The organism is Vitreoscilla massiliensis (assembly GCF_001457815.1).
Taxonomy (GTDB): Bacteria; Pseudomonadota; Gammaproteobacteria; order Burkholderiales; family Neisseriaceae; genus Vitreoscilla; species Vitreoscilla massiliensis.
The window spans coordinates 510386-568056 of sequence record NZ_LN898221.1; the positions used below are offsets into that span (position 1 = coordinate 510386).

The window sequence follows — 57671 nt, forward strand, 5'->3', positions numbered from 1 at the left end:
ACCTTATTAACTGGCCCATTAAAACCCGCGGCCATCGCCATTTTGCTCATGCTGATGGCTTATGGCGCTTTGTCGCCATTGATCAATGGCAGTTACAAAGAATCGGTCAGCAACCTGATTTTCAGTGCGGCCAAAGTCTTGGGCTTGGTGTTGGCCTTGCTGTATTTGACCAATACGGCTCCGGCTTGGGCGATGCAAAAAGACATGTTGCCATTTTTGTTTGAAAAACTGGCGCTGAATGTGGGCATACTGATCCCCATCGGCGCAGTGGCTTTGACTTTCTTAATCGGCTTTGGCTTATTGGAATTGCTCGGAGTGATGATGGAGCGCTTGATGCGCCCCTTATTTCGCACGCCAGGTGCCTCATCGATTGATGCAGTGGCCTCGTTTGTGGGCAGTTATTCGGTAGGCATGCTGATTACCAACCGTTTGTACAGCCAAGGTCGCTATTCTTTGCGTGAAGCGATGATCATTGCCACCGGTTTTTCAACCGTATCGGCCACTTTTATGATTATTGTGGCCAAAACCTTGGGGATTATGGAGTATTGGAATTTTTATTTTTGGAGTGCTTTGATTGTGACTTTCACCGTCACCACCATCACCGCCTACATCCCTCCGTTGAGTCTGTACAATAACGATGCCCCCAATCCTATGCCTGAAGCGCCCAAAGGTGAGGCTTGGGCATTTGCCAAAGCAGCCGGCATCAAGCAATACCAAAGCAATCCTTCGCTGTTGAGCATGATGAAAGCCAATTTGCTCGACGGCATACGCATGTCATCGGTAGTGGCGCCATCGATTTTGGCCATCGGTTTTATTGGCCTGATTTTATCCAAATACACACCTGTGTTTGAGTGGTTGGGTTTGGTATTAAAACCGTTTATGTGGCTCACTGGTATAGATGGCTTGAGCCAGTACAGCGGCCAATTTGCCTCGGGTTTGGCCGAAATGTTCTTGCCAGCCATTTTGCTGAAAGATGCCGATTTGGCCGTACGCTATATCGCCGCCGTTACCTGCATCAGCAGTGTGTTGTTCTTCTCAGGCAGCATTCCGTGCATGTTGGCCACACGCATACCGATGCGCTTTTGGCATTTGCTCATCATTTGGTTGGTCAGAACTGTACTCAGCATTTTATTGGCCAGCATCGCCTTGCGCTTGGGTTTGGCCATGGGCTGGTTGGCTTAAACACCTGAAGATAGTCCCAACAAATGTGATAAGCGGCCTGTAAAGAAACTTACAGGCCGCTTGTGTCATGAAGCAGCCAACCGTTTTCTATATGCCATTTTGTTTACAGGCTAATGCTTAAGTCTTCTATATTACTTATTGTCATACTGAGCAAGCTTAGATAACATGGTCAGCAATGCATACCGTTTCTCTTGATGGGCATTACAGCGCCTCACACTGGCATGTGCGCATGCTCACGCTGTGGCCAATCAAGATAAAACCATGTTAAATAAGCGACAGGAATATTGGCTTTTTCATCAATTAATCCAATGTTCTGAGCCACCAATACACTGTATGATATATTCATATTTACCACACACACATGGGATATTCCTCGCGCAATGCCAAAGATTTTAGAGCACATCAACACCGCTGACCCCATGCTCAAAGCCTTGAGTGACTTTTTGCTGATGATGGATGCGACTTTGCCTGCGCATCAAGACGTGCATTTCTACCTGTCTGGCGGCATGGTGGTGTATTTGTACACCGGTTGTCAGCGCACGTTTTACATCGAAGGCGAGTTTAACCGCAAAGTCTACATCGCCGACGGTTTGTCCTTGGTTTACCGCGATGAGGGCGACAAAGAGCGCTTAATCCGCTTCAACAAAAACGACAATACCCGTTTCAATTTGATGCACCCAAATTATTTGCAAGACTCGCTAGAATTGCCGTTCACGCATTTGAAAAACATGCGTGTGCACGCCTTATCGGCCTTGGATTTGTGTGTGAGTAAGATTTCACGCCTGTCGCCCATCGACATTGAAGACATCCAAAGCTTTGTGCGCGCTGGCCATTTCAGCGCCGAAGAATTGGAATTGCGCGCGCGCGAGGCCTTGGCCGAATACATCGGCGATTTAAAGCAATACCGCGACAACATCAGCTTGGCCAAGCAATACGCCTTAACGGCTTAATAACAAAACGCTATCAAAAAGCGGCCTGTAACTGTTTACAGGCCGCTTTGATTGCTGATTTATTGGCTTGTTAGATTATTGTTTGCGCACATCCAAGGCCGAGCGCAAGGCTTCACCGATGAAAATCAATAACACCAGCAAACCCACCAAGGTAAAGAAAGTCGGCACCCCTATCCACCACGCGTCCAAATTGTCTTTGGCCTGACTGAGCAACTCGCCCAAGCTCGGTTTATTGCTGGGCACGCCCAAACCCAAGAAGTCCAAACTGGTTAAGGCCAAAATCGCCCCCGAAATTTTAAACGGCAATAGCGCTATCACCGGCGTCAAACTGTTGGGCAAGATGTGGCGCCACATCACATGACGATGGCTGGCGCCCATCGCTCTGGCCACTTGCACATAGTCCATTTGGCGGTTTTTCAAAAACTCGGCGCGCACATAGGTATTGGTGTCCATCCAGCTGAAGACCGACAGCAAGATGAGTAAGATGAGCAAACTCGGCTCAAAAAACGAGGCCAGAATAATCAGCATGTAAAGCTCAGGCAAGCCGCCCCACACTTCCATAAAACGCTGCAACAACAAATCGGTTTTGCCACCAAAATAGCCTTGTATCGCCCCCAATACCACGCCGATGACCGTGGTAATCAGCGTTAACAACAGGCCAAACACCACCGAGTCGCGAAAGCCATACACCAAACGCGCCAACACATCGCGGCCACGGTCGTCTGTGCCCAACCAATGTTTGCTGCTTGGCGGCGCCGGAAACGGCTCCAAATCAAAGTCGTTCAAGGTATTGGCTGCATACGGATTGATGGGATACAACGCCCAATTGCCGTGTTGCGACAAGCGGCCTTGAATAAACGGATCGAGGTAATCGGCAGGCGTGTCGAAATTGCCGCCAAACTCGGTTTCCATATAAGTCTTGAAGATGGGCTGGTAGTGCTTGCCTTGGTAAGACACCCACAGCGGCTGGTCATTGCTCCACAGCGGTGCCAATAAAGACAAGGCAAACAGCAGCAAGAAGATTTTCAGGCTCAGATAGCCTCGTTTGTGGCGTTTGAACTGGCGCCAAGCGCGGGTTTGCGTCCACTTCATGTTAACGCTCCCCATCAAAATGGATACGCGGATCGACCAGCACATACGACAAATCAGACAGCAATTTCGCCAACAAACCCATTAAGGTAAACACATACAGCGTGCCCATCACCACCGGATAATCGCGCTTCATCACCGCCTCATACGACAGCAAACCCAAACCATCCAAGGAAAACAGCGTTTCAATCAGCAAGCTGCCGGTGAAAAACGCGCTTAAAAACGCCGCCGGAAAACCGGTAATCAGCGGTATCATCGCATTGCGAAACACGTGTTTCCACATGATGCGGCGCTCACTCAAGCCTTTGGCTCGGGCGGTATACACGTATTGGCGGCGAATTTCTTCTAAAAACACATTCTTGGTCAACAGCGTCATCACCGCGAAATTGCCCACCACCGACGCGGTAATCGGCAACACCATGTGCCACAGATAGTCGCTGATTTTTTGGGCAGTGCTGTAAGTGTCCCAATCGTCGCTGACCATGCCGCCCAATGGAAACAACGCCCAGAAGCTGCCGCCACCAAACAAAATCAGCAACAACACCCCAAGCACGAACCCCGGTATCGCATAGCCAATCAAAATCAACAGACTGCTGATGCCATCGAAACGGCTGCCATCGCGCACCGCCTTGGCAATGCCTAATGGAATGCAGATTAAATAGGTCAGGAAAAACGTCCACAGCCCTAAACTCATGGACACCGGCAATTTTTCGATGACCAAAGCAGTCACGCTTTTGGGTTGGAAAAAGCTGTCGCCCAAATCAAAGCGCACATAATGCCCGACCATGTCGATAAAACGCGTCAGCGGCGGCTTGTCAAAACCGTACAAGACCTTGAGTTTGTCGATTTCTTCGGCGCTCAAGCCTTGCCGACCACCGTGCATGCCGCCGCCGCTGCTAACCTCGGCCATGCCTTGGCTGCCATGGTTTAATTGTTGCACCATTTGCTCCACCGGCCCACCGGGGACGAATTGGATGATGGCAAAAGTCAAAGCCAAAATCCCCAGCAAGGTGGGGATAAGCAGCAACACGCGTTTGAAAATATATGTCCACATATGCGCCTGTCTGTATCGCAACAGACCTATCTTAGCATTGCCGCGCCATTACAGCAGCATTGTTGCAGACAGGCTGTGGTTGTTAATGTGCTCATTGATGGCAATGCGGTGTGTGCACCTGTTCCAAATCGGCCAAAATCGGGCAATCTGGTCGCGCATCGCCGGCGCAACAATCGATTAAGGTTTGCAGCGTGCCCACCATTTGCTGCAATTGGGCAATTTTTTGCTGCAATTCGTCCACATGGCGCTGCGCCAAAGCGCGCACATCGCCGCTGTGGCGCTGCTGGTCTTGCCACAAAGCCAATAAAGACTTAATCCACTCCACCGCAAAACCCAAATCGCGCGCACGCTTGATAAAGCGCAATACCTGCACATCTTGCTCGCTGTAGATTCGGTAGCCGGCATCGGTGCGTTTGGCCGCCACGATTAAGCCTTGCTCTTCATAATAGCGTATCATTTTCGCCGATACGCCCGAAGCCTTGGCCGCTGCGCCTATGTTCATGTCTGTCCTTTATCGTGTGTGGGAGATGGCTGGGTCATGCGTCTGCGGCTTATTATCAATATTTACAGGCCGCTTTTAAACATACTCATCACATCGATAATACCGCGTCGTGCAGCCTTATCATAGCTCTAGGCATAAGATGCGGCCGGTAACGCGGTTTTGACAAGTCCATGGCTTTCGCCTAAGCTCTCACGGCTGTTTATCCCAACTACACCATTTGTTGCTGCCAACCACCACATTGCGCAGCCTCAATCCGTCTTTTAAAACGCCTATATTTAAAACACCTATACAAGAAGTATTGCATGTCATCCGTCGCAAAATCCAGTTTGAACCGCCTCACCATGTTATTTCCGCTTGCCTTGGTGTTGTTTGAATTCTCCGTCTACATAGGCAATGATTTGATTCAGCCAGCCATGCTCGCCATCACCAAAGAATTTGGGGTATCGAGCTCGTGGGCACCGTCGTCTATGTCGTTTTACCTGCTCGGCGGCGCCTGTGTGGCGTGGTTGCTCGGGCCTTTGTCCGACCGCATCGGCCGCAAAAAAGTGATGCTCGCCGGCGTGGCCTTTTTCGTGCTCACCTGTTTGGCGATTTTGTTTACCGCCAACATCGAGCAATTTTTGCTGCTGCGCTTTTTACAAGGCACGGGTTTGACCGTGATTTCCGCCGTTGGTTATGCCGCCATCCAAGAGACTTTTGAAGAGCGCGATGCCATCAAAGTAATGGCATTGATGGCGAACATTTCCCTGCTCGCACCCTTGCTTGGCCCCATACTGGGCGCCTTCCTCATCGACCATGTGTCGTGGCATTGGGGTTTTATCGGCATCGCCTTGTTGGCGTTTTGCAGCTGGTTTGGACTGAACAGCAAAATGCCAAACACGCCGCCCGCCGCGGCCAAAATGCCGATCAAAGCGATGTTTGGCGAATTCAAACAAGTGTATGCCAACCGCCGCTTTGTGGGTTTGACCCTGTCCTTGCCCATGCTCAGCCTGCCGTTGATGCTGTGGATCGCCTTGTCGCCAGTCATCTTGGTCGAAGAACTGGGCTTGAGCAGCATGGAATACGGCATGGCACAATTCCCAGTGTTGGGCGGCTTGATTTTGGGCAATGTGTTGCTGGTGCGCATTGTCGACAAAATGGCCTTGGGCCGCTCCGTGCTCATTGGTTTGCCGATTATGTTGGCTGGCACCGTCATCATCTTGCTGGGTACGCTGCTGTCCAGCCTGTTCGTACCAGCGTTGATTGTGGGCATGACTTTAATCAGCTTTGGCGAAGGCATTTCGTTTTCCGTCACCTACCGCTTTGCCTTGATGTCGTCGGAAGTGGGCAAAGGCACGGTGGCCGCGGCAGTGTCGATGTTGCTGACCTTGGTGTTTTTCTTGGTCATCGAATTGGTGCGCATCGCTTATGAACATGTCGGCTTATGGGCTTACAGCCTCAGCTGCTTCGTGCTCATCGCCTTGTGGTTCAGCTTCCCACGCCGCTTGCTGAAAACCATCATGCAGGAGCGACGTGCACAAGGGGTGTTTTAAACGCCGTATTCACCCTATGTAATGCCAAAGCGGCCTGTAAATGTTTACAGGCCGCTTATTAAATGGCGGTATTCAACTCAGGTATTCATAAACTCTATGCTGAGCTTAACCAAAGATGTCCATATGGATTTTGCCCGCGCTCACACACTCTTCCCACCAAGCCTCGGCGCTGGCAACATCGGTGTTGCCCACGCGTTGGTAGATTTGCAGCAAAGCCTCTTTGGCACCATCGCCGGCGGTTTGCTGGCGGCCGCAGATGTACACATGCGCGCCTTCGTGCACCAACCACTGGTATAACAGCGCCGCTTGCTCTAGCATCACATGCTGGATGAACTGGCCATCGCTGTCGGAAAACGCCGTGTCCACCCGCCACAACGTGCCATCGTCCAGCGCCGCTTGCCACAAGTCGTGGTAATAAAAGTCCAGCTCGGCGGCGCGGTTGCCAAAAATCAACCATGTCTGCCCTTGTGAGCCTTGCAAACGCCGCTCTTGCACAAAACCGGGATAAGAAGCGATGCCGGTGCCGGTAGCAATCAAAATCATTTTTTGCTCAGGATCAGCCAAGGGATGAAACGCGGCATGTGGACGAATGTGGGCGCTGATGCGGTCGCCGATGGCCAATTGCTGACACAACACCTGCGAAGCCACACCAAAACCATGGCTGGTAGTCGGATTCTTTTCCAAACCGACGGTCAATTGCACAACATCCCCAGCCAAACTCGAACTGCCTACCGAGTAATTGCGCGGCTGCATCGCTGCCGGTGGCGTGTACAGCAGCAAGTCCCCAGGGCGAAACGCGATGGCAGTGGTCGGTTTAAAATCCAATTGCCACACCGCACGCACGCCTTCGGTGTCTTGGCTGAGCAACACGCGATTTTGCAATTGCAACTGTAGGACTGGATTCTCGATTGTTGCAGAACTCAATTCCAGCTGAATGTGCAAATGCGCTGCCACTTGCCGTAGCCACGCTTGCCAATACGGCTGCGCCTCACCATCGGCCATGTGCATGTCCATCACCGCTTGTGCATGCGCAGCGTCCAAACTCGCTTGCACACGCAGGCCGGCCTGACAGAACTGTGGATAATGTCGGTCGCCCAAGGCCAATAAGGCGTATTGCAACGTCTCCAATGAGGTATTGGCCAATTGCGCGACAAAAGCCTTGGCTTGCTGTGGCAATTCACCATCACCCGTGGTCGAAACAATGAACAGAACCAAGCGATAAGACGGCAATGTTTCGGCCTTCACTGCCGACAATGGCAACACACTACAGGTGAGTTGCGGCTGTAGCGCAGCGGCAGTCAAACGCGCCAATTGCTCAGCCGTGCCAGTTTGGCTGGCATACGCCACCAAAATATCGCTCGCTTGCACTTCATAGCGTTTGTGGCTGAGGTAAAAGCGCCGTCCCCAGCTGTAAACGCCGCTAAACAACAGCAATGTTAGCAACAGCGACAAGCCCACATTCACCCAGCCACCGAGCGAGCTGTCCGACCAAGTGCCTTCGTGCAGCATTTTCGGCCAATACGCCAGCGGCGCTACTGCCACCCACTGCTGCGCCTCATCAATAAAATAGCTTTGGCTGTGCTGCGCTTGCTGCACGGTAATCAATTGATAACGCCCTTTGATGCGCTCTATGCTTTGCAGTTTTCCCAGCTCAGGCTGCGCTTCCAGTTGGGCAATGACTTCTACACTGGGGTAAACCTGCCCACCATCAAATAGGTCTTTGAATGATGGCGCGCCGATTTTGAAGGTCATCAAGACCGCCGTCAGCGGCAACAGCAATACCAGCGGCATCAGCAGCCACGCCATGGCATTGTGCATATCCAACCATTTGGACGACAGCTTCGGTTTCATCTGCAAGGCAAAGCCGAGCAGCATCACCGCCACTACCGCATACGTTGCCCACTCCACCACATCGCCCCAACCCAATAACAGGTTTTTGTGCAAGGATTTGAACCACGCATACGTCTCAGCGCCCATGCCGGCCTCGCCCAAGTTCGCGCCACTATGGGCATCAAACACCGTCATCTGCCCTTGTGGGTTGCTCAAATACACGCGACTGGCGTCTGCACTGAATTGCACTGCGCTCACATCAGACACAGCTTGTTGTGTTTCTAACAAGGTTTTTAACGCCGACAATTGCGTTGGCTCACTGTGCCCGCCGACTTGTGGCGCTAAGATGGGCTTAAAACTCAATACCAGCCCTGACAACAGCAAGACTAAAAAAAACGGGCTAATGGCCAAGGCCACGTAGCGATGGATTTTGGTCAACACACTGCGAACTCGCATCTACACACTCCTTTAATGGATGAATCACACACATCACATGTTAAAGAAGCAAACTTAAGCCACGCTTAAGCCAGTCCGTTTAGCCTTGCAATCTGTAGCGTAAGCGGCCTATAAGCCCATTACACAGATATGAATAAAGACTTGGCAGCGGTTTACAGGCCGCTGCAATACCGCAGCGTAATAAGGATGAATGATGAAAATTTTACTGGTGGAAGACGATGTGTCTTTGGGCAATACCTTACAAGAATGGCTGCGCATGGATGGCTATGCCGTCGATTGGTTGCAAGACGGCGCGGCGGCGGCGCACGCCTTGTTAACCCAAGCCTATGATTGCGTGTTGCTTGACCGTGGCCTGCCCAAGCGCTCTGGTGACAGCGTCTTGCGCGACATTCGTCGCCAGCACAGCGATATGCCAGTATTGCTCATTACTGCCATGGATGCCTTGCAAGACAAGGTTGAGGGTTTGGATTTGGGCGCCGACGATTATTTGGTCAAACCATTTGAGTTGGCCGAATTGTCGGCACGTTTGCGCGTGATGAATCGGCGCATGGCGCAATCGGCGCACAACCAATTGCATTATGGCGAGGTGTGTTTGGATTTGCACCGCAAAACCGTCACCCGCCACGAGAACGACATCGCCTTAACCGCCAAAGAGTTTCAAGTGCTCAAGGCCTTGATGTTACAGCCCGAACAAGTGCTGACGCGGCAGCAATTGGAAGACAAATTGTACAGCTGGGGCAGCGAGGTAGAAAGCAATGCCATCGAGGTACACATCCACCATTTACGCAAAAAACTGGGCGGCGATTTCATCCGCACCATCCGCCATCTGGGTTACACCCTCAACGCGCAACGCTGAAGGAGGCAAGCATGTCTTTTGTGCCACCGATTTTTACTGGCCAACGAGTGCGCAACATCTCGCTGAAATGGCTGCTCATAGGCAGCGTCATCGGTGCCATGGCCTTGTTTTGGGCCATCAGCATTGCGATTATTTTGGCGGTAACGTGGAAGGAATCGGCCAAGACTTACGACCACAATTTGAAAGAATCGGCGCATTTGCTGTTTCACATGGCGGCGCAACAACAAGACTTGAGCAGTACCGGCCGCATGGACGGCTTAGAAGACTATGAAATGGAAACCGACCGCCAGTATTACCAAATCATCCAAAACGGCGCGGTGATTTTTCACTCGCGCAAAGGCAGCTCAGTGCCGTTTGTGACCCAAACCCACAAAAAACGTGGCTTTTACGATGTGGAACGCAATGGCAGCCGTTGGCGCGTGTTCAGCCTGCGTTCGCGTGAATTGGATTTGGAAGTGCAGGTGGCGCAGTCCATCAAGCAAAGACAGGCCTTGCTGTGGGAAATGGTTGAGCATTTGGGCGGGCAAGCCTTGTTGGTCTTGTTGGTGTTAAGCCTCATCATCGCCGCCATTATTTATGTGGTGTTAAAGCCGCTGCTGAGCATTGCCGAGCAAGTCACCGACCGCCATCCCAACCATTTGGACGTGTTACCCAATCCCTACCAAACCAAGGAGTTGCATGCCATTGTCGCCGCCATCAACACACTGTTGGGCAGTCTCAAGCAAGCCTTGCAATCGGAACGACAATTCACCGCCAATGCCGCGCACGAATTGCGCACCCATTTGGCCAGATTGGACATGAAAGTGCAGCTTTTGCAAAGAAAACAGCCAGACTTGGCACATTGTTTTGCCGACATCCGCAGCGAAATCGGTTCTTATACGCACATGGTGTCGAATTTATTGCTGTTGGCGCGGCTAGACCCGAGCAATGGCCACATCGAAGCGCACATTCATTTTCAGCATTTGGATTTGCTGGCATTGCTGCAAGACACGGTGCAGCAATTACAGGCCGCTTTAAACGCCAAACACATGCACATCGCTTGGGATGTGCAGCCAGTTACACTGTGGAGCAGCGCCGAGTTGTGGCATTTATTGCTGTACAACATCCTCGACAATGCCATCAAATACTGCCCCGAAGCCAGCCGCATAGACATCGCATTGCACCAAGACACGGACGGCATTTGTCTGAGTATCGCCGACAATGGCCACGGTGTGGACGAGGCAGCGTTGGCGCAATTGTCACAACGCTTTTACCGTGCCTTGGGCACACAGGTTTCCGGCAGCGGTTTGGGTTTGTCCATCGTCAATGAAATCTGTCAGGCTTTGAACATTGCGGTGCACATCCAATCGGGGCGCGAGCATGCTGGGATGAAGTTTATTTTTAGCATGGCGACACCGCAGTCTTAACCCAGCCATTGCTTCAAAACATCGCGGCTTAAGTTTGGCTTAAGTTGATGCCTTTATGCTGTGGGTACATTTTAACCACAACTAAGGACACCTTATGAAATTCGCCACCCTTATCTGCCTCAGCAGCGCTGTTTTGTTGGCCAGCAATGCCTACGCCGGCGTGCACTGCCCACGTTATCCTGCCGCCGAGCAGCTGTCTGTGCAAGCGATGAGCCAAAAAGCCAGCGCCGCCGGCATACAAGTACAGCAAATCAAAATCGACGATGGTTGTTATGAAATCAAAGGCACAGACAAGGCCAGCGGCAAAATTGTCAAAAACAAATACGACATGAAAACCGGCAAGCTGATGGGCAGCAAAAGCAAGCCAGCCAAACCGCAATACCAACCGCAATAAGGCTGCAACACACGGTTGAAAACCATGCAAACGTAAATACTTGCTACTTCAGGCGGCCTGTAAACCCTTAAAAATCGTTTACAGGCCGCCTTGTTCTCTCAAGTCCTCTCATAATCATACAAATTTCCTGCTGCAGCGCATATATGGCATAGTGTGCATTACCGCATGAAAACTCTAAACTGATATGGACACCACCGCCGTTAGCCGCTTTTTTATCCCACCGACTTGGCTGTTGCTGCTCGTCAGCGCGGCGCTGGCATGGGTGTGTGTCACCTATGGCGCATGGTATTGCGGCCGTCTGGCCTTAACGGCTTTGTGTGTGCAAATCCTGTATTACGGCCACAGCCGCGTAATGGAACATTCAAGCTTTGCGCTTATCGCTACCCTATTGATATTGCTGCAACTGCATTTTCACATACTCAACCGTCAACAAATTGAATACGCCTTGCTGATGGCAATCCTGTTAATCATTCCTCTCGGTATGCTCGAATCGTGGCGTGATAAGCGTTGGGAGCGAAGCGTATTGGCGAATGTGCAGGTGAATGGCACTTACACCATCATCAACCACCAAGCGCTGTGGCAAATGCTGGTTTACAACGTGGTGTTGACGGGTTTGTTCACCTACCATTTGATTGGACTGCTGCAGTTGCAACAGTCTTGGCCAGCCGTTCCTGCGCGCTTGCTCGGTCAACATGCCATATTGGCGCTGTTAACACTGTCAGTGTGGTGGGCGCGGGTGGAGAAAATTAAGCAAACCCAATTTGTGGCCGAGCATGGCGGCGAATGGCTGCGCATCGATGGCAGCGGCATCACATGGCAAGATGATGGCAACGATTTTGCCAGCATCAATCCCACCGGTTTAGAGTGGCGCAGCCTGCGCAAACAACGGCTGTTCTTTGAAGACCATGTGCCCAATCGCTACCACATCGCGTGGAACGATGTTGTGGACATCACTTTACGGCGGCTAGGCAAAAATCATTACGAACTGGTGGTGCACAGCCAACACAGCTATTGCCCCATGGGCCATACCGGTTATCTCATCAAGCAATTCGGGCAATTTCGCAATGAACGCATTTTGCACAAATTCCTGCTGCATTATTGGCACTTACAGCGCCCACACCTCGATGTACCGCCTAACACAGCATAATAAGCGGCCTGTAAACCCCTAAAAACCGTTTACAGGCCGCATGGTGAGTGCATGAAAGATTAAGGCTTAAACCGGCGCAATCTTAAGGCATTGCTGAGCACAAACACCGAGCTTAAGGCCATGGCGCCGGCGGCAAACATCGGCGACAACAAGATGCCAAAGTGCGGGTATAACAGCCCTGCCGCCACCGGTATCAAGGCCACGTTATAGGCAAAAGCCCAAAACAGGTTTTGACGGATATTGGCAATGGTGGCACGCGATAAGGCGATGGCATCCGATACCGCGGTCAAACGCCCCGACATCAACACCACATCGGCCGCTTCGATGGCAATGTCAGTGCCCGTGCCCACGGCCAAACCCACATCGGCTTGCGCCAGCGCTGGCGCATCGTTGATGCCATCGCCGATAAACGCCACCTTGCCTTGTTGCTGCAAGGTTTTTAAGGTTGCGACCTTGCCGTCTGGCATCACTTCCGCCACTACTTCATCAATGTGCAATTGGCGCGCTATTGCCTCGGCCGTGCGCTGGTTGTCGCCCGAAATCATCACCACTTTCAAACCCATGCTATGTAAAGCTTGGATTGCCGCAGGGGTGGACGCTTTAATTGGGTCGGCCACCGCCAAGATGGCGGCCAAACGACCGTCTATGGCGGCATACAGCGGCGATTTGCCTTGCTCGGCCAAGCGTTCAGCATCGTCTTGGAACACGCTCACATCCAAACCCAAGCTGCGCATATAACGGTCGGCACCAACGGCGATGTTGTGGGTGGCTGTTTCCGCCGCTATGCCTAAACCGGTTAAGGATTGGAATTGCGTCAGTTCAGGCAAAGCCATGCCCTCTGACTCGGCTGCGTTAACAATAGCACGGGCTATCGGGTGCTCAGAGCGGTTTTCCGCGGCGGCGATTAAGGGCAAGACGTGCTCGCGTTCAAAGCCAGCGGCCAATATCAAATCGGTCAATTCGGGTTTACCCTCGGTCAAAGTGCCGGTTTTGTCCACCGCCACCACGCTCACCTCTTGCAAACCCTGCAAAGCCTCACCTTTACGGAACAACACCCCCAGTTCTGCGCCGCGGCCAGTACCGACCATAATCGAGGTTGGCGTGGCCAAACCCATCGCACATGGGCAAGCAATAATGAGCACTGCCACCGCGTTCACCAGTGCAAAGGTTAAACGTGGCTCAGGCCCCCACAACCACCATGCCGCAAACGTCAATGCCGCCAAGGCCATCACCGCTGGCACAAACCACAAAGTGACCTTATCGACCGCGGTTTGTATCGGCAATTTGCCGCCTTGGGCATCGCTGACCATGCGGATGATTTGCGCCAACACTGTGGTTTCACCCACCGCAGTGGCCTGATAGCGCAAGCTGCCGTTTTGGTTGACGGTGGCACCCGTGACCATAGCACCCTCTTGTTTTTCTACCGGCACCGGTTCGCCCGATATCATTGCCTCATCGACAAACGACTGACCACTCAAGACCACGCCATCAACCGCAATGCGCTCCCCTGGGCGCACTTCCAACACATCGCCCAATCTCACTTCGGCTATCGGCAATTCCAGCATCACGCCATCCCGTTCAACGCGCGCAGTCTTCGCTTGCAGGCCGACCAAACGCTGTATCGCCTCCGAAGTGCGACCTTTGGCACGCGCTTCCAAGTAGCGCCCCAATAAAATCAAGGTCACAATCACGGCAGCGGCCTCAAAATACACAAACACCGTGCCCTCGGGCAGTAAACACGGCGCAAACGTCGCCACCACCGAATAGGCATACGCGGCCATGCTGCCCACCGCCACCAAGGAATTCATGTCGGGCGCGCCTTTGAACAAAGCCGGGAAACCTTTGCTGTAAAAACGCCGCCCAGGGAATAACAACACCAGCGTGGTCAACACAAATTGCATCAGCCAGCTGTTGTGCGTGCCTATGGTCGCAGCTATCCAATGGTGAAAGCCCATGAACATGTGCGAGCCCATTTCTAATATAAACACGGGCAAAGTCAACACCGCGGCGATGGCCAAATCGCGTTTCAAACCATCTTGTTCTTCGGCCTTGCGTTCCAATAAGGCCTCATTGGCGCTGCTGGCCGCTGCCAGTGCTTGCGGCTCATAGCCTGCGTCTTCGACGGCGGCAAACAAGGCGGCAGGTGTTGCTAAACCAGTGACCGTCGCTTGTTCGGTGGCCAAATTCACCGAAGCACTGACCACATTCGGCACTTTCAGCAAGGCGCGCTCAACTCTGGCCACACACGACGCACACGTCATGCCTTCTATGCCAAACGTCTGCGTGCTCATCGGCACGGCATAGCCTGCGTCTTCAATTGCGCTGATTAAGGCCGCTTGGTTGGGCGCAGTCATGTGAACCACGGCGCTTTCGGTGGCCAAATTCACGCTGGCATCGACCACATCCGGTACTTTTTTCAACACGCGCTCTACCCGCGCCACACACGAAGCACACGTCATGCCCTCGACAGGCAAAGTCAATTGGGTGGTTTTGGGTTCAGCAGGCACAGCGCTGGGGTTGGCAGACATGCGGGTTCTCCTTGTGTCTTGATTAAGCATGCGCTCAGTGTAAACCTTACCATGATGGAAAGGTCAAGCCACAACAGTCATGCTGTTGTGATAAACGTTTAGTCTGGCGTTTAACACTTCAATCAAGGTCATTTTCATCGCGGTATCTAAGCCGCTTGACCTTACCACGGTGGGAAGCTTCATACTGTCGCCATCTTGATAACCATTTTAAGAAAGGCCAGATGATGAAATTCAATATCCCCAACATGACTTGTGGCGGCTGCGCCCGTGGCGTGACCCGTGCCATCCAAAAAGTCGATGCCAATGCCAAAGTCGAAGTGGACTTGGAAAGCAAATGGGTCAGTGTAGACAGCAGTGCTGCCGCTGCCGACATTACCGCGGCCTTAAGCGCCGCCGATTTCCCGCCGCAACAACAGGCTTAAACCATATATTTACAGGCCGCTTATGCATATCTATGCGGCCTGTAAACAAAAAACAGCGCCCACAATATGATTCTGTGGGCGCTGTTATGTGTATAGCTATGTGTTCTAATCACACATCTTGGTGGTAAACATGGGTTTGATCCGGCACAAAGCTTTGCAACACCGCCAAATCGCCATTGGTGTAAAACTCGTTTTGCCCGAGTTTACCCGTGTCATTCAACAAGCCATGCGCTTCTAAAATGTGTTTGGTCTGCCGCGCCACCGCCACGCCCGAATCAATGATGGTAATGCTCTCAGGCAATAAGCGCTGCAAATTGGCCTTCAAATACGGGTAATGGGTGCAACCGAGCACCAATTGGTCGATGTTTTGCGCCAACATGGGATTCAAATACTGGCGCAACAAGGCATCCATTTCCGGTGTATTGATGTTGCCCGCTTCAATAAGACTGACCAAGTCGTAACCGATTTGGCTGTGCACCACCACATTGTCGTAAGACACGGCCGCGTGTTGGTATTGCTCGGAAATAATGGTGCGTTTGGTCGCGAGCACGCCGATGTGACCAGTTTTGGTCAAGGCTGCTGCTGGTTTGATGGCCGGCTCCAAGCCGACAAACGGCACCGCATAATCATGGCGCAACACCTTCATCGCATTGGTGGTGGCGGTATTGCACGCCACCACGATTACCTTGGCATTTTTTTCCAGCAAAAATTCCACTTTTTGTTTGGATAAGGCGATGATTTCATCTTGGCTTTTGTCGCCATAAGGCGCGTTGTGACTGTCGGCAAAATACACCGTGTTTTCATGCGGCAGCAAGCGGTGTACTTCATGCCAAATCGAAGTACCGCCGACGCCAGAATCAAATAAGCCGATGGGATGTTGGTTGTTCATGTGCAGCGATTAAACTTAGGTTATAAGGTGTTTACAGGCCGCTTATTATGCGCTCTTGTGGGTAAAGCGCCAACATTGGTGGATTTTTTTGTTGCGAAAATCCTCAGGCACCGATTGTTTCGACACATCTTTCACCGCATAGCGCGCCGACACGGCCTCATCCAATTCAAAACTGCGCAAATTATTGGAGAAAAACAGCGTGCCTGTGGGCGACAGCAAGCGCATCGCACCATCAATCAAGCGCTGTTGGTCGCGTTGCACATCCAAGATTTCCAGCATTTTCTTGCTATTAGAGAAACTCGGCGGGTCCATCACGATGACATCAAACTGTTTTTGCTCAAAAAACGCGTCTTGCAAATACTGGAACACGTCTTGGCGCACGATTGCATGTTTGTTTTCATCAATCTGGTTCAATTCAAAATTGCGCTTGGCCCAATTCAAATAGGTATTGGACAAATCCACAGTCTCACTGCTGCTGGCGCCGCCAGTGGCCGCATACACGGTAAAACTGCCAGTATAGGCAAACAAATTCAAAAAACGCTTGCCGGCAACCATCTCACCCACCACTTGGCGGGTATTGCGGTGGTCTAGGAACAAACCCGTGTCCAAATACTTGTCCAGATTCACCCAAAACAAGCGGCCGTTTTCCTGTACGGTAAAGTCAGCACCATCGCGACCGGTTTTTTCGTATTGTTCTTCGCCTTTTTGGCGTTTGCGCACCTTTACCGCCACATCTTCAGGGCGAAAGCCGGTGACAAAACAAATCGCCTCTATGGCTTCGTTCAGCCATGCTTGGTGTTCATCCGCATGCATCAGCCAACCGGTATCAAATTCTTGCAAATGCACGTGGTCACCATACACATCGATGATCAATGGGTATTGCGGAATGTCCCTATCATATAAGCGAAAGGCTTCGATGTTTTGGCGACGTGCCCATTTGATAAGATGTTTGGCATTCTTGCCCAAGCGGTTGGCAAACGCGGTGATTTCAGACATGAGATTTCAATTTAACAACAGTGAGACGCACATTGTACCGAAATTTTCCATCAATACGCAGCAAATATGCATTAATACTTGCATGAAACAATAAATTGCATTACTATGGTCGACTACTTTCAATTTGAAGCCGTCGTCTTCAACCTCTGCCTGCTATTTCTCTCGTGATTTTCTTTGAAAAATCAGACTTTCGAGCAAGCTGAAAATCCCAACCGATTGGTTGTCGCCGACATTCGTAACCTAAAGCCACAGGGCTTTTCGGCAAAATACCACGCGGTAGGGGCTTCTAGCTCACGTATTGCTTGTTGTTTGCTGTTTTCATTACAGGAATGGTATGTCCATCACTTTTGCAGATTTAAAACTTAACGCTACTTTGGTTAAAACCATCACCGACGCAGGCTATGTTTCTCCTACACCCGTACAAATGCAATCCATCCCAGCCGCTTTAGAAGGCCATGATTTGTTGGTGTCAGCCCAAACCGGTAGTGGTAAAACCGCAGCGTTTTTGTTGCCTGCGTTGGAAAAATTACAAGCTCGCAGCGACAAACCCGGCAAAGGCCCACGCGTATTGGTATTGACCCCTACCCGCGAATTGGCACAACAAATCGAGAAAAACGCGCAGATTTACGGCGAAAACATGAAATGGTTGCGCACCGTGACTTTGGTAGGCGGCACTTCATTCGGTTACCAAACCCGCGCTTTGAACCGTCCTATTGACATCATCGTGGCCACTCCAGGCCGTTTGATGGACCACATGCGCCAAGGCCGCATCGACTTTTCTCGTTTGGAAATGTTGATTTTAGACGAAGCCGACCGCATGTTGGACATGGGTTTTGTTGACGACATCGAAACCATCGTTGCCGCCACCCCAGACGACCGTCAAACCTTGTTGTTCTCTGCCACTTTGGACGGCATCGTGGGCAACATTGCTCGCAAAATCACCAACGAGCCACAAAGCATTGAAATCGAACGCGTGCAAGAAGAAAGCCGCATCGAAGAACAATTGATTTACTCTGACGACTTCCGTCACAAAGACCGTTTGTTAGACCACATCTTGCGCGATGCCAACATCGACCAGTGTGTGATTTTCACGGCAACCAAAGCATTTACCGAACAATTGGCCGACCAATTGTACGAAAAAGGCTACGCTGCAGAATGCTTGCATGGCGACATGCCACAAAGCTGGCGTAACCGTACCTTGAACAACTTGCGTACTGGCCGCACCAAAATCTTGGTGGCAACCGACGTGGCTGCTCGTGGTATCGACGTTCCGACCATCACCCATGTGATCAACTACGACTTGCCTAAACAAGCCGAAGACTATGTACACCGCATTGGCCGTACGGGTCGTGCCGGTCGCAGTGGCATTGCCATCACTTTCGCGGAAGTGAAAGAGTACATGAAAGTCAGCAAAATTGAGCGTTACTTGAAACGCCAATTGCCAGAAGCTGAAATCGAAGGCTTGGAAGCCACCCGTCGCAAACCTAAAGGTGGTGCGGGTCGCAATGGCGGCAACGGCCGTCGCGGTGGCAACAGCGGTGGTTACGGCGATCGTCGTCGTTCATTCGGTGGTCGAGGTGACGACAACCGTGGCAACCGCAGCGAAGGTGGCCGTTCTTACGGCGCACGCGATGGCAACCGCAATGATGACAACCGTGGCAACCGTGAAGAGCGCAGCACTGAGCGCGGCGAATACCGTGGCAACAACGAAGGCGCACGCAAATCATTCGGCGGCAATGGCGCTCGCAGCGAAGGCGGTCGTGCTTACGGTTCACGTGACGGCAACCGCAGCGAAGGTGGCGCACGCAAATCTTACGGCAATGGTAACGGCAATGGCGCGCGCAAATCATTCGGCGGTAACGGCGGCAAAAGCCAAGGCCAAGGCGGCAACCGTCGTCGCAGCAACAGCCAAGCTTAATCCAAGCCATTAATTAAGGCTTTATCCCATACAAGCGGCCTGTAAACAGTTACAGGCCGCTTTTTTATGCACAGAAAACACATGATGCTGACTTCAGATTAAGGGGCTGTTTCCCATTTTCACAGCATCACCATCATATTTTTATCGGCCATCATCATGGGTTTAATTAGATTCAAAAACTTTTTGCAATACCACTCTGCAAACCGTCAGCAAGCAAACAATATGGGCATTCATCAGGGCTGGCGAAATATTGGCAATTGACGTTTCCTTAAATGCATCAGACAGTCTTCTAATGCAGTCACTTTAATCACTGTCTTTACCAAGCCATATTTCTGATAGCCACTTCATTCACCGCAAACAAAGTTTCACTTTGTCTGCGTATTTCACATATGCTCAGGGGGATAAGCCAGTATCTTTAATCAAAATATTTCTTATCAGGCTCAATCTGCCCCCATACTAAAATCATCGGTACTTGGGCTGAAATATACGTATCGATGTACATCGCGGCCGTGCCTGTTTTTGAATACCAAACATAGTAATGCATGGGCTTGAAGGGTTTGCCTGCCCCTTCTTCCTCCAAGCTCCATAAAGGCTCGTTTGGTTTTTGTACCGGTAAATGCCTATTGCTGGCGATGACTTGAGCAGGCGGCAATCGACTGAGCCAGCGCGTATCTGCATCAAACCCCCCATATTTTTTTATATAGCAATTGCTAAGCTGGATATCAATGAAGCCACGCTCATTTTTGTTGCCTATGTCACTAAGGGTCACTAACATACCTTCAGGCTCAGTATGACATTGCGCATTTTTCCACAGCTCATATGATGAAGCATGATTGTATTGACGGTATTTTGATTTATTATTCAATACAGCCACACCCCAAATTTTTGATAATTCGGGGCCCGTTTTTTCATACAAGCATTGATGATCCATGTGCTCATAGATTTGCTGTATCAAATCATCTTTGGATTGCACTTTTCTTAAATCACTGCAGGCCGCAGCAGAATCTGATTCTGATGCTGACTTTGAACAAGCAAGTAGCATACTGCAGCCCATCAATACCCATATCAGTCGTAACATGGCTGGCTTTCAATAGTGACTGAGAACATGTTGCATCACCCAATATTAACTCACTGCAATACATCGGTAACCACAAACATACCATTTATGATTGATATCAATGTGTTATTTGAGCCACGATGAGCTTAACTTTTCAGCTATTTCGGATATGGTCGTGGCCACTTCTGTATGCCATCCCAAACAGCTTTAAATAAAGCTGGCCGCCACATTAATGCATATCGCCAAAATGGTGGTGTTAAAACCATAGGCCAAGATGATGTGCAGCAAATTCAGGACGCGCATATTGCGGCTGCTGATGCTGACATCGGCGGTTTGTGCCGATGTGCCGATGACATAGCTGAAATAAATAAAATCCGGATACAAGGGCTCGGGCGTGCTCGGAAAGTCCAAGCCGCCGCTGCTGCCTGCATGCCTAGCCAGATAAAAATCGTGCGCGTAATGTATTGCAAAAATGGTGTGGATAAAGAACCACGCGCTGATGACGGTCAACACCGCCAAAGCCAAATGGCCAAGCTTCAGCTCGGCATTATTCGGCATGTGCGCCAATTCCACCACGATGGCCACCACACACATCAACAGGCTCAACACCACCAAAGCCAAGATGATCCACTTGCCCAAATCTTGTTCTTGCGCCCGCCGCAAAATATGGCTGCTGCTGGTGTGCCACAACTTCGGCAAGGTAAACAGCAAATACAGCCACACCGACACATTCCAAGCCAACAGCAAACGTGTGCTGCCTTGCCAATCGGTGGCCAGCGCCAATAGCACGAACAACACTGCCGTCAGCAGCAAGCTGATGAAAAAATACGGTCGGTGCACGATGGCATTACGCCAATGTCGGTATCCCAGCATAGTGCTTGCTCCTCTTTATTTGTCACCCACTGTAGCAAGATTAAGCGGCCTGTAAATGCTTACAGGCCGCTTAATCTTATTGATTGAACGAATCAGTGTTGAATATAGTGGTTCAGACACTGGCCAATAATTTGCGCGCGCACACCACAATTTGCCTGTGATGTGCCGCCACTGCGCCCAATTGCAAGGCCAATTCACGCTCATAAACCGTCACATCGTAATGTGGCAATTTGGCTTTGCGGTGAAAGCGGCGTTGCTCCAATTGCAAGGTCTGCAAGGCAAAGGCGTGCATTTCTTCCCAACTGTCGGCGACCAAATGGCACCACAATTTGCCGTGTTTGGCTATGCGCATATCGTCTACCCATACGGCCATGGCATGCACCTTTGTGTTGTCTGTGATGTTGCATCATGACACAAGCGCATGCTGGTTTACAAGCACAACAAAGCGGCCTGTAAAACTGTTTACAGGCCGCTTTTCATTTGATTAAGTGTTGTAAATCAAGCGTATTATTCGCTCACACCCGATACTTTTTTCACTTGTTCCATAGGCGAATGGCGAATGTCTATGCCTTTGGCCAAATACACTACATGCTCAGACACATTCAAAGCATGGTCGCCAATGCGTTCTATCGCCTTGAACATAAACAGCGTGTCCAAACTGGTGCGAATGGTGCGCGGATCTTCCATCATGTAAGTGATTTGTTGGCGCAACAAATTGTCGTACTCATGGTCGAGCAAATCGTCTTCTTTGTTCAACTGCACCACCACCGTGGCATCCAAACGCGCAAACGCGTCCAGCGCCGTGTGTATCATGCTCAAAGAGCGCTGCGCCAAGCGGTTTAAATCGTGGAATTGGTGTGGCAGCGCGCCATTTTTGGTAATCAAGCTGCTGCCATACAAGGCGATTTTTTTGACCTCATCACCGATGCGCTCCAAGTCAGTGATGATGCGTGTCACCGTCAACACCAAACGCAAATCCCCTGCGGCGGGTTGGCGGCGCGCGATGATCAATTGACACTGATCATCGATGCTCACCTCCATCTCGTTCACAGTGCGATCGGCCGCCACCACTTCTTGCAACAAGCCACTGTTGGTGTCTTCCAAACCTTTGATGACGTTTCGTAATTGCTGCTCAACCAAACCGCCCATTTTCATGACCATGGTGCGGACGGTTTCCAACTCTTGGTTAAACTGTGAAGAAATGTGTTCAGCCATTATCAGGATATCCTAGTTCGTAACATAGGCCACAAGCATAACAACACTAGATGACATTCATGTGACAGTGGTTGATCAATGGTGTGACTGTTTTATGTCACGCAAGACATTCAACAAATTCTCTTGTAACACATCGTCGACCAACATCGGAATTTCTTCATTGATGTTGTCTTGCAAGCGTTGCACCAAGGCGGTGGTTTGGCGATTGAGCTCATTGCGCACCAAACCTGCCAACATGTCGACAAAATACGGTTTTAATTTCGTCGCCAATTGGTTCAACAATTCTTGCTCGCTGACCACACTCAAGCGCTCAGTCGCGTCAATATCAGGTGTCACTATCTGCACATGCACAGGTGCGTACATATTGCGGTCGGTGGCGGCTTCAGGTTGTGCCTCCGTCACCGCAATATCGGGAATAACTGCTTCTAACACATCGCTTGTCGTGTCGGCATCGCTCCCAACCTCGGCTTGGGTTTTCAACCACAATACCTGATCGGCTGCATCGACATTGGGCGCGGCACTTTGCAATACCTCGTTGTTGTGCGCTTGCCACTCTTCTTTGAACATCACTTTGCGGTCGGCGCTGTCCAAAATATCGGGTTCGCGCTTGTGTTGCCACAAAGACAAGAAGCCATCCAAGATTTTGTGGCGCTCTTCCAAGCTTAAAGCGGTTTTTTCGGCCACTTCATTGGCTTTGTCGATCAATTCTTGGCTGGGCTCGCTGCTGACCATGCTCGCCACCACCGCAAATTCGTCAAACGGCACTTGTTTGGCCGCGGCCTTTAAATCGTCCAAAGGCGGTGTGACCACGATTTCTGGCGCAGACACTTCTTCTTCAGCCAACACATCGGTCACTGCGGTTTCTATTCTTGTTTCAGCATGGTGTTCCCCGCCCAAAGACTGGATTTGCGCTTCCAAGTCTTCCATGCTCCACACCGGCGCTGCTGTCGCTTTCGGGGTGTGGTATTCGGTCGCAGGTGTGTTTTTGACCAAACGCTGCGCCTCTTTCAAGCTGAAACTCAAGCGGTCCAAATCTTTGCCTGCTGCCAAAGCCGTGGCGGCAGGTTGGTACAATTCGGTGGTCTTCATCGACGTCACTTTGAGCACACCGGCCTGTACGTCTTGCTTGGCAAACGCTTTGTGCTCTGATTCTGCCGTGTTGTCATCGGGTTCGGCACGGCGTTGGTGGCGTATGGTTTCCAATGTGGCAATCCAATCTATCCCCTCAGCGTCATCATTGTTCAAGTCTTGACCGGCCTCATGATCATTCAATACCGCCACCTGACCTTCGCTCTCGCTTTTGAGCGCCGCCGCCTGTGCTGCTTCGCTCACCTCCACTCGCACAGGTGCCGCATGTTGAGGTTTGGACGCAGCGCTGACTTCTTCGTCGTCACCAGCTAAATAAAAGACCAAATTTTTATTCGGTTGCATGGTTTTTTTATCCTTTGGATATGCAGTCAAAATAGCCATTTAAAACACTTGTTTTGTATTCTAGCATCATTCCGTGGCAGCGTAGCAGCCAGTTACACGCTAATTTATCCGCAGAGTCTACCTGACAAATAGCGCATACACCGCTACAATGATTGTTTTTATTGTATGGGTTAAAACCATGTTAGATATTCAAGTGTTGCGCAATGAATTGCCGCGCGTCACACAAGCCATGCAAAGCAGAAATTTCGCGTTTGATGCAGAACAATTCACCCAATTGGATGAGCAACGCAAAACCTTGCAAACCAAAACCCAAGAATTACAGGCCAAACGCAACCAAGTGTCCAAACAAATCGGCATCGCCAAAAGCAAAGGCGAAGATGCCAGCGCCATCATGGCCGAAGTGGGCAATTTGGGTGAAGAATTGAAACAAGCCGAAGAGGCTTACAAAGTGGTGCAAGAACAATTGGATGATTTGTTATTGCATCTGCCCAACGTGCCTAATGCATCCGTGCCTGTGGGTCGCGATGAAAACGACAATGTTGAAGTGCGCAAAGTGGGCAGCCCACGCACATTTGATTTTGACGTCAAAGACCATGTGGATTTGGGCGCACCTTTGGGTTTGGATTTTGAAACCGGCGCCAAATTGTCGGGCGCACGTTTCACCGTGATGCGTGGCCAAATTGCCTTGTTACACCGTGCGTTGGCGCAATTCATGCTCAATACCCACACCATCAAACATGGTTATACCGAGCATTACACCCCTTACATCGTCAATCCAGAAATCCTGTTTGGTACTGGCCAATTGCCGAAATTTGCCGAAGACATGTATGCGGTGCAATCTGGCGACACCGAAGTGGAAGCGCAAAAACAGTATTTGATTTCCACCTCTGAAATCACCTTGACCAATACCGTGCGCGAAAGCATTTTAAAAGCAGACGATTTGCCAATCAAAATGACCGCGCATTCGCCTTGTTTCCGCTCTGAAGCCGGCTCTTACGGCAAAGATACCCGCGGCTTAATCCGCCAACACCAATTCGACAAAGTGGAAATGGTGCAAGTGGTGCATCCTGAGCACTCTTATGCCGCTTTGGAAGAAATGGTCGGACATGCCGAAGCGATTTTGCAAGCCTTGGAATTGCCTTACCGCGTGATTACCTTGTGCACCGGCGACATGGGCTTCAGCGCCGCCAAAACCTACGATTTGGAAGTTTGGGTGCCGGCACAAAACACTTACCGTGAAATCTCCAGCTGTTCAAACTGCGAAGACTTCCAAGCGCGCCGCATGAAAACCCGTTTCAAAGATGAAAACGGCAAAAACCAATTGGTGCATACCTTAAATGGTTCGGGTTTGGCCGTTGGTCGCACTTTGGTAGCGGTATTGGAGAACTATCAGCAAGCTGATGGCTCCATCAAAGTGCCAACCGTGTTGCAAGGTTTGATGAACGGCATCACTGAGTTGCGCGCTTAATTCCCACAAGCGGCCTGTAAAGCCAAGGAGCCAACATGAAACGCGTTAAATCCATCGCAGCCGATGAACAAGATGTGCAAAACTTCAATGATCAAGGCTTTTTACGCAAGTTGGCGCGCTACGCTTTGCGCTTGGGCAGGCCGGTGGTGGAACAATTGTATGCCTTGTATTTCATGCTGCAATCGCAGGACACGCCGATGCGCAGCAAGATGGTCATCGTGGGCGCTTTGCTGTATTTTGTCAGCCCAGTGGATTTGGTGCCCGACATCTTAGGCCCACTTGGTTTTAGCGATGATTTGGCGGTGATTGCGATGGTGTACAAACAGATGAAAATCTATTTGACCGCCGACATCCGTGCTCGCGCCGCCGAGGCCACGGCCAAATTGATGCAGCGCATGCGCTAAACCAATACCAGAGGTCAAACAACGAAAACGCTTTCGTATGAAAGCGTTTTTTATTGGTAATATCCAAGTAAAAGCGGCCTGTAAATGATTTACAGGCCGCTTTTAACATGTTTGCTTACATCAAAGGTGACACACCCATGACTTCGTTCAAGAAATTGGTGAATGCAGGATTGGTAGGTTTGCTGCTCATGTTTGGCCAGCGTTGGCTCCAACCACTCAAAGCATTTTGAATCAAGCGTTTGGATTGCTCGGTATTGATTTGCCCGCTTTGACTTTGGGTCGCGGCGCGCAGATACACGGCATAAACACTGTCATCAACACTGTTGTGACCAACCAATTTGATGCGGTAATCATTCAGCAATTGCGCCGCCTGTACCTTGGTCAATTCGCCCTTGCCCACACGCATGCTCAATTCATTGGCACGGTTACGGATATTGGCAACATCGGCCCAGTGGCTGGCAGACAAGCGGTAAGGCTTCACTTGATTGCTGCTCTCTACGTTCACTCCTCGACCGCCACCATAACCAAACAAATCACTTGGCGTGGTACAAGCAGTTAAGGCAGCACTCATTGTCAATACAGACAAAAAAATTTGGATTTTTTTCATTTGCTCAATATAACACAAAAAGTCACTGCCCTAAACTTACCGCATTTCGCCGCAATTCACAAGTATTAACTCTTAATACTTATCAGGCCAAATTTTCGAACAATGGCGTAGACAAGTAGCGTTCACCGTTAGATGGGATGATGACCACAATGTTTTTGCCCTTGTTTTCTGGACGGCGCGCCAATTGCACCGCAGCCCAAACCGCCGCACCTGAAGAAATACCCACCAATACGCCTTCTTGTGAACCCACGGCACGTGCGGTTTCAAACGCTGCTTCGCTTGGTACTTGCACGATTTCGTCGTAGATTTCGGTATTCAAAATCGATGGTACGAAACCCGCGCCTATGCCTTGAATCGGATGTGGGCCTTTGGCTCCGCCTGACAATACTGGCGATGCCGCTGGCTCTACTGCCACCACTTGGATGTTAGGGTTTTTGGCTTTCAAGACTTCGCCGATACCGGTGATGGTGCCGCCTGTGCCCACACCTGCCACCACGATGTCTACTTTACCATCGGTGTCGTTCCAGATTTCCAAGGCAGTGGTGTTGCGGTGCACTTCTGGGTTGGCTGGGTTTTCAAATTGTTGTGGGATAAAGAATGAATCTGGATTGGCTTCGGCCAATTCTTTGGCTTTGGCAATCGCGCCGCCCATGCCTTCAGGGCCAGGGGTCAATACCAATTCCGCGCCATAAGCACGCATCAACATGCGGCGTTCGCGGCTCATGGTTTCAGGCATGGTGATGATCAATTTGTAACCGCGTGCCGCACACACCATGGCCAAACCAATACCGGTATTGCCAGAAGTAGGCTCAACAATGGTGGTATTTTTGTTGATTTTGCCTGCTTTTTCCGCTGCATCTATCATCGCCACCGCAATACGGTCTTTCACGCTAGAACCTGGATTGAAGAATTCCAATTTGGCCAATACTGTGGCTTCAGCACCTTCAGTCACACGGTTTAATTTTACCAGCGGGGTGTTGCCTACCAACTCGGTTATGTTGTTTGCAATTTTCATTGATCATCATCCTATGCGTTTAAGTTGATTAAAATTCTGTATGCGGCATTATGACGCACTTACACTTGCCACGGCAAAGAACATAAAACTATATCCATATACCTGGTTTGCATGCTTTAGTTCACATGCCACCACGTCATCAGTGCCCATGTGGTCGGGCCATAATACAGCGGCAAGGTTTTGGGCTGGGCAAACTTGTTCCAATATACCATGCGCCATTCATCGCTATACCATTGCGGTATCACATAATATTGATGCCTGAGCACCCTGTCCAAAGACCGCGACACTGCAATCAGCTCTTCGCGCGATTCAAAATGCTCAAACCGCTTTAAAATCGCATCAATGGCAGGCTCACAACTACCGACCATATTGCCGTTGCGCGACGGTGGCGTTTTGGCCGAGGCGCAGCTGTGCATTTCCATTTGCTCGTTGCCGGGGCTTTGGCTTTGCGCATACACATGGGTGATAATGTCGTAATCAAACTCTTGCAAGCGTTTTTGGTAAATGGCGCTGTCGACCAAACGAATTTTCAGTGTGATGCCCAATTTGGCCAAATCGCGCTGCCATTTGCCCGCCGCACGCTCGTGGCTTTTACCATTGGTCAGGTATTCTAAGTTTACAGGCCGACCTTGTTTGTCAATTAAACGCCCGTTCTGATAGCGATAACCGGCCTGTAACAACATTAAACGCGCTTGCAACAGATTAGGACGCACGCCCAATTGGGGGCTGACTTTCGCCGGCATAGGCACAGGCTTGTTAAATACCTGCGGTGGCAATTGTGCACGCAGCGGCTCCAATACCTTCAATTCACCAGCACTGGGCAGGCCGTCGGCCGCCAACTCGCTGTTGGTGAAATAGCTGTAAGGTCGCTTGTACAAACCATAAAAAATTTGCTGGTTGATGGTTTCAAAATCAAAACTCAGGCTCAAGGCTTGGCGGAATTTGACATCATTCAGTGGTGCGCGGCGCGTGTTTAAGGCATAACCTTGCAGGCCGGCATTGTTTTTGTGGGCAAACGACTGCATTTGCAAGCCGCGTTTGGCCAAACTTGGATTGGCATAGGCTCGCGCCCAGTTTTTGGCCGAGTTTTCATAAGTCAAATCGATTTTGCCGGCTTTCAAGGCCTCGGTAAACGCCGTTGGGTCGCGATATACTTTAAAGCGAATGTGGTCAAAATTCCAAAAACCTTTGCGTATCGGCAAGTCTTGCGCCCAATAATCGGGACGGCGCTGGTAATCAACCAATTGCCCAAACTCATGCCGTGCCAAACGGTACGGCCCTGAGCCTATGGGCAAGACATTGGCCGATTTGGCAAATCCCAAAGGAAAGCTTTTGTGCGAAAAAATCTGAATTTGACCCAAAATCAAGTGCAATTCGGCATTGGGCTTGGCAAACTCAAAACGCACCCGTCGCTGATCCAGTGCCACCACCCGTTTCACATCAGCATAGTAAAAGCGGTATAAAGGTGTCGCCGCCTCGTCTTTGGTAATGGTATTAAAGGTGTACACCACGTCTTCTGCCAACACCGCATCGCCGTTTTGAAAACGCGCTTTCGGATTTAAGGTAAAAGTGACCGACAGCTTGTCTGGTGCCAAATCTATGTCGCTGGCGAGCAAACCATACATGGCAAACGGCTCGTCCCAACTTTCCACCATTAAGGTATCAAACACAAAATTGTCGCCCAATTCAGCCAAGCCGGGCAATTTATCGCCTTTGAGCAAATACGGATTCAAGGTATTGAAGTCACCCAAAGCCCCCATCACCAAGCTGCCCCCTTTGGGCGCATTGGGATTGGCATAGGCAAAACCGTGTTTGCCATCGGCGTATTTGGCCGGAGCGCCCATGGCCAAACCATAATCGGCGTGTACGGGCAGGCTCCAAAGCAGCGGCAATACGGCCACGGACATCAAAACATAAGCGGGTTGAAGCAGGCGGTGCAAGGGCATAAATTCAGGCTGCCTATTGAAGTAAGCAAACGCTTATTAAGTTAATCAAACCACACACAAGCGGCCTGTAAACACGTTTACCAGACCCCAATATGTGTTTGTAATATTCTGAATACAGCACTAAGCGATGGTAATCCACCACAAGCCACGCTGAAATAGTGCCTTGATTTACTGGCAAACACCCAAGCAAAATCTTGCAGTTTATGACAATAAATCAAATATTGTTGTGACAACAATTGGTGCAAGAATCACAATTGGCTTATAATCGCGGCTGTTCACCTCATGATACCGTATAAGGATAATTGTATGGGATTTTTGCAAGGCAAAAAAATTCTAATTACTGGCATGATTTCTGACCGCTCGATTGCTTATGGCATAGCCAAAGCATGTCGCGAGCAAGGTGCAGATTTGGCCTTTACATTTGCAGTAGACAAGCTGGAAGACCGCGTGCGCAATTTGGCCGCAGAATTTGATTCTGAACTGGTGTTTCATTGTGATGTCGCCAGCGACGAAGAAATCAACCAATTGTTTGTTGATTTGGGCAAACATTGGGAAGGTCTGGATGGTTTGGTCCACGCAATTGCCTTCGCTCCCAAAGAAGCATTACAAGGTGATTTTTTAGACAGCTTAAGCCGTGAAGCTTTCAATACTGCACAAGACATTTCTGCATACAGCTTCCCAGCGATGGCCAAAGCGGCCCGTCCGATGATGAAAGGCCGTAACTCAGCTTTACTGACATTGACGTATTTGGGCGCTGTGCGTGCCATCCCTAACTACAATTTGATGGGCATGGCCAAGGCAAGTTTGGAATCTTCAGTGCGCTTTACTGCTGCGGCAGTGGGCAAAGATGGCATCCGTTGTAACGCCATTTCTGCGGGTCCAATCAAAACCTTAGCAGCTTCTGGTATCTCCAATTTCAGCCGTCTTTTGGGCCATGTTGCCTCCCACAATCCATTGGGACGCAATGTGACTACTGAAGAAGTCGGAAATGTGGCAGCCTTCTTGCTATCGGATTTAGCGTCTGGCGTCACCGGAGAAATTACTTATGTCGATGGTGGCTACAGCATCAATGCACTGAGCGTTGAAGAAGGTCAATAGAACCTTTCCCATTACACACTAAGTAGGAGTTACCCATCATGGTACGAAAATTTGGATCAGAATTACGTGAATTTTTAATGCGTGGCAACGTCATCGACTTGGCAGTCGGTGTGGTGATAGGTGGTGCTTTTGGTACCATCGTCAAATCACTGGTAGATGACGTAATCATGCCTCCGATTGGTTTATTGCTTAACGGTGTGGATTTCAGTAATTTGTTCGTCGTGTTAAAAGACGGGGCCAAAGGTGCCGGTGACTACTCTACCATTGCTGCTGCCAAAGCCGCTGGTGCGGTGACTTTGAACTATGGCTTGTTCATCAATGCCATCATTCAGTTTTTAATCGTCGGTACTGCCATCTTTATGTTGGTGCGCACCGTGAACAAATTGCACAAAGCCCCTGCACCAGAAGCAGCACCAGAAACCAAAGATTGCCCGATGTGCTTCACTGCCATTCCAGCGCAAGCGCACCGTTGTCCACATTGCACTTCGCAATTGGACGGCACCACTTTGGATACCAGCCATTAAGATTGGTACAGCAAACCCAAAAACCCGCTTTTAAGCGGGTTTTTGTCTGTCTGTGATGCTCGTTAACCCAAATACATGTTTTACAGGCCGCTTACCAACGCCTCTCAGGCGCCCGCGGCAAATACACCTCATCGCTGTAAGCATCCAACCATGTCGGTTTAAACGCCACCATCACCGCCACCAATAAACCGGTTAAGAAACCCTCACCCCACATCAACAACAAAAACACCGGCAATACCTCTTGCTGTATCACATAGGCACTGAAGCGGCCTGTAAGCGCCAAAGCACTCGCCAAACACAGTCCCGTAAACACCATGCTCACGCCCGCGGTGACAAAACCATTTCCCAAGATGAACACAAACAAATGCTTGGGCAACACCCGACGCATCAGCGCCATCAAGGCCATATTCACCAGCCACGCTGGCAATACCGCCAACAACACATTGACAGGCAAAACCAACCACTGTTGCCCATGCCAAGCACTGGGCGCATAAAAAGCCACGCACACCAATAACAACACACCCAGTGCCGTTCGCGCTTGTAACATCAAACAGGCCAAAGTCATGCCGATTAAATGCAAGCCCAAACCGGCACTGGCGCCGCGACTGACATTGATGCTCAAGCCCCATAAAAACAGCAGCAACAGCAGCAAAGCCACACTCCGCCCTTGCCACAGCCGCCGCCACAATAAGCGCTCCTGCCCAACCCAGACCAGCAATGCCGCAAGTAGCGCGGTCGCGGCATACGCCAAGGCAACAGGAACGTCTTTATCCAGCAACACCATGTTTGTGTTCTTTCACATAAGCTTGGTAACGCTCTGCCAAAGCCAGCAAAATGGTCGCAGTCGCGCCCCAAATGTGTTCGGTATGGGTGAATTTCACCGTGTGAAATTCTTGTTTATCGCGGATGATCGGGTATTGCACATAGCGTTTGGGCTGCATCAAATGCGCCAATGGCACCATAAATACCTTCGCCACCTCGTCGGCACAAGGGGCGATATTGGTGTGTGGTTTGAGCAAGCCAATGATCGGCACCACATTGTAAGCACTGACCGTAGGCAACGGCGGCATTTGTCCCAAGACCTCAATGCTGTCCAAGGGCACACCCAGTTCCTCATGCGCTTCGCGCACTGCCGTGGCAACAATATCAACATCAGCAGCGTCTTTTTTGCCACCCGCGAACGACACTTGACCGGCATGTTGGTGCAATTGCGGCGAGCGCACCGTCAACACCACTTGTGCCAAGCTACCAGGCTCTATTAATACCATAACTGCGGCCGGCCTGAATTGATCTGTGCCCAATTGCTGCAAATAAGGCAATTGCGCCTGTAAATTCGGGTAACACACCTCGCTCAAATCTTGGCTGACACAGCGCCGCCACAGCGTCCAATCAAAAAATGCGTCTGTCATCACTAGACATCCATCAGGAAAACATTCAGTATACCTTTTAATGCAAAATTTAAGCCAAGGAGTCCGATAAAAATCGAGCAGCTGCGTAAAAACCATTTTGACTAGAGCTGATTTAATGATACGCTTCCCTAAGAGTCTTAATTAGAGCCTAATTAAGCCAATCGTTTGGCAATGTTTAACATCTCGAGTAACACAGTAGCAAATCCATATTGAGGAGAACTATGTGAATCAGCCGTTTAATTTTGATCCGAAACAGATGTCTGAAGCCATGGAACAATGGCAAAAATTATGGTTAAACGCCTGGCAACCTGGCGCCAACGCCGCCAAACAAACCGCCGCCAATGAAAGCAACAATGTTTGGCAACAAATGCTCACTCAGCAAACAGAGATGTGGCAAAAAAATTTGGCATCGATGTTCTCATTGCCGAATAATCACATCCCTTCTGCTGCTGAACAATGGCAAAATCTGCCATTCTTTCAAAACGTGCAGAAAATGTACGCGCAAACCTGCGATTTCGTTGAGAACCAATTGCAAAGTAATCCGGCCTATTCTCGTTTAAGTGCAGAACAACAAGACAATATGGCCTTCATGACGCGCCAGTATTTGTCGGCAATGAATCCCAACAATTACTTGATGACCAATCCCGAAGCCTTGCAAGAAGCGTTTCAAACCCAAGGCCAAAGCTTGGTCAAAGGCATGCAAAACTACTTAAGCGATTTGGAAAAAGGCCGCATCACCATGTCGGACGAAAGCCAATTCGTGATGGGTGAAAACATTGCCGCAACACCGGGCAAAGTGGTGTTGAAAAACGAATTGATTGAATTGCTACATTACAAGCCGACTGCCGCCAAAGTGTATGCCAAACCTTTGCTCATCGTGCCACCGTGCGTGAACAAATACTATTTGATGGACTTGGGTCCGCAAAAATCTTTGGTCGAATACTATGTGGAACAAGGCTATAACGTGTTCTTGGTGTCTTGGCGCAGCGCCGTCGATGAAACCAAACACTTCACTTGGGACACTTATGTCGAACGCGGCGTCATCAGCGCGGTCAATGCGGCCTGTAGCATCAGCAAACAAGACAGCATCAATGCCTTGGGCTTCTGCATCGGTGGCTTGATCTTATCGACTGCTTTGTGCGTGCTCAAAGCACGTGGCGAACAACGCATAGACAATGCCATCTTGATGACGTCTATGGCCGACCATACCGAACCGGGCGACATCAAATACTTCCTGTCTGAAGACGTGGTGCGCATGCGTGAAGGCAAAATGGCGCAAGGCGGCATCATCAGCGGTTTGGAATTACAGGCCACATTCTCGGCTTTGCGTCCAGACGATTTGGTGTGGAATTATGTGCAAAACAATTACTTAAAAGGCAAATCACCGACTTCGTTTGATTTGTTGTACTGGAACAATGATTCAGTAGACCTGCCTTTGCCCATGCACACTTTCTTCTTACGCCAATTCTATTTGAACAATGCCTTAACCAAACCGGGCAGCATGAGCGTGTGCGGTGTGCCAATAGACTTGCGTAATATTGATATCCCGTTATACTTCTTTGCCGCTGAGGGTGATCACATCGTTCCTTGGTTGGCGGTTTACAGTGGCTTGCCTTTGTATGGCGACGCGCAAGAGCGCCGTTTTGTACTGGGCGAATCTGGCCACATTGCCGGTGCCATCAATCCGGTATCCAAAGACCGCCGCAGCTATTGGACGGGCAACACCGCCGGTAAAAGCGCTGAAGAATGGCGTGCCACTGCCGAAAATCACAAAGGCAGTTGGTGGAAAGATTTGAACACATGGCTGTCTAGCCGCTCTGGTAACTTGGTGAATGCCCCTAAAACCTTGGGCAACTCATCGCACAAGCCACAAGCTAATGCACCAGGTGAATATGTGCGCGCTCAAGCCATGAATGTGGTCAAAGCACACTTGGTTTAATACCCAATATAATAATGGAGAACAATATGACTGAAGTCGTAATCGTTGCAGCAAAACGTACCGCAATTGGTAATTTCGGTGGGGGTTTGTCTGGTTTGGTCGCACCTGAGTTGGGCGCGACAGTCATCAAAGCGTTGTTGGAAGAGACCGGCGTTAAAGCCGTGGATGAGGTGATTTTCGGTGAAGTGTTGACCGCTGGTGTGGGTCAAAACCCTGCCCGTCAAGCCGCATTGAAAGCCGGCTTGGGCATCGAAACCCCTTGCCTCATCATCAATCAAGTGTGTGGTTCGGGTTTGAAAGTGACCCATTTGGGTGCGCAAGCAATTAAAGCAGGCGATGCTGACATCATCATCGCTGGTGGCCAAGAGTCTATGTCCAATGCCCCTTACTTGTTGCCACAAGCGCGCAATGGTTACCGCATGGGCGACGGCAAAGTGGTGGATTCCATGGTGGCAGACGGCTTGACCGATGCTTACAACCATTACCACATGGGCATTACCGCGGAAAACATTGCTGACAAATACAGCATCAGCCGCGAAAAACAAGACGAATTGGCTGTGGCTTCACAAAACAAAGCCGAAGCTGCACAAGCCGCTGGCAAATTCAAAGAAGAAATCGTTCCGGTATCGATTCCACAACGCAAGGGCGACCCTGTGGTGGTAGACACCGATGAATTCATCAAAAAAGGCGCGACCATTGAAAGCATCAGCAAACCAAAACCAGCTTTCAAAAAAGACGGTACGGTAACCGCTGCCAATGCTTCAGGCATTAACGATGGCGCGGCGGCAGTGATGTTGATGTCGGCTGAGAAAGCCAAAGAATTGGGCTTGAAACCATTGGCAAAAATCGTGGCTTATGCCTCTGCCGGTGTAGAGCCTGAAATCATGGGCATGGGCCCTGTGCCTGCGGTTAAGAAAACCTTGGAAAAAGCCGGTTGGACTTTGGATCAAGTGGACTTGATTGAAGCGAATGAAGCGTTTGCCGCCCAAGCCTTGGGTGTGGCTGGCGAATTGAAATTCGACATGAACAAAGTCAATGTCAACGGTGGTGCGATTGCCTTGGGTCACCCTATCGGTGCTTCTGGTACACGCATCTTGGTGACTTTATTGCACGAAATGCAACGCCGCGACGCCAAAAAAGGCTTGGCGACTTTGTGTATCGGTGGCGGCATGGGCGTGGCTTTGGCGGTTGAACGCGCTTAAGCTCTACCAAACACTTGTACAAGCGGCCTGTAAAGTTTACAGGCCGCTTTTTTATGCTCTGTGACGCAGTTTTTATGGTGTACCCCAAAATACACTTGCAATGATTTCCTTCCATTGTCGTCATGGCTAGGCTGGATTAACCCACCTCTGGTTTAAAACCAAGGACATCCATGCATTCAGGATTTACCATATCTTGACGCATCAGCGTTGCCACACATCACTGGAGTTGCTGCTGCCCCTTTTACTACGGTGATTACTTTCGCCATAGACTTGCGTTGACCGCTGCTGTACACCAACACCTAATTGCCCAATCACGCACTTGTCATCTACCCAGCGCAAGGAGACAATGACAGCCCCACCTGTCTTAAGCTAACTTTATGCAACACAGCATTGTTTTTATCATCTTAATCGCCGCCGCCATGCACGCCAGTTGGAACATCTTAATCAAGCGCTGTGGTGAACGCATTCCTTTGGCATCGCAATGGGTGGCGATTTACTGCGGCATTATCGCCGCTTGTGTGTTGCCGTTTATGACCATGCCTGCCAGCGCCTCGTGGCCGTATTTACTGGCCAGTGCCGTGTTACAGGCCGCTTATTTCTTTTTATTGGCCTTGGCGTATCGGCATGGCGACTTCAGCGTTGCCTATCCTTTGATGCGCGGTGTGGCACCGATGTTGGTGTTGTTGGTGGCTTATGTCGGCTTGGGTGAGGCCATAGACGCACACAAAATCATCGGTATTGTGTTGATTTGCAGCGGCGTATTGGCCTTGTTGCCGCACGGTCATGCTCTGGGTAAAAGCCAAGCCTATGCGCTTGCCAATGCCGCAGTCATCGCCAGCTACACCTTAATCGACGGCGTGGGTGTGCGCTTATCGCACAGCCCTGTTGCCTATGTGATGCTTACCTTTGTCATTACCGCCCTCATCATTGCTGCGTATTGCCTGTGGCATGAACGCGGCCACATGTTTGTCCACATGGGCTGGCGCGAGCATCGCTTATTGGCCAGCGGCGGTGCGTTGTCTTTGGCATCGTATGCCTTGGCCTTGTGGTCTATGTTGTTTTTGCCCATAGCAGTGGTGTCGGCGCTGCGTGAAACTTCAATCGCGTTTGGCATAGTCTTGGCAGTATGGCTGTTGCACGAACACCTGAGTGTGAAAAAAGCCATCAGTGTGGCCTTCATCGTGTTAGGCGTATTGAGCATACGCTTAACATGGTTTTAAGCGGCCTGTAAGCTGTTTTAATACGCACAGTATCACCGCTCAACAGACAAGGTTACAGTTCACATAGATAAGCAATGGTTTTCAGGCCGCCTCTAATCCATTACCATCGCCTAATCTATTCCTATTGAGGCCAGTCCCAAATGCCTATTCGTGCCATTGTTACCACTGCTTTATTGATGCTGTGCGCTTTTAGCACCGAAGCTGCCGATTTTAAAAATCAAAAACTGGCTTTGCAAGGCAGCGGCATTGATTGCGGTTTAGACTTCAGCACCGATGGCAAAAGCGTAGACCTGTTTTTGCCCACGGGCGAGATGTGTGCACCGCTGATGTCGCTGAGGAGCAAATGGCTGGATGCCAACACCTTATTGTTGGTCGAGAAAACCTCGCATGATGACCTGACACCGCCACGCACCTTTATTTACAAAGTCAAATCGGTACAAGGCCAACGGGTGGTATTGACCGAAATTTGGACAGGCTGGGGAGAACAAGCCGACCAAGACCAAGAGTATTTGCTGGAAGCTCACTGACATATTGCTAGGGATGTTGCTGTATTTAATAGCACTGTGAAATCTAATGAAGCTATCAAAGAAAATGATAAGGACGCATCAGTCCGACTGTCAGTTTGCCCTATTGCGTGCACACTGATGCCAACAACAAAGGCTGGGAAAACCCAGCCTTATCCTTAACACCGTCTTAACAACAACCGCGACTGCCCTTGCCTCCCAAACGCCGCTTCTGACAGTAATCGATGAATTGCTTTTCTGTCATCACCGGCGTGTTGGCATTGTGGCGGCGTTGCTGCGCCACATAGCGCTGATAATCGGGCAGTCCCACCATCAAATGCGTGGTTTCTATCCACAAGCGCCACAAGCGCTTAATGCGATTTAGATGTAACATGGCCTTCTACCTCATTGCGGTTAACAGCAGGCACCTCTTTGGCTGTAGACCAACCAATTTTATACGCTTTCAGGCCGACTTTTAAGCCCCAAAACGCCACCGTCACCACCACCAACAAGAACAAAGCGGTCAAGCCCGAATTCACATAATCGTTGAACACGATTTGCTGCATTTGTGCCATGTCTTTCGCCGGTGCCAATACCTCGCCTTTGGCCGCCGCCGCACTGTATTTGTCCGCGTGAGCCAAGAAACCGATGGCCGGTTTGGAGTGGAAGATTTTTTGCAAACCAGCTGTGGTGGTGACTATCAGCAGCAACACTGCTGGTACCAACGGCACCCACACAAACTTCTCGCGCTTCATCTTAATCAAAATCACCGCCACCGTAATCAAAGCCACACCGGCGAGCATTTGGTTACCGATACCGAACAGCGGCCACAAGGAATTAATGCCACCGAGTGGATCGGTGACACCCACATACAGGAAATAACCCCACAAAGCCACGGCCAAGAACGTGCCTATCAGGTTGGCTGGCAAGGATTCGGTATTGGCAAATGGTTTGATAAAAATGCCGACCAAGTCTTGAATCATAAAGCGGCACACGCGCGTGCCCGCATCCACCGCAGTCAAGATGAACAAGGCTTCAAACAACAAGGCAAAATGGTACCAAAACGCCATCATCTCTTTGCTGCCGATGAATTGGTGCATGATGTGCGCCATGCCCACCGCCAGAGTCGGTGCACCACCAGCACGCGACAAGATGGAATTTTCACCGATGTCGCTGGCCATTTGATTGATGGCATCGGGTGTCACCGCAAAACCCCACTGCGTAATCACTTCGGCCGCATGTGCAGGGTCAGTACCAATCACCGCCGCGGGCGAATTCATGGCAAAGTAAATGCCCGGGTCCAAGGTCGCCGCCGCACACAAAGCCATGATGGCAACAAAACTCTCCATCAACATGCCACCGTAACCGATCATGCGCACATCGGCTTCATTGGAAATCATCTTCGGCGTGGTGCCTGAAGAAATCAAGGCATGGAAGCCCGAAACCGCACCACAGGCAATGGTAATGAACAAGAACGGGAACAAATCACCCGAGAACACTGGGCCAGTGCCATCGACAAACTTGGTCACAGCCGGCATTTCCAAGCTGGGATTGACGATTAAGATGCCTATGGCCAACAACACGATGGTGCCGACTTTCAAGAAAGTCGACAAATAATCGCGCGGCGTTAACAACAGCCACACAGGCAATACCGCAGCGATAAAGCCATAAATAATCAAGGCCCAAGTCAGTTGGATGCCATCCAAGGTGAACATGGGCGCCCATGTTTCACTGCGCGCCACGCTTTCACCAAAGTGTATGGCCAACATCAATAAGATAAAGCCCACAATCGAAATTTCACCGATTTTTCCTGGACGGATGTAACGCGTATAAATGCCCATAAATAAGGCAATCGGGATGGTCATGGCGATGGTAAACGTACCCCACGGGCTGTTAATCAAGGCTTTCACCACGATCAAGGCCAATACCGCCAAGATAATCACCATAATCATCAAAATACCGATGGAGGCAATGATGCCCGGCACCGTGCCCATCTCTTGCTTGATCATGTCACCAAGCGATTTGCCATCGCGCCGCATGGAGATGAACAAGACCATCATGTCTTGCACCGCGCCAGCAAACACCACACCAAAGATGATCCACAGCGTGCCCGGTAAATAACCCATTTGCGCCGCCAATACCGGTCCGACCAACGGGCCCGCACCGGCAATCGCAGCAAAATGGTGACCGAACAACACGCCTTTGTGAGTGGGCACATAGTCCAAACCATCGTTGTGTCGCTCTGCCGGCGTCATGCGCAGCGGATCGAGCTGCATCACGGTTTTGGCGATGTACAAACTGTAGAAGCGGTACGCAATCATGTACACACATACCGCTGCCACAATAATCCACACCGCACTGATGCTCTCACCTCGATTGAGCGCCAATGTGGCAAAGGCCGACACACCAACCACCACCACGATGGCCCATAACAGCCATGTTTTGAGTTGTTGCATTTCTCTTCCTTTTTATTATGAATGAATTTAAACAGTCGTTTGAAAACGCCTGTGGTTTCAATCTAGAACAATCACCGCGGCAGCACAAGGTCAGTGCGATTTAAAGTTAAGATAGGTTAAGCCGAATTTATAGAATAATTTTATGAAGTGAAATTACTGTATCTAAATCATTTGCTTAAAAAGTGAACCTTCATTTTCAAACCACCCATCACATTTCCCAAGCTTGCCATTTTGTACCAAAAATACGCCAAATATATTTTTCTGCCAGATGAAACTGGCTGGCAATCACAGCAAAATTTATACTCAAATACAGTATATATATATGCACTCAAGATGGATTCAGATTTCAAATTCTTACTACACCAAATGCGTCTTCGCGCATTTATATGCTAAAAGTACGTGCAACATCTGATTTGCGGAATAACAAGCGGCCTGTAAACCTTCTAGGCTTACAGGCCGCTATTTTGATTACTCCACCTTATTCACTGGCTTTGATGGCCGCTCCGATGTAGGCAAAAGTCTCTTTTTCACTGCGTTCTACTTCTGGCTCAGGCCAAGTGCTCCATACCACTGCCACGGTTTTCTTGGCAGGGTTGATGTACAGGTATTGGCCGAAAATACCGACGGCGCTGAACGCACCATCGCCATGCTCGGCCGTGGCCTTATCACCTTTCGGCAAAATCCACCACTGTTTGTGGTAGCCCAAATCGTATTCACCATCGTAGAGCTTACCTGGGTACAAATGAGATTCCGGAGACACATCGGCGATGCTGGCCACCCAACCTTGTGGCAACACGCGTTTGCCATTGATGACACCATCGTTCAAGATGAATTGGCCAAAACGGGCATAATCACGCAAAGTGGCACTGAAGCCTGAGCTGGCGATTTCAGTCCCATTGGGTGATTCCAATTGCCAGAACGCTGGCGTTTGCATGCCCAGTGGCCCCCAAATTTTTTCCGACAAATACGCCGATGAGGTTTTACCGGTCGCGCCTTTTAAAATCTCGGCCTGTAAATACGATTCACCAGTGCTGTAATTGAAAGTACTGCCTGCGGGATGGATGCGCTTTAAACCCGCCATCACCGCCACAATGCCGCCCGGTTGTTGCGCCAATTGCGCATTGAACATCTGACGACGGTCAGATTTGGGATCGCGGTAAGTCTCGTTCCATTTCACCCCTGAACTCATGTCCAATACCTGCCCCACGCTCACACCTTCATACGAACTGCCTTTGAGCGCCGGTACATAACGCGTGACCTCATCATTCAAACTGCCAATTTTGCCATCGGCCACGGCCGCGCCGATTAAGGTCGAGGATATGGATTTGGCTATCGAGAACGAGGTCCAACGGCTGTCTGGCGTGTTGCCTTGCGCATAGCGCTCGACCAAGATTTTGCCATCGCGCATTATCAACAAACCCGCCACTTGATTGCGGCGCATAAACACATCGGTATTGATGTCTTTGCCATCGACAGCATAACTCACAGGCAATTCTTCGGCCGATGTACGCAACACCAAAGGCTTGCCGCCTGCAGCCACGCTGCGCGTGGGATACAAAAAATTCATATTGCGGTAAGTCGGTGCCTGTTCTTGCGCCGACAAGCCATACAAATTGTCGGCAGTGCCGATATATGGCTCGGATTGCGGCGGCGGGCTTAAGGCCAAGACAGAAAAAGAACAAGACAACAAGGCAAGGCTGAGCAAAGACGGCTTTAACATAGGGACTCCTACAGAGTGTGTGAACGGTGTGCTGCTTGAATGATGTGCTGCTGTTTTAAGTCTTTTTATAGCTTCAGCATAAACAAATCGGCGCAGCCCGTCTAGGATAGTATTAAAGACCCTGCACAGAGAAAATACTTCAAATAAAAAACCCTGAGCGCAGCTGCGGCTCAGGGCTTTGTGGGCATAAGCTTAAGATTTTAAGGCGCTTGGTGACTGAGGCTTTGCGTTTTGCCAACCAAGTCGATAAACTCAGCGCGCAAGCCAAATGCGTCTTTGCCTTGCGCGCCTTTGGCTAAGCGCAACACATCGTCCCAGCTTTGTTTGCCGACCATGTCACCGCCGCGCAACAGCTGTCCATACGTGGCCACTGCCACGGTAAAACGCGTGTCGCTGCTGGCCCCACTTAAAGGCAAGCTGCCAGTGTTTACAGGCCGGCTTAATAACACACTGCTGGATTTGCTCACTGGTTTGTAGCGCACATTCACCATTGCATACTCATTGGACAAATCGGTCTTGCTCGCCGCTGTTTGGTAACGCGACGGGCTGAGCCAACCTTGTTTGCCTTGCGGCACAAATTCATACAAAGCCGTCACCACATGACCTGCGCCTATGTCACCCGCGTCTTTGTTGTCATTGTTGAAATCCTCTTGCTTGAGCACGCGGTTTTCATAGCCGATTAAGCGGTATTGCGATACCGTGCTCGGATTGAATTCCACTTGGATTTTCACATCAGAAGCTACGGTTGATAATGTCGACGACAATTGCTGTTGCAACACTTTTTTGGCTTCTTTTTCGCTGTCGATGTAGCTGTAATTGCCATCACCCGCATCGGCCAATTGCTCCATCAATTGCTCATTGTAATTGCCTGTACCAAAGCCCAAGGTGGTGAGCGAGATGCCGTTTTTGCGCTGCTCGGCCACACGCCCTTTTAAGGTGGCAAAATCCACCGTCCCCACATTAAAATCACCATCGGTGGCCATCAAAATGCGGTTGATGCCGTCTTTCAATTGGTGCTCTTTGGCGATTTTATACGCTTTTTCCATCGCATCAGCACCAGCAGTGCTGCCGCCTGCTTTGAGTTTGTCTATGGCCGCCAAAATGCTTGGTTTATCGCGCCCAGAAGCGGCCTGTAACACCACCTCAGTGCCCGAAGCATAAGTGACAATGCTGACCTTGTCTTCAGGCCGCAATTGCGCGGTTAATAAACGCAAGGTTTGCTTTACCAAATCCAGTTTGTCAGGGCTGCTCATGGAGCCGGACACATCGACCAAAAACACCAAATTCGCTGGCGGCATCTGCGCTTTCTTTTGTTCTTGCGCTTCCATCACAATGCGCAACAGTTTCGCGTCTTGCAGCCACGGCGAATCGACCACTTCGGTGGCCACGGCAAACGGATGCGGCTTTTGCGCCTGCAATTTGGCATCCAAAGGGAAATAATTGATGAGCTCTTCTACCCGCACCGCATTCACCGGTGGTAAACGCCCTTGATTCAAGAAACGGCGCACATTGGCATACGAACCGGTATCAACATCGGCGCTGAAGGTGGAAATCGGCTCTTTGCTCACCTCCTTAACTGGATTGTCGCTGATGGCGGCATAGCGTTCGGTGTCTTGGATTGGTATTCCCCGATTTGCAGTCAACGGCGCGGGCGCCATGCCTGTTACCCTGCCCATGGCCATAGAACTTGCGCGTGGGCTGGCAGCATAGAGATTTTTTTGCGCAATACTGCCAGACAGCTGTATGCCGTCATGGGCATTCACTTCGGCCATATTCCTCGTTTGATGCTGCGCACACCCCCCTACCAAAGCCAAACCCACCGCCACCACCAGTATTTTCATGCCCATGTCTCGCTCCTGTCCTTAGTTATATAAGTAAAAACATTCCATTTGAATACATACTCTCGCACCAGTCTACCAAAACCTCCGTTTAAACCTCAAGCAATACAGACAATTATCCCGTCAGGGTTTAAAATACGCTACTTTACGCTGAGCCATGCAGCCATATGCTTGCAGCGACACCTTGATTTGCACGTTCCCATACCCAAATGGGCACCCTACCTGATTAGCTAAGAACCCATGTCTTTTGATATCAAACAAACCCTAAGCCGCGACCGCCATTACTTACAACAAGCCCTCAAGCGGCCTGAAAAATTTGGTGGCATCGAGGCGGTACAACAAAAATACCAACGCTCGCACGAGCGCTATTTGGCGCGGCTGGCGACTTTGCCCGTGCCCACTTACAGCGGCGATTTGCCGGTACATGAAAAACTGGCCGAACTCAAAACAGCCATAGACCAACACCAAGTGGTCATCATTGCCGGTGAAACCGGCTCGGGAAAAACTACGCAAATTCCAAAAATCTGTTTGGAACTCGGGCGCGGTGTCGCCGGCTTAATCGGCCATACCCAGCCGCGGCGGTTGGCCGCGCGCGCCGTGGCCGAGCGCATTGCCGAAGAATTGGGCAGCAATATCGGTGAAGCTGTTGGCTATAAAGTGCGCTTCAACGACAAAACCCGGCCTGAAAGCCACATCAAATTGATGACAGACGGCATCATGCTGGCGGAAACGCAAACCGATCGCTATTTGAGCCAATACGACACCATCATCATCGACGAGGCGCACGAACGCAGTCTTAACATTGATTTTTTGCTAGGCTATTTGAAAAACCTGTTGCCGCGCCGCCCCGATTTGAAAGTCATCATCACCTCGGCCACCATAGACTCGGAGCGTTTTGCACAGCATTTCGCCAGCCATGGCAAACCAGCGCCGGTAATCGAAGTTTCAGGCCGCACCTTCCCCATCGAAATGCGTTACCGACCGCTTGGCGACGATGCCAATGAGGACGAAGAAGACATCACCATGATGGACGGCATTGTCGATGCGGTAGATGAATTGTGCCGCTTGGGCGATGGCGATATTTTGGTGTTTCTCGCCGGTGAAAAAGACATACGCGAGGCGGCCGAAGCCTTGCGCAAAGGCAACCGCCGCAATCTGGACATCTTGCCCTTGTTTGCGCGGCTGTCGGCGCAAGAACAACACCGCATTTTCCATCCGAATGGCCAGACGCGCCGTGTGATTTTGGCCACCAACATCGCCGAAACCTCGCTCACCGTGCCGGGCATACGTTTTGTCATCGACACCGGTTTGGCGCGGGTGAAACGCTATTCGGCGCGCGCCAAAGTCGAGCAGCTGCACATTGAAAAAATCTCGCAAGCGGCAGCGCGCCAACGTGCTGGTCGTTGTGGCCGTGTTGCTGCTGGTGTGGCAATCCGATTGTATGCCGAAGACGATTTTAACAGCCGCTCCGAATACACCGACCCTGAAATCCTGCGCTCGAATTTGGCGGCGGTGATTTTGCGCATGGTCAGCCTGCAATTGGGCGATGTGGCGGCGTTTCCATTTTTGCAAGCGCCAGAGCAGCGCTACATCAACGACGGTTTCCAAGTGTTGTTGGAACTCGGTGCGGTAGACGACAACAACCGCCTCACCAAACTGGGCGAGCAAATGGCCAAGCTGCCAGTCGACCCGAAAATTGCGCGCATGTTGCTGGCGGCCAAACGCCTGAACTGTGTGCCGGAAATCCTCATCATCGTGTCGGCCTTGTCGATACAAGACCCGCGCGAGCGCCCGTTTGAAGCGCGCGATGCAGCCGACAAAATGCACGAGCGCTTTAAAGACAAGGAGTCAGACTTCTTGTCCTACCTGTATTTGTGGGAATTTTTTGCACAAACGCGCGCGCAAAAATCGTACAAACAAACAATGCAAGTGTTGCAACAACACTTCTTAAGCATTCCACGCATGCGCGAATGGCGCGAATTGCACCAGCAATTGGAGCAAACCGCGCGCGAATTGGAATTGTTGCCCAAGGCCGGTGAGACCACGGACAAAGTCAGCAGTGTCAAAATCAACAAGCCCAATCCCAAGCTTCAAAAAAACGAGCATGCGGTTGATGACAAAACCCTCAATAAAATGCGCCAACATGGTGGCACCGAGGCCAGTTACGACCAAATCCACCGCGCTTTGCTCACGGGTTTAATCGCCCAAGTCGGCCTGAAAGCACCAGAAAGCCACGAATACCAAGGCGCACGCGGCAGCCGTTTCCATTTGTTCCCAGCATCCAACCTGTTCAAGGCCAAGCCCAAATGGGTGATGGCAGCGGAATTGATGGAAACCTCCAAGCTGTACGCGCGCGATGTGGCCAAAATCAATCCCGAGTGGATAGAATTGGAAGCACCGCATCTGGTGAAAAAACACTATTTTGAGCCGCATTGGTCCAAAGAGCGCGGCGAAGTGTTGGCCTCGGAACGGGTGACATTGTATGGTTTAACGGTGATGCCACGGCGCTTGGTCAGCTATGGCCGCATCGCGCCCGAAGAAGCGCGCGAATTGTTCATCCGCGGTGCGTTGGTCGAGCAGCAAGCGAATTTTCAAGACGCTTTTTTCAAACACAATGCGCGCTTGATTAAAGACATCACCGAGCTGGAACACAAATCGCGCAAGCAAGACGTGTTGGTCGACGACGAAGTCTTGTACGACTTTTACCAGCAGCGCATAGACGCGAACTATGTGCAGGGCAAAAAGACTTACCCCATCGTCGATGCGGCCAGTTTTCATGCGTGGCTGAAGTTACAGGCCGATGATAAGGGCTTGTATTTGAGTCGCGACGATTTGATGCAACACTCGGCCGCGCACATTACCGATGCGCAATTCCCCAAGACTTACAAAACCGCCGATGGCGCGTTCAAGCTGACTTACCGCTTTGAACCGCACCACCCGCTCGACGGCGTCACCATGACCGTGCCCTTGCCGGTGCTCAACCGCCTGGATGAGAAACAATTGGAATGGCTGGTAGCGGGTTTGATACGCGAGAAGCTGCAATTGCTGATTAAGGCGCTGCCCAAACAGGTGCGGCGTGTGTGTGTGCCCGTGCCCGATTTTGTTACCCGCTTCTTAGAGCGCGAACCGAATCAAGCCGAACCGATATTGCCGCAACTGGCGGCGTTTATCGCGCGCGAGTTTGGCGATGTGCGCATCTTGGAACAAATTGATTTTGACGCATGGGCAGCGGCCGAATTGCCGGCGCACTGTTATTTCAATTTCCGCGTCATCGACGATGGTGGCCAAGAATTGGCAATGGGACGCAATTTACTGGCCTTGCAACAACAATTGGGCCATGCCGCCGCCGTCACCTTCAGCGACAATGCCAACGAGTTTGAGCAAGAGAATGTCACCGCTTGGACCATAGGCAAGTTACCCGATTCGATTAAATTCGCGCGCGGCAAACAGCAGCTCACTGGTTATTTGGGCTTGCAAATACAGGCCGACAACAGCATTGCCTTAAAGCTGTTTGACACCGAAGGCGCGGCGGCAGAAGCGCATTTTCACGGTGTGATTGCGTTGATGGCCAAACAGCTGAAAGACCAGTTGAAAGACTTGAACAAAGGCTTGGCCTCGTTCACGCAAGTGGCGATGTTGCTCAAACACTTGGGTGTGGACGCGCTGCGCGACGACATCACCCGCGCTGTGTGTCAACGCGCGTTTATCGGCGACGATGATTTGCCGCGCAACGACAAAGACTTCAAAGAACAAATCAAGCGCGCGCGCAGCCGTTTGCCGGCGGTGAAAGAAGCGCTGAACAAGTATTTGCTTGAAGTGGCGCAAGAATACGCGCCGCTGGTATTGCGTCTGCAAAAACACCCATTAAAACACGTGTTGCAAACACAATTGGATGGCTTGATTTACGCCGGTTTCGCCAGCGCCACGCCGTGGAGCCAATGGCCGCATCTGGCGCGCTATTTGAAGGCGATGAATTTGCGTATGGACAAATACAGCGGCAACCCTGCCCGCGATGCCCAGCGCGAAGCCGACATCCACGCCTTGCAACAACAATGGCAGCAGCGCATGACCGATTTAAGCCGCAGCCACCAAGACATCGGCCATGATTTGAAAATGTTCCACTGGGGCATTGAAGAATTGCGCGTGTCTTTGTTTGCGCAAGAGTTGAAAACGCCGTATCCGGTGTCGGTAAAGCGTTTGCAAAAACAATGGACAGAAATCACACGCGTGGTGTGATACATACGGCCTGTAAACTGCTGTATGGGGTTTACAGGCCGCTTAATATACGCATATCGCATCATAATGGCTAGCTTCTTAATGCGAACGACGCAATGGTATCAATACAGCAGCAGCCATTGAAAACCCTGCGCAGACTTAAGCGATAGCAACACTCAGTGACAGGCAACATCCTACACAACAAGGGGAAAACCATGCCACATTTGGACATTTATTGGGCGACACCAGCGGTGTTTTGGCCAGACTCAGAAGCGTGGTTGGCAGCGCAAAAGCGCGAATTGCAAGCCACCGCCAGCGCAGCGCAAATGGACGTGCACATTCTGTCGCCGATAGACACGGCGCTGGAGCAAAAATGCTGTGTCGATGAATCGATATTTTTAAGCAATGTGGCGATGATACAGCAGGCGGCGTGCGTCATCGCCGATGTGTCGCCGTTTCGCGGCCTCGAGCCCGATGTCGGCACCGCCTTACAAATCGGCATTGCCACACAGATGGGCAAAACAGTGTATTTGTATTCCAAACACGCCGAGCAAAGCTTACAGGCCGCTTACCAAGCACAGATGAACGCAGACGGTTATGTGATGTTCGATGGCAAACCGACGCAAGTGGAAGACTTCGGCCATCCGGTGAATTTGATGTTAATGCACGATATGGACGGCAACACTCGCAAGGTATACACGAGCTTACAGGCCGCTTTTGCGCAGGTATTAAGCGATTTGGGTAAATCTGACTAAAATCATGGGTGGATAGAGAACGTTAAAATATTTAACAAACCCTAGTACTTTATTGTTATTTTGATATGACAATCACAGGTTACTTTTATGAATAAAAATACAGGATGCATGCTGATTACAATAATCAGCATGCTGTTTGGATTGTTGATGATTGGACTCCTATACTTCCTACCTGAAAAACATGTTTATGTGCAAAAAAGCAATCCTCTTCATTCCAATGATTTGATGAATCCGATTTCCAAAATCGCCCCCTCGAAATATCAGATTGAAAGCAAAGCCTTTAAGGTGGTTCAGCCTATGAACTTAGGAGGATCAAATCAGGAGCTATTGATTAAAGTCATTGATTCAAATGATTATTGTTATTTTATCAATGAATATGATAATTATATTTACCCATTGCTATTTGATTCAAAAGCCAACCAGTTTTTTTACAGAGTAAACTATGTCAATTTTCCAGATTTACCCCAAATTAAGTACTTAAAAGTTGGGGTAAAAGAACCTTTATATAATGTGTTATCCACACCAAAATCAATCAATGAACAACGAGTTTGGTTAAAATTGAGAAAATATCGCAAAAAGAAAGACTTAAATTCTTCCGTAGAGGAAATCTGTAGCTTAGCACCCAAAGTTAATATTATTGCTATTGAATATGAAATTCATAATAAAGAGTACAAATATCAGGTTGATGAAAAGTACAATAGCAAATTAATAGAAAAACTAGAGTATGTCTTTGAATAGCTGAGCCTGTAGGCTATTTTGAGTAAACTAGCATTATCACCGATGGGAGCATAAGCGGTCATCGAAGTGTATCGTAAACCCATTCATAACCAAGCTCCAATTTTGAGTCAGTATCGTTAAAACCCGCACCTGCCATGACCTAACACGCCACAAAAATCCTAACCATGTGAATTTAGTGCGTTGGCTCAATACCACGCCACACCATTTCCGTTATGATGGGCATTTCAGCTTTTAGGAGTCACCATGAAAATGTCTGCCACGCTGTCCTTGTTGCTGCTAACAGCCAGCCTCAGCGCTTGTGTGAGCCATCCCACCCAACCAGTCGTGACCTCTACCGAAGAACGCGCAGCCATTGCCCAATACGCACCGCCGCCGGCCGCCAAGCCTTATTTTGAACCGTTACCGCAAACTTCAGCACGCCCACCTGCGCGCAAGAACCAAACCGCGACCAATAAAACCAGCAGCAGCGGCAACGTCATCTTATTGCATCGCCCCCACCGCACTTATTACCGTACGCCGGTGGTGTTGATACGTTAATTTAGCTGAATATGCACAAGAGCTAAGTCAGTCACTCTTGGGCTATAAAAAACCTGTCACATGCATTCATAGACTGTGCGTGCACGATATTGAAACTCATTCAAGCAAGCGGCTTGCACGCTTATAAGCCATACTTGCATGCGCTTTAAAAATTCTAAGTGTTATTCAGTGTGTTTAACATTTAAAGCGGCCTGTAAACGTGTTACAGGCCGCTTTAAACTGTGTAGCAAACGGTCTATGGCCTCGTTAATTTAGATGACTTCATCCAAAGTTGGTGGTGATACTTTGCTATCTGAGTGTTGATTTCTCACCTGTGCACATCATTGCACTAATAGACAAATGTGCCGCAAATAATCAGATTGATTCTCCCAATGAGCATTGATTTGAGGTGAACTTGCCGTTTCAATTTTCCTTAACCACATTTGCTCTTTTGACCTTCTCAAATCCAAGCTCTGTCCTCACTGCGCTTATGGAGCCATTGATAAAAATCAGAATAAACATCCAATAAAACAAAAATAAAGTAGGGAATGCAATATAACGAAGACCCGTCCCACTTAAATTCATGCACCACACAGAAAAGACTCTGTTCGGACAAGTCGCACTGTGTGTCGGCACGATAAATACCAACCAAATGACAGGCAACCATATCAGAACAAGCGCAAATACTTGTAATATCAATGATTTTTTATTGATATGAAAATTGTCTTTCTTGGTCATTTCAAAAAAAGGGGCGTAAATAAATTTTCTTCCAAAAAACAAAGATATGCATGTCACCAAAACTAGAATAAGCTGATAAAACTCTGTGAGACTTAAGAATTGCTCACTTATAACCAAAGTATTCTTTGAATGAGTAGATTGACTAATTTGATTAATTTTTTCTAACTCGATGATTTTTTCTGTAGCGCTTAATTTTGTATCTGTAGTAATGTATTCCGTTAAATAAGGTATAGAATCTTGCCAAATTTTAAATTCAGAGTGCGAGTATCCATAGTAAATATCAGCTAAGAATATTTGATAAATTGAGCTCATCAATTGAAAAAATGACTCTGCTGTTTGTGGTGACATAGAAATAGCTAATACAAAATTCAACACTATTATGAGTAATGAATTACCAATCCAGAAAACCAAATACTGTCCTCCATCAATTGGGTTTCCTTTATTCAGCGGTTTTTGATGTTTCATCCTCCATTTAATTTCAATGAAATACACCATGACCATGCAAGTTATCAACACAACACCCATCTAAGCATTTCCCCTTATGTAATCAAGCGTGTGATTTCTATTCAAGTGTACCAATAAGCGGCCTGTAAAATATTACAGGCCGCTTATTTCATCATTCCAGCCTATCTCACCTCAAGCCCATTTACCTGTCAGTTGCATGGCGATGGCTTTTTTCAGCGGCGGCAAGCCATTGCTCAGGCGCAATACCGCATGGCGCAATAGTTTCGCCGGTGGCGCATCATTGGTGAACAGCGACACCATCGCGTGGGTGCCGTGATACAGCGGACGGGTACGCAACATGTGTTTCATTTCATACCATTGCAATAAAGACGGTGCGGCGATGTCTTGCTGTTTGGCCGCCGCTTGTTGCAGCAATTCGGCCAAGCTGCAGGCGCTTTCCAGACCGAGATTGAAGCCGTGCGCGGTAACAGGGTGCATGCCCACGGCGGCATCGCCGATTAAAGCGCCGCGTTTGGCCTGAAAGCGACGCGCGTGCACGCCGACCAATGGGTATTGGTGCACCTCGCTCACCACGCGCATGTGTCCCAAACGCAAGTTCAATTGCCGTTCGATGTCACGCGCCAATTCCGCTGGCGACAAAGCCAATAAACGTTTGGCTGCTTGGTGATCGGCCGTGACCACGCAATTGGTTAAGTGGGTTTGCAAAGGCAATAAGGCCAAGGTGCGGCCATAATGAAAACACTCAAACGCAGTGTGTTCATTGCTGAGTTCATGCTCGGTGCGAAACACCAACACGGTGCGGCCATAATCGTGGCTGTCAGCAGAAATGCCCAACTGGTGGCGGGTATTGGAAAAACGGCTGTCGGCGGCGATGACCAAGCGCGTGTGAATGTGGCGGCCATCGCTCAGTGCTACGGTCGCCTCACCATCGTCGACTTGGATGTGCTCTACGCTCACGCCCGTCATCCAAGCAACATTGGCCACCGGTTCGGCCTCATTGAAAGCGGCCTGACGAATGTTGTGATTGGACACCAAAAAGCCCAATTGCTCGGCGATTAATCCCGCCTCGGCCTTGGGCTGTGGGAAATGCAAGGTAAAATCAGACGCGCCACTGACCACTTTGGCATCGCGCAATGGGTAGATTTCGCCTTCGGGCAGGTGTTGCCACAAGCCATATTGCTGCATCAGCGCTTGTGAGCGGTGGGTTAAGGCGATTTCGCGGCCATCGTACGCCGGTTTGGCGATAGTGGCATACGATTGCCGTTCCACCACCGCCACATTCAAACCGCTGCCTGACAATGCCCGCACCAAACTCAAACCCGCTGGCCCTGCGCCCACCACCACGATGTCTGTTTGCATATTCTGTCCTTGCCCATTCCTGCCGATTGAAAGCCTCAGCTTAATACGGCACTGCCTAAGCTGCACAAAAAACAGCGCATTTTTTGGCTTGCATCAACACTCGCTTGCCGACTAACCACCTTCATACCGATAATCGACCGCCAATCCACAGCAAAGAAACCATCGCAACAGCATTGCTACAAGGTGTTGCCAAAACCGGCTCTAAACCAGAAGGAAATGCCCATGCATTTTGTCTGTGCCACCGATGTGTTTGAACCGCCAGCGCAAGTGCAGCAAGCCTTGCAACAACATGGTCAAGACATGCAAAACCTATGGGGCAAAGATACAAGCGGCCTGTAAACCGATGCACATTCAATTCCGCCATAACACAGTTTTACCCAGCAAGTTGCGGCACATAAACAGGAATTTCTAAAGCAAAACTGCTATAATGCTCGGTTCCGTATCAACAGACACCCACATCATGAATGATTACATCCGCATACGCGGCGCCCGTACTCACAATTTAAAAAACATCGATTTGGACATCCCCCGTCACCAATTGGTGGTGATTACCGGCTTGTCTGGCAGTGGTAAATCTTCGCTGGCGTTTGACACGTTGTATGCCGAAGGACAGCGCCGTTATGTGGAAAGTTTGTCGGCGTATGCGCGCCAATTCTTGCAGATGATGGACAAACCAGATGTGGACTTGATTGAAGGCTTGTCGCCAGCGATTTCCATAGAACAAAAATCCACTTCGCACAATCCGCGTTCTACCGTTGGCACCGTCACCGAGATACACGATTATTTGCGTTTGCTGTTTGCGCGCGTGGGCACACCGCATTGCCCCGACCACGACATTCCTTTGTCCAGCCAAACCGTGTCACAAATGGTCGACAGCGTGCTCGCCCTGCCTGAAGACACCAAAATCATGATTTTGGCGCCTGCGGTGTCGGGTCGCAAAGGCGAATTTGTGGAATTGTTCAACGATTTGCGCGTGCAAGGTTTCACGCGCGTGCGCATCGACGGCGAGACTTACTCGCTCGACGACGAATTGCCGGCCTTAAACAAAAATCAAAAACACCACATCGATGTGGTGATAGACCGCATCAAAGTGCGCCCCGACATGCAACAGCGTTTAGCCGAGAGTTTTGAAACCGCGCTGCGACACGGTGGCGATCGCGCCTTGGCCTTGGAAATGGACAGCAATGTTGAGCATTGGTATTCGGCCAAATTCGCCTGCCCACAATGCTCGTACAGCTTGATGGAATTAGAACCGCGTCTGTTCAGTTTCAACAATCCTGTCGGTGCTTGCCCCACTTGCGATGGCTTGGGCACGATGACGTATTTCGACGAAGAAGCAGTGGTCATCCATCCTGAGCTGTCTTTGGCCGCCGGTGCGATTAAAGGCTGGGACAAACGCAATCAGTTTTACTACCAAATGATTGTGTCTTTGGCCGCACACTACGGCTTTGATTTGAACACCGCATGGGAAGAACTGCCACGCGACACCCAAAAAGTGGTGTTGTATGGTTCGGGCAAAGAAGTGATTGAATTTCGCTATTTAAACGACAAAGGCACAACGTTCAATCGCAGCCATGCGTTTGAAGGCATCATCCCCAATTTGGAACGCCGCTACCGCGAAACCGATTCGCCAACGGTGCGCGAAGAATTGGCCAAATACCAAAGCTTCCGCCCGTGCACGGCTTGCGGCGGTGCGCGTTTGCGCAAAGAAGCGCGTTTTGTGTATGTGGGCGGTGAAAATCTGCACCACATCAGCGCTTGGCCTTTGTCCAAGGCAATGGCGTTTTTTGAAGGCCTGAATCTCGGTGGCAACAAGCAACACATTGCCGAAAAAGTGTTGAAAGAAATCACCGACCGCTTGGGCTTCCTCATCAATGTCGGCCTGAATTATTTGTGTTTGGCGCGTTCGGCCGAAACCCTGTCCGGCGGCGAAGCACAGCGCATCCGTTTGGCCAGCCAAATCGGTTCGGGTTTGACCGGCGTGATGTATGTGCTGGACGAGCCGTCCATCGGTTTGCACCAACGCGATAACGACAGATTGCTTGGCACGCTGAAACACTTGCGCGACTTGGGCAACAGCGTCATCGTGGTTGAACACGATGAAGACGCCATCCGCCATGCCGATTACGTGGTCGATATGGGCCCTGGCGCCGGCGAATTGGGCGGTGCGGTCTTGATTGCGGGCACACCTGAAGCCGTTGCCGCCTGCCCTGAATCGGTTACAGGCCGCTATTTAAGCGGTGTTGAAGCGATTAAATTGCCGCACACCCGTACTGCACGTGACGATGAGCGTTTGTTGGTATTGAGCGGCGCATCGGGCAACAATTTGAAAAACGTCACCTTGGAATTGCCGCTGGGCTTGATTACCTGCATCACCGGCGTGTCTGGTAGTGGCAAATCAACGCTGATTAACGACACCTTGGCCAAAATCGCCGCGCGCGATTTGAACCGCGCCACCAAAGACGAGCCATCACCATATACCGACATCACCGGCATGGAGCAGCTTGACAAAGTCATCAATGTCGACCAAAGCCCCATCGGCCGCACGCCGCGCTCGAATCCAGCCACTTACACCGGCATATTCACACCGATACGCGAATTGTATGCCGGCGTACCTTTGTCGCGCGAACGCGGTTACAGCGTTGGCCGTTTCTCGTTCAACGTCAAAGGCGGCCGCTGCGAAGCCTGCCAAGGCGATGGCGTATTGAAAGTGGAAATGCACTTCTTACCCGATGTGTATGTGCCGTGTGAAGTCTGTCATGGCAAGCGTTACAACCGCGAAACCTTGGAAGTGCAATACAAAGGCAAGAACATCAGCGAAGTGTTAGACATGACGGTGGCTGAAGCCTACCACTTCTTTGAAGCCGTACCGACCTTGGCGCGCAAGCTGCAAACGCTGATGGATGTGGGTTTGAGCTATGTGCGTTTGGGTCAAAGCGCGACCACGCTATCTGGCGGTGAGGCGCAGCGGGTGAAATTGGCGCTGGAATTGTCCAAACGCGATACCGGCCGCACGCTGTACATCTTGGACGAACCGACCACCGGTTTGCATTTCGCCGACATCGCCTTATTGCTGGAAGTGATACAGCGCCTCAAAGGCAAAGGCAACAGCATCGTCATCATCGAGCACAATTTGGATGTGATTAAAACCGCCGATTACATCATCGATTTGGGCCCAGAAGGTGGCGACGGCGGCGGCCGCATCATCGCCCAAGGCACGCCTGAGCAAGTGGCTCAAACAGCAGGCTCTTACACCGGTACATACTTGGCCACGGTATTGGCGGCCAGCCAAACGGCTGTCGCTACTGAATAGGGCTACTGCTAACACACGCACTTGTTTGAATAGCTTACAGGCCGCTTTAAGCGGCCTGTAAGTGTTTGCAAAGGTCAATAACACAATAATACGAACACAACTCAAGTGACAGTTAAACTCAATTCAAACGTGGCATTGATATCTGTTACCTGTGTTTGTTCACCCATTTCGTGCATGTGACAAAGCTGTGTGATTGCTGTAGCAACTGCTCGTTCTACTGCTTACAGGCCGCATTAAGCGGCCTGTAAATATTGGCGAGACTCATAACAACACTTATCAAACCTGCTCAAATCACAGTAGGATTGAATAGCAACACTCCACACCTAACTGAACACTCTCGTTTGTCCATAGGCTTCACTCACTGACTTGCTGGCTGCGCTCCCGAGGCCGGGTTCTGCTGCATTGCTTGCGCTTCGGCTTTCAGTTGTTGCAACTGCGCTTCCAATTTCTGCACTTCGGCGTCCATATCCGAGGCCACGGCATCGCTGGCTTTGGGCGCTCTGACCATGCTGTCGCTTGGAAACGGGCCTAACACAAATTCAAACGGCGCCACTTGCGGATTGTCGAGGAGTTTGATACTCAGTTTGTCGGTGTCTTGTAAACGCAGCGGCATTTCGGCCTTGTCATTGGCATCGGACACCAAAATTTGCGTGCCGATTTGCCCTGCTTCATACACCCGTGGCGGGTCTTGGTCGTATTGCACTTGCAGGCGGCATAACATGGTTTGGTCGCGATGACACCACACGGTTTTACCGCCATCGCGGTTGGCCAACATTGGCAACGCATCCTCACCCATCAGCATCAACACCATATTCGGTTGGTTTTGTGCCACCGCATACACCACCTTGCTATCGCCTTCTTGCTCAATATGCCAACCGGGCGTGGTTTGCATGTTTTCTATCTCATAGCCGTTCAATGTGTTTTTCACTTCTTTGAACATCGAATAGCCCCACCACGAAATCAAGCCCAACACCAACAAACCCAAAACCATGACAATCAGAAATGCCATCAAACAGCCGCGGCCAGACGATTTTTTGCCGCCGTGCTTGATTTTCAACCTGTGCTTGGGCGCGGCAGTGGTTTTGATTTTTTTGCGGCCGCTGGTTGCATGGCTGGCAGATGTGGAGGTTGCTGGGTTGGGATTATTGGCTTGGTTAGCTGGATTGGTTTGATTGCTTGGTGCCGATGCTGGTGATTCAAGCCTAGTATTGACCGGAACTGCTTGCTTATTATCGGTATGCGGCACTGGTGCCGACGATGGCATCGTCGCAGCATCGACAGGCGCCGCGTTCATAGCGGGCAAGTCTTGCGCAGCTTCGGCAAAAAACGCCGCATCGTGTGCGCGCAATTGCGCATCGTATTGGGCACGCACAGCGGGATTGAGCAGCCATTCTTCGGCTTTGTCCAAAACTTGGCTGTTGAGGTCGGCCTGTAAACGCCGCGCCTGTATGGCTGCCGCGATGGCCTGTGCATCGGCATGGGCCGCCAAACCCAATAATTGGTACAGATTGACCATGTGTGTCCCCAGTGTGCTGATGGGCTCAGTATACTGAATGTGTACGCCATTTGAATAGTTAACCCAGTGTTTGACCAAGTGCGGCCTGTAAACGCGCTCTGTGACTCTCTATTCGCACCCATACAAAACTTACAGGCCGCACCCACGCCACAGCCATCAATTTTAGAATGAAAATAATTATCATCTGTATTAGAATGGCGGCCTCTGTTGAATTTCGATTGAATACGCACGACTATGCCGCAATTAAATACCCCACTCCGTCCTATTGCCTTGCTGTTGCTGGGCTTGTCCAGTTTTGCCCATGCTGCCGAGGCTGACAGCGATGCCGATACCGAGTTGTCGGCGATTACCGTCACTGCCAATCAAAGTCCTAGCCAAGTCGGCACTGACAAAATCCATGTGCGCCAAGCCGACAGCATCCGCGATGTGTTGCGCGACATTCCCGGTGTGTATGTGGGCGGCACCAATAATATGAATCAGCAAATCCAAGTGCGCGGCGTCGGTGAAAGCGGCCTGAACATCAGCATAGACGGCGCACGCCAATTGGGCACCATCTTCCACCACAATGGCCGCACCCTCATCGATGCCGATTTGCTCAAACGCGTGAACGTCGATGTCGGCAGCCATTCGGTAACGAGTGGCATGGGCGCTTTGGGCGGTGCGGTGCAATTCACCACCGTCAGTGCCACCGACATGTTGCAAGACGGTGCGGCGTTTGGCGGCAAAGTCAAATCCAGCTACGCCACCAACAATAACCAATGGCAGAACTCAGTGATGCTGTATGGCAAGCCAGTAGACAGCTTGGATGTGCTGGGCTATGTCAATTACAAATCCATGAATTTGGGCGAGTCGGGCGATGGCCGTCCTTTGGGTGGCGATGGCAAGGAAGTCGATTACTTGGTCAAAGCCGGTTGGCAAATCACACCGAATCAAAAAATCACCGTCTCGGCCGAACGCAATGATTTAAGTGGCCTGTATCC

General features: G+C 50.4%; 47 protein-coding genes (2 of these 47 running past the window's edge). 23 read left to right on the forward strand and 24 right to left on the reverse strand.

Going from position 1 to position 57671, the window contains the following annotated elements; translation table 11 throughout:
- Both BN3003_RS14110 and BN3003_RS14115 read left to right on the forward strand, forming a co-directional pair.
- On the forward strand, positions 1–1182 hold the 3' portion of the coding sequence (locus BN3003_RS14110; RefSeq protein WP_058357286.1) for a YjiH family protein. The gene continues 168 nt to the left of window position 1, outside the view; the window shows 1182 of its 1350 coding nt (coding positions 169–1350); its start codon lies beyond the left edge, outside the window; it ends in the stop codon at positions 1180–1182.
- 380 nt (positions 1183–1562) lie between these two features.
- On the forward strand, positions 1563–2132 hold the full coding sequence (locus BN3003_RS14115; RefSeq protein ID WP_058357287.1) for a DUF6036 family nucleotidyltransferase: 570 nt from the start codon (positions 1563–1565) through the stop codon (positions 2130–2132).
- Positions 2133–2207: 75 nt separating this feature from the next.
- Here the strand turns inward: BN3003_RS14115 and BN3003_RS14120 are convergent, their stop codons facing one another.
- The 3 genes from BN3003_RS14120 to cueR all read right to left on the reverse strand — a co-directional run bounded on the left by BN3003_RS14120 (position 2208) and on the right by cueR (position 4777).
- Entirely contained in the window at positions 2208–3224 is a 1017-nt protein-coding gene (locus BN3003_RS14120) for an ABC transporter permease (protein ID WP_058357288.1), read from the reverse strand.
- A 1-nt stretch (position 3225) separates the two neighbouring features.
- Positions 3226–4275, reverse strand: a complete 1050-nt coding sequence (locus tag BN3003_RS14125) for a microcin C ABC transporter permease YejB (RefSeq protein ID WP_058357289.1) — start codon at positions 4273–4275, stop codon at positions 3226–3228.
- 91 nt (positions 4276–4366) lie between these two features.
- Positions 4367–4777, reverse strand: coding sequence for a Cu(I)-responsive transcriptional regulator (cueR, locus tag BN3003_RS14130; RefSeq protein ID WP_058357290.1), 411 nt, complete (start codon positions 4775–4777; stop codon positions 4367–4369).
- A gap of 302 nt (positions 4778–5079) precedes the next feature.
- On the opposite strand from cueR, the gene craA reads away from it, so the two are divergent.
- Positions 5080–6309, forward strand: a complete 1230-nt coding sequence (craA, locus tag BN3003_RS14135; RefSeq protein WP_058357291.1) for a chloramphenicol efflux MFS transporter CraA — start codon at positions 5080–5082, stop codon at positions 6307–6309.
- Positions 6310–6414: 105 nt separating this feature from the next.
- Here craA and BN3003_RS14140 read toward each other — a convergent pair whose 3' ends face one another.
- Positions 6415–8595 carry a PepSY domain-containing protein gene (locus BN3003_RS14140; protein ID WP_058357292.1) on the reverse strand — a complete coding sequence of 727 codons (2181 nt, stop codon included), beginning with the start codon at positions 8593–8595 and terminating at the stop codon, positions 6415–6417.
- Positions 8596–8788: 193 nt separating this feature from the next.
- Here BN3003_RS14140 and BN3003_RS14145 point away from each other — a divergent pair, with 193 nt between their 5' ends.
- The 4 genes from BN3003_RS14145 (at position 8789) to BN3003_RS14160 (ending at position 12398) form a co-directional block, all read left to right on the forward strand.
- Positions 8789–9451: a response regulator transcription factor gene (locus tag BN3003_RS14145; protein WP_058357293.1), complete on the forward strand. Its 663-nt coding sequence runs from the start codon at positions 8789–8791 to the stop codon at positions 9449–9451.
- Between the two features lie 11 nt (positions 9452–9462).
- The gene (locus tag BN3003_RS14150) at positions 9463–10857 is read left to right on the forward strand and encodes a sensor histidine kinase (RefSeq protein WP_058357294.1); all 1395 of its coding nucleotides are present in this window, start codon (positions 9463–9465) and stop codon (positions 10855–10857) included.
- A 94-nt stretch (positions 10858–10951) separates the two neighbouring features.
- Positions 10952–11251 carry a PepSY domain-containing protein gene (locus BN3003_RS14155; protein WP_058357295.1) on the forward strand — a complete coding sequence of 100 codons (300 nt, stop codon included), beginning with the start codon at positions 10952–10954 and terminating at the stop codon, positions 11249–11251.
- A 184-nt stretch (positions 11252–11435) separates the two neighbouring features.
- Positions 11436–12398, forward strand: a complete 963-nt coding sequence (locus tag BN3003_RS14160) for a hypothetical protein (protein ID WP_058357296.1) — start codon at positions 11436–11438, stop codon at positions 12396–12398.
- A gap of 59 nt (positions 12399–12457) precedes the next feature.
- Here the strand turns inward: BN3003_RS14160 and BN3003_RS14165 are convergent, their stop codons facing one another.
- A complete protein-coding gene (locus tag BN3003_RS14165) occupies positions 12458–14926 on the reverse strand; it encodes a heavy metal translocating P-type ATPase (protein WP_058357297.1) in 2469 nt (822 codons plus the stop codon).
- Positions 14927–15147: 221 nt separating this feature from the next.
- Between BN3003_RS14165 and BN3003_RS14170 the strand changes: the two genes are divergently transcribed.
- Entirely contained in the window at positions 15148–15348 is a 201-nt protein-coding gene (locus BN3003_RS14170; RefSeq protein ID WP_234333088.1) for a heavy-metal-associated domain-containing protein, read from the forward strand.
- Positions 15349–15457: 109 nt separating this feature from the next.
- Here BN3003_RS14170 and murI read toward each other — a convergent pair whose 3' ends face one another.
- Both murI and BN3003_RS14180 read right to left on the reverse strand, forming a co-directional pair.
- Positions 15458–16237, reverse strand: a complete 780-nt coding sequence (gene murI / locus BN3003_RS14175; RefSeq protein ID WP_058357299.1) for a glutamate racemase — start codon at positions 16235–16237, stop codon at positions 15458–15460.
- A 45-nt stretch (positions 16238–16282) separates the two neighbouring features.
- Positions 16283–17233, reverse strand: a complete 951-nt coding sequence (locus tag BN3003_RS14180; RefSeq protein WP_058357300.1) for a class I SAM-dependent methyltransferase — start codon at positions 17231–17233, stop codon at positions 16283–16285.
- Positions 17234–17567: 334 nt separating this feature from the next.
- On the opposite strand from BN3003_RS14180, the gene BN3003_RS14185 reads away from it, so the two are divergent.
- On the forward strand, positions 17568–19151 hold the full coding sequence (locus tag BN3003_RS14185; RefSeq protein WP_058357301.1) for a DEAD/DEAH box helicase: 1584 nt from the start codon (positions 17568–17570) through the stop codon (positions 19149–19151).
- Positions 19152–19566: 415 nt separating this feature from the next.
- On the opposite strand, the gene BN3003_RS14190 is transcribed toward BN3003_RS14185, so the two are convergent.
- The 5 genes from BN3003_RS14190 to BN3003_RS14210 form a co-directional block, all read right to left on the reverse strand.
- Entirely contained in the window at positions 19567–20229 is a 663-nt protein-coding gene (locus BN3003_RS14190; RefSeq protein WP_058357302.1) for a hypothetical protein, read from the reverse strand.
- A gap of 186 nt (positions 20230–20415) precedes the next feature.
- Positions 20416–21081 carry a DUF1345 domain-containing protein gene (locus BN3003_RS14195; RefSeq protein WP_058357303.1) on the reverse strand — a complete coding sequence of 222 codons (666 nt, stop codon included), beginning with the start codon at positions 21079–21081 and terminating at the stop codon, positions 20416–20418.
- 112 nt (positions 21082–21193) lie between these two features.
- Positions 21194–21454 carry a DUF4031 domain-containing protein gene (locus BN3003_RS14200; protein WP_058357304.1) on the reverse strand — a complete coding sequence of 87 codons (261 nt, stop codon included), beginning with the start codon at positions 21452–21454 and terminating at the stop codon, positions 21194–21196.
- Between the two features lie 134 nt (positions 21455–21588).
- Positions 21589–22296, reverse strand: coding sequence for a phosphate signaling complex protein PhoU (gene phoU, locus BN3003_RS14205; protein ID WP_058357305.1), 708 nt, complete (start codon positions 22294–22296; stop codon positions 21589–21591).
- Positions 22297–22371: 75 nt separating this feature from the next.
- On the reverse strand, positions 22372–23727 hold the full coding sequence (locus BN3003_RS14210) for a hypothetical protein (RefSeq protein ID WP_058357306.1): 1356 nt from the start codon (positions 23725–23727) through the stop codon (positions 22372–22374).
- 178 nt (positions 23728–23905) lie between these two features.
- Between BN3003_RS14210 and serS the strand changes: the two genes are divergently transcribed.
- Entirely contained in the window at positions 23906–25195 is a 1290-nt protein-coding gene (gene serS / locus BN3003_RS14215) for a serine--tRNA ligase (RefSeq protein ID WP_058357307.1), read from the forward strand.
- A gap of 35 nt (positions 25196–25230) precedes the next feature.
- Entirely contained in the window at positions 25231–25599 is a 369-nt protein-coding gene (locus BN3003_RS14220) for a YkvA family protein (RefSeq protein WP_058357308.1), read from the forward strand.
- A 115-nt stretch (positions 25600–25714) separates the two neighbouring features.
- Here BN3003_RS14220 and BN3003_RS14225 read toward each other — a convergent pair whose 3' ends face one another.
- The 3 genes from BN3003_RS14225 to BN3003_RS14235 all read right to left on the reverse strand — a co-directional run bounded on the left by BN3003_RS14225 (position 25715) and on the right by BN3003_RS14235 (position 29167).
- Complete coding sequence (locus BN3003_RS14225; protein WP_234333089.1) at positions 25715–26170, reverse strand: prokaryotic membrane lipolipid attachment site family protein; 456 nt, start codon at positions 26168–26170, stop codon at positions 25715–25717.
- A 118-nt stretch (positions 26171–26288) separates the two neighbouring features.
- Entirely contained in the window at positions 26289–27221 is a 933-nt protein-coding gene (gene cysK / locus BN3003_RS14230; protein WP_058357310.1) for a cysteine synthase A, read from the reverse strand.
- A gap of 116 nt (positions 27222–27337) precedes the next feature.
- Positions 27338–29167, reverse strand: a complete 1830-nt coding sequence (locus BN3003_RS14235; protein ID WP_108721544.1) for an extracellular solute-binding protein — start codon at positions 29165–29167, stop codon at positions 27338–27340.
- A 306-nt stretch (positions 29168–29473) separates the two neighbouring features.
- Between BN3003_RS14235 and fabI the strand changes: the two genes are divergently transcribed.
- Positions 29474–30265, forward strand: a complete 792-nt coding sequence (gene fabI / locus BN3003_RS14240; protein WP_058357311.1) for an enoyl-ACP reductase FabI — start codon at positions 29474–29476, stop codon at positions 30263–30265.
- 38 nt (positions 30266–30303) lie between these two features.
- A complete protein-coding gene (mscL, locus tag BN3003_RS14245) occupies positions 30304–30789 on the forward strand; it encodes a large-conductance mechanosensitive channel protein MscL (protein ID WP_058357312.1) in 486 nt (161 codons plus the stop codon).
- A 91-nt stretch (positions 30790–30880) separates the two neighbouring features.
- Here the strand turns inward: mscL and BN3003_RS14250 are convergent, their stop codons facing one another.
- Positions 30881–31573 (reverse strand): energy-coupling factor ABC transporter permease, encoded by a 693-nt coding sequence (locus BN3003_RS14250; protein WP_058357313.1) that lies wholly within the window; start codon positions 31571–31573, stop codon positions 30881–30883.
- Positions 31557–32198, reverse strand: a complete 642-nt coding sequence (locus BN3003_RS14255) for a CoA pyrophosphatase (RefSeq protein ID WP_058357314.1) — start codon at positions 32196–32198, stop codon at positions 31557–31559. The genes BN3003_RS14250 and BN3003_RS14255 overlap by 17 nt, the downstream gene beginning before the upstream one ends.
- Positions 32199–32421: 223 nt before the next feature.
- Here BN3003_RS14255 and BN3003_RS14260 point away from each other — a divergent pair, with 223 nt between their 5' ends.
- The 4 genes from BN3003_RS14260 to BN3003_RS14275 all read left to right on the forward strand — a co-directional run bounded on the left by BN3003_RS14260 (position 32422) and on the right by BN3003_RS14275 (position 37086).
- Positions 32422–34137, forward strand: a complete 1716-nt coding sequence (locus tag BN3003_RS14260) for a PHA/PHB synthase family protein (protein ID WP_234333090.1) — start codon at positions 32422–32424, stop codon at positions 34135–34137.
- Between the two features lie 26 nt (positions 34138–34163).
- Positions 34164–35339 carry an acetyl-CoA C-acetyltransferase gene (locus BN3003_RS14265; RefSeq protein ID WP_058357315.1) on the forward strand — a complete coding sequence of 392 codons (1176 nt, stop codon included), beginning with the start codon at positions 34164–34166 and terminating at the stop codon, positions 35337–35339.
- 377 nt (positions 35340–35716) lie between these two features.
- Positions 35717–36559 (forward strand): SMR family transporter, encoded by an 843-nt coding sequence (locus BN3003_RS14270; protein WP_058357316.1) that lies wholly within the window; start codon positions 35717–35719, stop codon positions 36557–36559.
- Between the two features lie 140 nt (positions 36560–36699).
- Positions 36700–37086: a hypothetical protein gene (locus BN3003_RS14275; RefSeq protein ID WP_058357317.1), complete on the forward strand. Its 387-nt coding sequence runs from the start codon at positions 36700–36702 to the stop codon at positions 37084–37086.
- A 166-nt stretch (positions 37087–37252) separates the two neighbouring features.
- On the opposite strand, the gene BN3003_RS14280 is transcribed toward BN3003_RS14275, so the two are convergent.
- From BN3003_RS14280 to BN3003_RS14295, 4 genes are all read right to left on the reverse strand, one after another.
- On the reverse strand, positions 37253–37456 hold the full coding sequence (locus tag BN3003_RS14280) for a YbdD/YjiX family protein (RefSeq protein WP_058357318.1): 204 nt from the start codon (positions 37454–37456) through the stop codon (positions 37253–37255).
- A complete protein-coding gene (locus BN3003_RS14285; RefSeq protein WP_058357319.1) occupies positions 37434–39518 on the reverse strand; it encodes a carbon starvation CstA family protein in 2085 nt (694 codons plus the stop codon). The genes BN3003_RS14280 and BN3003_RS14285 overlap by 23 nt, the downstream gene beginning before the upstream one ends.
- Before the next feature lie 478 nt (positions 39519–39996).
- Positions 39997–41238, reverse strand: a complete 1242-nt coding sequence (locus tag BN3003_RS14290) for a serine hydrolase domain-containing protein (RefSeq protein WP_058357320.1) — start codon at positions 41236–41238, stop codon at positions 39997–39999.
- A 200-nt stretch (positions 41239–41438) separates the two neighbouring features.
- Positions 41439–43085, reverse strand: coding sequence for a vWA domain-containing protein (locus BN3003_RS14295; RefSeq protein ID WP_058357321.1), 1647 nt, complete (start codon positions 43083–43085; stop codon positions 41439–41441).
- A 231-nt stretch (positions 43086–43316) separates the two neighbouring features.
- Between BN3003_RS14295 and hrpA the strand changes: the two genes are divergently transcribed.
- The 4 genes from hrpA to BN3003_RS14315 all read left to right on the forward strand — a co-directional run bounded on the left by hrpA (position 43317) and on the right by BN3003_RS14315 (position 49321).
- Positions 43317–47312 (forward strand): ATP-dependent RNA helicase HrpA, encoded by a 3996-nt coding sequence (hrpA, locus tag BN3003_RS14300; protein WP_058357322.1) that lies wholly within the window; start codon positions 43317–43319, stop codon positions 47310–47312.
- A 194-nt stretch (positions 47313–47506) separates the two neighbouring features.
- On the forward strand, positions 47507–48046 hold the full coding sequence (locus BN3003_RS14305) for a nucleoside 2-deoxyribosyltransferase (RefSeq protein WP_058357323.1): 540 nt from the start codon (positions 47507–47509) through the stop codon (positions 48044–48046).
- An 87-nt stretch (positions 48047–48133) separates the two neighbouring features.
- On the forward strand, positions 48134–48784 hold the full coding sequence (locus BN3003_RS14310) for a hypothetical protein (protein ID WP_147645448.1): 651 nt from the start codon (positions 48134–48136) through the stop codon (positions 48782–48784).
- A gap of 243 nt (positions 48785–49027) precedes the next feature.
- Positions 49028–49321 (forward strand): hypothetical protein, encoded by a 294-nt coding sequence (locus BN3003_RS14315; protein WP_058357325.1) that lies wholly within the window; start codon positions 49028–49030, stop codon positions 49319–49321.
- 402 nt (positions 49322–49723) lie between these two features.
- On the opposite strand, the gene BN3003_RS14320 is transcribed toward BN3003_RS14315, so the two are convergent.
- Together BN3003_RS14320 and ubiM are read right to left on the reverse strand one after the other, a co-directional pair.
- Positions 49724–50563, reverse strand: a complete 840-nt coding sequence (locus tag BN3003_RS14320; RefSeq protein WP_058357326.1) for a hypothetical protein — start codon at positions 50561–50563, stop codon at positions 49724–49726.
- A 111-nt stretch (positions 50564–50674) separates the two neighbouring features.
- On the reverse strand, positions 50675–51862 hold the full coding sequence (gene ubiM, locus BN3003_RS14325; protein ID WP_058357327.1) for a 5-demethoxyubiquinol-8 5-hydroxylase UbiM: 1188 nt from the start codon (positions 51860–51862) through the stop codon (positions 50675–50677).
- A 460-nt stretch (positions 51863–52322) separates the two neighbouring features.
- Here ubiM and uvrA point away from each other — a divergent pair, with 460 nt between their 5' ends.
- A complete protein-coding gene (uvrA, locus tag BN3003_RS14330) occupies positions 52323–55175 on the forward strand; it encodes an excinuclease ABC subunit UvrA (RefSeq protein WP_082625741.1) in 2853 nt (950 codons plus the stop codon).
- 358 nt (positions 55176–55533) lie between these two features.
- Here the strand turns inward: uvrA and BN3003_RS14335 are convergent, their stop codons facing one another.
- Positions 55534–56691 (reverse strand): hypothetical protein, encoded by a 1158-nt coding sequence (locus BN3003_RS14335; protein WP_058357328.1) that lies wholly within the window; start codon positions 56689–56691, stop codon positions 55534–55536.
- Positions 56692–56925: 234 nt separating this feature from the next.
- Between BN3003_RS14335 and BN3003_RS14340 the strand changes: the two genes are divergently transcribed.
- Positions 56926–57671: the 5' portion of a TonB-dependent receptor domain-containing protein gene (locus tag BN3003_RS14340; protein WP_058357329.1), read on the forward strand. The gene runs 1273 nt beyond the window's last position; 746 of the gene's 2019 nt are visible here — the first part of the coding sequence; it begins with the start codon at positions 56926–56928; the stop codon falls past the right edge of the window.

Excerpts from the sequence above, each read along its gene's own strand:
- BN3003_RS14115 (WP_058357287.1), top strand. The coding sequence starts at position 1,563 with ATGCCAAAGATTTTAGAGCACATCAACACCGCTGACCCCATGCTCAAA.
- BN3003_RS14120 (WP_058357288.1), bottom strand. The coding sequence starts at position 3,224 with ATGAAGTGGACGCAAACCCGCGCTTGGCGCCAGTTCAAACGCCACAAA.
- BN3003_RS14125 (WP_058357289.1), bottom strand. The coding sequence starts at position 4,275 with ATGTGGACATATATTTTCAAACGCGTGTTGCTGCTTATCCCCACCTTG.
- cueR (WP_058357290.1), bottom strand. The coding sequence starts at position 4,777 with ATGAACATAGGCGCAGCGGCCAAGGCTTCGGGCGTATCGGCGAAAATG.
- craA (WP_058357291.1), top strand. The coding sequence starts at position 5,080 with ATGTCATCCGTCGCAAAATCCAGTTTGAACCGCCTCACCATGTTATTT.
- BN3003_RS14140 (WP_058357292.1), bottom strand. The coding sequence starts at position 8,595 with ATGCGAGTTCGCAGTGTGTTGACCAAAATCCATCGCTACGTGGCCTTG.
- BN3003_RS14145 (WP_058357293.1), top strand. The coding sequence starts at position 8,789 with ATGAAAATTTTACTGGTGGAAGACGATGTGTCTTTGGGCAATACCTTA.
- BN3003_RS14150 (WP_058357294.1), top strand. The coding sequence starts at position 9,463 with ATGTCTTTTGTGCCACCGATTTTTACTGGCCAACGAGTGCGCAACATC.
- BN3003_RS14155 (WP_058357295.1), top strand. The coding sequence starts at position 10,952 with ATGAAATTCGCCACCCTTATCTGCCTCAGCAGCGCTGTTTTGTTGGCC.
- BN3003_RS14160 (WP_058357296.1), top strand. The coding sequence starts at position 11,436 with ATGGACACCACCGCCGTTAGCCGCTTTTTTATCCCACCGACTTGGCTG.
- BN3003_RS14165 (WP_058357297.1), bottom strand. The coding sequence starts at position 14,926 with ATGTCTGCCAACCCCAGCGCTGTGCCTGCTGAACCCAAAACCACCCAA.
- BN3003_RS14170 (WP_234333088.1), top strand. The coding sequence starts at position 15,148 with ATGATGAAATTCAATATCCCCAACATGACTTGTGGCGGCTGCGCCCGT.
- murI (WP_058357299.1), bottom strand. The coding sequence starts at position 16,237 with ATGAACAACCAACATCCCATCGGCTTATTTGATTCTGGCGTCGGCGGT.
- BN3003_RS14180 (WP_058357300.1), bottom strand. The coding sequence starts at position 17,233 with ATGTCTGAAATCACCGCGTTTGCCAACCGCTTGGGCAAGAATGCCAAA.
- BN3003_RS14185 (WP_058357301.1), top strand. The coding sequence starts at position 17,568 with ATGTCCATCACTTTTGCAGATTTAAAACTTAACGCTACTTTGGTTAAA.
- BN3003_RS14190 (WP_058357302.1), bottom strand. The coding sequence starts at position 20,229 with ATGTTACGACTGATATGGGTATTGATGGGCTGCAGTATGCTACTTGCT.
- BN3003_RS14195 (WP_058357303.1), bottom strand. The coding sequence starts at position 21,081 with ATGCTGGGATACCGACATTGGCGTAATGCCATCGTGCACCGACCGTAT.
- BN3003_RS14200 (WP_058357304.1), bottom strand. The coding sequence starts at position 21,454 with ATGGCCGTATGGGTAGACGATATGCGCATAGCCAAACACGGCAAATTG.
- phoU (WP_058357305.1), bottom strand. The coding sequence starts at position 22,296 with ATGGCTGAACACATTTCTTCACAGTTTAACCAAGAGTTGGAAACCGTC.
- BN3003_RS14210 (WP_058357306.1), bottom strand. The coding sequence starts at position 23,727 with ATGCAACCGAATAAAAATTTGGTCTTTTATTTAGCTGGTGACGACGAA.
- serS (WP_058357307.1), top strand. The coding sequence starts at position 23,906 with ATGTTAGATATTCAAGTGTTGCGCAATGAATTGCCGCGCGTCACACAA.
- BN3003_RS14220 (WP_058357308.1), top strand. The coding sequence starts at position 25,231 with ATGAAACGCGTTAAATCCATCGCAGCCGATGAACAAGATGTGCAAAAC.
- BN3003_RS14225 (WP_234333089.1), bottom strand. The coding sequence starts at position 26,170 with ATGAGTGCTGCCTTAACTGCTTGTACCACGCCAAGTGATTTGTTTGGT.
- cysK (WP_058357310.1), bottom strand. The coding sequence starts at position 27,221 with ATGAAAATTGCAAACAACATAACCGAGTTGGTAGGCAACACCCCGCTG.
- BN3003_RS14235 (WP_108721544.1), bottom strand. The coding sequence starts at position 29,167 with ATGCCCTTGCACCGCCTGCTTCAACCCGCTTATGTTTTGATGTCCGTG.
- fabI (WP_058357311.1), top strand. The coding sequence starts at position 29,474 with ATGGGATTTTTGCAAGGCAAAAAAATTCTAATTACTGGCATGATTTCT.
- mscL (WP_058357312.1), top strand. The coding sequence starts at position 30,304 with ATGGTACGAAAATTTGGATCAGAATTACGTGAATTTTTAATGCGTGGC.
- BN3003_RS14250 (WP_058357313.1), bottom strand. The coding sequence starts at position 31,573 with ATGGTGTTGCTGGATAAAGACGTTCCTGTTGCCTTGGCGTATGCCGCG.
- BN3003_RS14255 (WP_058357314.1), bottom strand. The coding sequence starts at position 32,198 with ATGACAGACGCATTTTTTGATTGGACGCTGTGGCGGCGCTGTGTCAGC.
- BN3003_RS14265 (WP_058357315.1), top strand. The coding sequence starts at position 34,164 with ATGACTGAAGTCGTAATCGTTGCAGCAAAACGTACCGCAATTGGTAAT.
- BN3003_RS14270 (WP_058357316.1), top strand. The coding sequence starts at position 35,717 with ATGCAACACAGCATTGTTTTTATCATCTTAATCGCCGCCGCCATGCAC.
- BN3003_RS14275 (WP_058357317.1), top strand. The coding sequence starts at position 36,700 with ATGCCTATTCGTGCCATTGTTACCACTGCTTTATTGATGCTGTGCGCT.
- BN3003_RS14280 (WP_058357318.1), bottom strand. The coding sequence starts at position 37,456 with ATGTTACATCTAAATCGCATTAAGCGCTTGTGGCGCTTGTGGATAGAA.
- BN3003_RS14285 (WP_058357319.1), bottom strand. The coding sequence starts at position 39,518 with ATGCAACAACTCAAAACATGGCTGTTATGGGCCATCGTGGTGGTGGTT.
- BN3003_RS14290 (WP_058357320.1), bottom strand. The coding sequence starts at position 41,238 with ATGTTAAAGCCGTCTTTGCTCAGCCTTGCCTTGTTGTCTTGTTCTTTT.
- BN3003_RS14295 (WP_058357321.1), bottom strand. The coding sequence starts at position 43,085 with ATGGGCATGAAAATACTGGTGGTGGCGGTGGGTTTGGCTTTGGTAGGG.
- hrpA (WP_058357322.1), top strand. The coding sequence starts at position 43,317 with ATGTCTTTTGATATCAAACAAACCCTAAGCCGCGACCGCCATTACTTA.
- BN3003_RS14305 (WP_058357323.1), top strand. The coding sequence starts at position 47,507 with ATGCCACATTTGGACATTTATTGGGCGACACCAGCGGTGTTTTGGCCA.
- BN3003_RS14310 (WP_147645448.1), top strand. The coding sequence starts at position 48,134 with ATGAATAAAAATACAGGATGCATGCTGATTACAATAATCAGCATGCTG.
- BN3003_RS14315 (WP_058357325.1), top strand. The coding sequence starts at position 49,028 with ATGAAAATGTCTGCCACGCTGTCCTTGTTGCTGCTAACAGCCAGCCTC.
- BN3003_RS14320 (WP_058357326.1), bottom strand. The coding sequence starts at position 50,563 with ATGGGTGTTGTGTTGATAACTTGCATGGTCATGGTGTATTTCATTGAA.
- ubiM (WP_058357327.1), bottom strand. The coding sequence starts at position 51,862 with ATGCAAACAGACATCGTGGTGGTGGGCGCAGGGCCAGCGGGTTTGAGT.
- uvrA (WP_082625741.1), top strand. The coding sequence starts at position 52,323 with ATGAATGATTACATCCGCATACGCGGCGCCCGTACTCACAATTTAAAA.
- BN3003_RS14335 (WP_058357328.1), bottom strand. The coding sequence starts at position 56,691 with ATGGTCAATCTGTACCAATTATTGGGTTTGGCGGCCCATGCCGATGCA.